The organism is Paenibacillus sp. FSL L8-0333, assembly GCF_037965665.1.
Classification (GTDB): domain Bacteria; phylum Bacillota; class Bacilli; order Paenibacillales; family Paenibacillaceae; genus Paenibacillus_AQ; species Paenibacillus_AQ odorifer.
The window spans coordinates 3,344,121-3,401,791 of the sequence record NZ_CP150186.1; the positions used below are offsets into that span (position 1 = coordinate 3,344,121).

The window sequence follows — 57,671 nt, forward strand, 5'->3', positions numbered from 1 at the left end:
GTGACTAGTGTTGTTTCTCTATGCGGTAACAAAAATCTCCGCAGTGTATCCGTGGTCCAAGGAGGATAATGTGAATTCATCATTAAGGAAGGGACAAGTAGCTGGTCAGCCTGAACATATGCTTCTGAATTCGTCCGGATCACCAATGACTCGGATATCCCAAGCATGGCCCACGTTTGTTCCACAAAGGGTCCATACGGATTTGGATTCATGATAATAGTGGAGTAAGTGATTCCGCTCGATTGAAGCATCGCTAATCTAGGAAGCACATCATACATCCAATGAAAATAGTTATGGGCTCCGCAAAATGTTAACACCGCCGCGGTCCCGGCAAAATGTTGAAGCTGAGGATCGTTCCACCGGTGAAACACTGGGTGCTCATCTGCTTCAAGCATCTTGTATTGTTCGGCATCATATTCTTGGGAAAGATCAAAGATCAATTTCCCTTCTGGTGTTAGAAGGGCACCAGATTCTCCCCATACCTTCCCTCTGGAAATGGTGGCTACGTATCCGCCAAATGGCTCTAAACAATAAGGTGTTAGTGCTGGAGCAATACTCGTTTCAATGCTTTTGGGCGCTCTGAACTCAGCCGCCCGTCCGAAGTCAAAAGGAACGACATTCCCAGCTTCCTTTGTACTGTTTTCGTTGTGGGAAGTAAAGTCCCAGATGCTTTGGTAATATCCTTGGGGTGGTACCCCTTGTGCAGAAAATAACATCATGTCACCTCATATTCCCAAGTAGAAGCGCAGAAACCTTATTAAGCTATTTTATGAAATGAAGATTCTTTGGACACAGGCTTACTCGGAAAGAGGCGGATGAACAAGAAGACTTACGTGAGACTGAGCAGAAACAACTCATCGCACAGAAACAGATCAGATCCAAAAATCTAAATATATGCGTTAACCTATGAAGAAATTGCGTTTCTGGAAAAGACATATGTTCCATTGTTGGTATGAATTAACTTATTAACTAATAAGCGACGAGCACGCTAACGCTGAATAGATAGCCGATGGATGCGATGTGTACCAACGTTTAACTGCATTTCGTACAACTATATTCCTTCAAATCACTCAGCTCGGGGATATAAGTGTACTTCGTACATCTATTTCCTTGATTTTCTACCCAATAGGTGGATTTGATCGTTTTTAGTTGTATAGAATGCAGTTAAAGTATGAAGGTTCCTTTTCCGTACGGAATAAGTGTATAGAATGCAGTTATCTCCCAGATTCGATTAAGACACAGAACTAAGAGAATACGGAGAGGGCATTCCGATCGGTTACATTCCAAGGTTTGCTATAAGCGATATGCGGACCATTAGTTTGTTTATATTCACTTGCCCATAATCTGATCAGGTAAGCTGGTTAATCCAAAAACACCAGACAGTAATTTTCCAACAATAGGAGAATCGCTGCCTGGTGTTCTTTTTTTACCCTCAAAGCTTGTTCCTATAGACCTTAGGTGACATCCCATAGATTTTGGTGAATTGGCGGGTAAAATAATTGCTATCACTAAACCCGCATTCATGTGAGATTTGGGTGATACTGAGGTTAGAATGCTTTAATAGTCCGCAAGCCCGTTCCAGACGTAAACGATGAAGATAAGCGATCGGGGTTGTCTGATAGTAGGAGCGAAAGATCCTGTTTAAGTGTCTGACTGAAATGTCCGAATGTTTGGCGATCTGATCCAGTGTTAAGGGCTCAAGATAACGATCTTCCATATATGAGAGTGCATTCGCCAAATGCATCAGATGGTTCCCTTGAATCCCTTTTTCCTGTTGGTCATAATGTCTGGACAAATAGACAACCAGTTCCATAAACTTGGAGCCCAGCATGGTCTGATAACCCTGTAGCTTGTTGTGATATTCTTCAATCATGCCCGCTATGAGAAAAGAGACATACTCCAGGTTAGGAATCGGCAAGCTGAGTTTGCTTGTGTAGGAATGTTTATGACGATACAGGGGTTCCAACACAAATAATGCTTGAAAGCCGTTGGATGTCCGCAAATCTGGCCCAGCTGTCGATAGCATTTCAGGCTGAAACATAATATTGCAGATCTTGAAATCCTGAGGATCTTTAAAAGCATGCGGGGTCGAACCATTAATTACAAACACATTTCCCTTTTTGATAAAAGACTCCTCAGTATTAACAATATGTGTAGCTGTGCCACTCAATACAATTACGAGCTCTGAAAAGTCCGCATGTCTATGTAAATCGGTGTCTTTGTCGTGATAGCCGTATTGAATAAAAAATGGAAATTGACGATCAGATGTAAACCATTTTAAATAAAATTCACTCAACTCGTTACCCTCCAAAAGCTTGTCTAGATGAATGTCTATATCATGCTATTTTAGGACCGAATAATCAAGGCTTTCTATCCAGCTGAAGCAGTATAATCCTTGACATAGGTTTCAGTGATTAAGATAGAGAAGGAGAATACTACATGAAATATAACAATCCGATTATCCCGGGGTTTTATCCAGATCCAAGCATTTGCAGAGTAGACGAGGATTATTATCTGGTAAACAGTTCATTTGCCTATTCTCCGGGAATACCTATTTGGCACAGCAAGGATTTGGTGCATTGGAAGCAGCTTGGGTATTGTTTGACTCGTGAGAATCAGCTTCAATTTGATGAATCAGTGGTTTCCGGAGGTGTGTGGGCGCCGACTCTTCGTTATTATAACGGTCGTTTTTATATGGTTACGACAAATCAGGATAGCGGAGGTCATTTCTACGTTTGGGCGGATGACCCGGCAGGTGAATGGTCGGATCCACTTTATGTGGAGCAGGAAGGTATTGATCCCTCCTTGTTTTTTGATGATGGAAAGGTTTATTTCACAAGCACAGGCTCCGAGCAAGGGATGGGGATCTACCAATGTGAGATTGATATTGAAACGGGCCATAAGCTTAGCGATACACGCTTGATCTGGACTGGCAGCGGAGGGAAATTCCCGGAGGGTCCACATCTTTACAAAATAAACGATTACTATTATTTGATGTGTGCAGAAGGTGGGACAGAATATGGACATATGGAGACTATTGCAAGAAGTAAATCGCCATATGGGCCTTATGAATCGTCTCCTCACAATCCGATTTTGACTCATCGAAGTTCAGATTACCCCATTCAAGCTACAGGACATGCCGATTTAGTTGAAGCACAGGATGGTAGCTGGTGGGCGGTATTTCTGGGGATTCGACCAGTAGGTTATCCTTACCGTCATCATCTTGGCAGAGAGACATATTTGGCTCCGGTTCAGTGGACGGAGGAGGGTTGGCCAATGATTGGGGATAACGGAGTGGTTGGATTAGAAATGGAAGCTGACCTGCCTTCACCAATGCCGTGGGAAGAAGAGCCTGAAACCGACGATTTTAATCAATCTGACCTAAGAATGAGCTGGAATTTCATTCGTAATGCTAATAAGGTGGATTGGTCATTGCAGGAACGGGGAGGGTGGCTAGCTTTACGTGGATCAGATGTGAGATTAAATGAGAAGGGAACGCCTGCTTTTATTGGCTGTAGACAGCGGCATTTGAATTGTGAAATTACCACCAAAATGGAATTTAGCCCTCTTGATGGTGACGAAGCTGGTCTTGTAGTTTTTATGGATCAGAAGTATCACTACGCAATTGGACTAACGCAAATGGAAGGTGAAAATGTTATTACACTACGCAGACAGGTAGGGAGCATAAGCGATGTGGCATACTCTTCGCCTTTCGAAGGCACGGCGGTAGAATTTAGAATCCAGGCATTACCTGAAAAATATATGTTTTACTATCGAGGTGTGGATCAAATATGGCATCTGCTTGGCGAAGCCGAGACACACTTGATATCTACTGAAGTCGCAGGCGGATTTACTGGAGTATTTTTCGGTATGTATAGCTACTCTCCTAATCAAACAACTGCTTATTATGATTGGTTTAGCTATCAAAAGAAATAAAAAGCGGTCGGCTATGTGTTCGTCAGAAAAAGCAGTGTTAGCTTGTGGAAAACACAAAGCAGCGATTCTCCAAGTATGGATGAATCGCTGCTTTGTGTTTTTTGGTTGTCGTTGTTTTTTTGTCGTCGTTGGTTGTTTGCCTCAGCTTGTATTTATAAACCTCTTGGGCTTAAGGACTCAGAGGACGTTATTTGCGTATTTATCCCTTTTTGAGCTTAGTTTCGGACCCCATTGCAGCTATTACTTCGAAAGCGATTCAGATTGAGCGTTTTTTGAGCCAATAGCAGCTATGCGGTCCTTTAGCATCCCAAATGTGAGATATTACTGCGTTTAAGGTCCTCTGGGTCCGATAGTAATAAGCTCATTAGCGATAAACCCGATAGAATCAGCGTGTGCGCAAAGGTTACCTATACATGTTGGTGTTTAGCGGATAGTTCCATATTGTGAATGAAGCACGCTTTTATCAAATGAGCATATCTTCCTTCAAACGCTTGATGTCTGCTCTAGGTGGTGAACCGAACATCCGTGAATATTCGCGGCTGAATTGTGATGCACTTTCATAGCCAACGCGAAACGCGACATCCGCTGCATCCGCTGATTCAGATAATAAAAGGTGGCGAGCTTCCTGTAAGCGCAGATGCTTTTGAAACTGTATAGGACTCATGGCAGTTACCTCTTTGAAGTGTCTATGGAACGAAGAAATGCTCATACTGGCTGTTTCAGCAAGCTCTTCAATGCGCAAAGGTTTATCACAGTTCTCGATAATCTGTTCGATGGCCTCCCGAATGCGGTAGGTGCTGCTTCCTTCCATCGCAATCTGTGCGAGTGTAACTCCATATGGTCCCTGCAGAAGCCGGTATAGAATTTCATCAGTATAAATCGGAGCCAAAAACGGAATGTCCTTGGCATCATCCAGCAAACGTACCAATCTCAGGATCGCATCCAATAGTGATAACTCTATCTGCCCGACATACATAGCTCGCTTAGCATTTTCTTTCGGAGCGAGTTTAAATTCGGAATCATTTAGTACCTTCAATATCTGACTCTGCGTAAATTCTAGCTTAAAGCTTAAATAGGGTGCATTGGGAGAAGCTTTTATAATCTGACCGATAACCGGTAAATTCATTGATGATATTAGATAATTTGCGGGACCATACTCAAAACGGTCCTTGGCCAGTATGATCTCCTTTGTTCCTTGCGCAATGAAACATAAAGAAGGTTTGTATACTCTGTATACTGGCTCGGTCACGTTGGAGTTACGAATCACAAACAATGAGGGGATAGCGGTCTCATATACTCCATCCTGGCACGAATGATGTTCAATCAATCTGGCGAGTTCTTCTTTCCGCTCTAGTAATTCTTCAGACATGTGCTCCTCCTAATGTTTTATTCTTACTCAATTATAAAGTAAAAGCATCTTTTGTGTTAGTGCTAGTGAGAGGAATAGGCAATCATTTAAGATAATTGAGATAACGGTGTCAACTTCATACATCGCATAATTAGAACTAAGAAAGGGGTTTTGAAATTGAGCAATGTTTTGATCTTAGGCGCTAACGGTGGAATTGCTCGTCATGCGATTGATTTATTCTTGAACGAAACCGATGCTCAGTTAACTCTATATCTTCGCAACTCGGACAGATTAAGCTATATAACATCCAGCCGTGCTCGAGTAGTTGAAGGGGACGTTATGGATAGTGATCAATTAAAAGAAACGATGATCGGGCATGATGTTGTTTATGCCATTCTGGCTGGTAATTTGGAAGGAATGTCTAGATCTATCGTAGAGGCAATGAATACAACTGGTCTTAAACGATTGATTTTTATAAGCTCAATGGGCATTTACGATGAAGTTCCCGGAGAGAAGTACAGCAGTATATTGGATCCATATCGAAAATCAGTAGAAATCATTTGACTACGAGACGACTCAGAAAGGTGAACCTTTTAAAGGGAGAGAAGTGTCGCGAAAAAGTGTGGCTGCATTAGTTGTTAAATTGGCCGAGTCACCAGATATGGAAATTCGCCGCAGTTTAGGAGTAAACAAACCCAAAATCTAAAGGAGGCACAAGCGAATGGAATATATAAAACTTGGACGTACTGGTTTGGACGTATCTAGAATTTGTCTTGGCTGTATGAGTTACGGAGTACCTGAACGTGGAATGGCTCTGTGGTCGCTGAATGAGGAGCAGTGCAGACCTTTTATTAAAAGAGCACTGGAGCTTGGGATCAACTTCTTTGATACGGCTAATGTATACTCTGACGGAACTAGCGAAGAAATTGTCGGACGTGCCTTAAAAGAATTCTCTCGCCGGGATGAGGTAGTCATTGCGACAAAGGTGTTTTTCCGGATGCATCAGGGACCAAATGGGGCAGGACTTTCACGCAAAGCGATTATGACCGAAATAGACAACAGTCTAAGACGGCTGGGCACGGATTATGTGGACCTATACCAGATTCATCGTTGGGATAATGACACTCCCATCGAAGAGACCATGGAGGCACTTCATGACGTAGTAAAGGCAGGGAAAGTTAGATATATAGGAGCGTCCTCTATGTATGCATGGCAGTTCTTGCAGGCGCAGCATGTTGCTGAGCGAAATGGTTGGACTAAATTTGTCTCTATGCAAAATTACTTAAATCTACTCTACAGGGAAGAAGAACGGGAAATGTTGCCTCTTTGCCGGGAAGAAGGAATCGGTGTGATCCCATGGAGTCCGCTTGCTAAAGGCCGACTAACCCGTGATTGGAATGAACAAACAGCTCGTTCAGAGATAGACGAAGTCGGAAAGGCATTTTATGCAAAAATGGCTGAAGCTGACCGCAAGGTTGTTGAGGTAGTTGCCGAAATTGCGGCTAAGCGGGGGATTCCAAGTGCATAAGTTGCGCTTGCTTGGGTTCTGCAAAAAAAGCCAGTAACATCGCCTATCATTGGTGCAACCAAACCTAATCATCTGGAGGACGCCGTTGCAGCGTTATTAGTGACGCTGGAGCCAAGTGATATAGCGAGACTAGAAGAGCCTTATGTGCCACACCCAGTTATAGGAAATCTAAGCTAGATAAAAAAGCGTGATGCCCTTTGGGATCGCGCCTTTTTTTATCTAAGTTAACTTTCATCTCTTATTTAGTGCCTTTAGAATCTTATCTTTAGTTTGGCTTAATCGTTGCTCAGCATCATGCGGGTGCAAGGGTTTGCTTAAATAGGTGAATAAGAAAACACATTCCAATCAATAAAAATGACATGTTAATTCTTCTTTAGCCAAGGTAATATGTATCCGACATGTGAGAGTGAATATAGAAAAGGAGGTGAACTCTTTATTATTAATTCCACGTTAAAGCATACGCACATGACTACTGAAATTGGTCAACCAGCTATCCTCAAGCCTAGGGAGGGTTATCCGACGGTTTCCTTCACATCGTGTGTTGACGGAAGGGTTGCCGGTGAATTGATTTTTGATAGAACGAAGCTGGTTGATAGTTTGCCTGAGACTCCTATGGTCAAAGACTCGTTAATGGAATGGACACCGTTAGGCACGGCAGAACAACTGGGTACTTATGAACTGCGAATGACCCTCAAGCAGGACGGAAAAGCTCCTCAGTATGACTCATATTATTTTACCGTGCTGGATCCAAAGAGCATCCCCGCGGGACAGAGCCCAATTGCTTTCCTTGGTAACGATGGAATGATGATGTATATCGGTGATTATCGAGGTAATCGGATCTTAGATTTTTCCAATGCGGGTTATAGGGGTGGCGGTGTTGAAATCCCGAATATCCCCGTTAAGTCGACCGTTCTACCCTTAGACGGAGACGCGACGGAACGTATTCAGGTTGCGATTGACCAGTTGGCCAAGCTCCCGCTCGATAAGAACGGATTCCGCGGAGCGATCCTGTTGAAAAAAGGCAGATATGAAATCGGAGGCACGTTATTCATTAAAGCAAGCGGGATCGTCCTTCGCGGCGAAGGTCAGGACAAAGAGGGCACAATTATCTATGGTACCGGAGCGAAACCACGAAATTTAATTGAAATTGGTGAAAATGCAGATCTTATGCTGGACAGCAACTCGAAACGGATGATTTCAGATTTGTATGTACCCTCAGGCTCGTGCACTTTCCATGTAGAAGACGGGAATGCTTATCGTGTAGGCGATCAGATCATAGTCCGCAGAATAGGTGATAAAAACTGGATTCACGAAATTGGCATGGATAACATATATAAGCGCCCGGGTGGAACCGTAACCCAATGGTCACCGTTCAATCTGGATTTTGACCGAGTCATCACTGCTATTGTAGGTAATGCGATTACGGTCGATGCCCCACTAGCGAATGCTATCGAACTTCAGTGGGGCGGCGGAGAGATCTATAAATATACAGACCATGCCCGCATTCAGCAGGTGGGGGTAGAGAATATGAGGGTAGAGTCCGATTTTGACCCGAGCATTATAGATATTAAGATGGATAACGATACAACGGATCCTTATTATGCGGACGAAAAGCATGCTGAGCGTTTTGTCGTATTCAACAGTGTGAAGAATGGCTGGGTTCGAGATGTGACGGGTTACCATCTGTCCTATTCTCTCGTTCAAATGAAGCGTTATTCCAAATGGATTACGGTTCAGGATTGTCAAATGTACGATATGATCAGTATGGTTACTGGGGGTCGCCGTTATGTCATACATCAGATGGGCCAGCTAAATCTCGCTCAACGTATTTATACAGAAACGGCGCGGCATGCTTTCACCGTCGATAGCTGGGTACCGGGGCCAAATGTATTTCTGGATGGGGAAGCTGTTAACAATTATAACACCAGTGAGCCTCATCATCGCTGGTCAGTCGGAGGCCTGTTCGATAATATCAAAGCTCCCATCTCTATTCGGGATAGGGCGTGGTTAGGCAGCGGACATGGCTGGGCAGGCGCGAATTATGTAACCTGGAATACGCAAGGAGAACTCACTTTACAGCGGCCACCAACCGCTCAAAACTACGCCATTGGCCATGTTGGTAGCAAGGTACCCGGACTGGTTCCTAACGATTATGATCCCCGGCCCCGTGAAGATGGATATTGGTGCAGTTGCGGTCAACATGTCGTCATTAATAGTCTCTACAAGCAGCAGCTGATGGAACGTTTAGGTCGAAATGCGCTCAGTAATATAAAAAAATAATTTACAGTAGGGTGCGGAATCTTCCGCATCCTTTTTAGTTTGGATCATAAAAAAACACAACCCCTAACAATCTATGCCATGGAGAGACATCAGAATCAAGAGTAGCATAAGAAGTGGAGTTACTGACGAATGATATGACCTGAAAATAGGAAAGGCCAGGTGAACAAGAGTTGAGTGAAAGAAGACGAGCGAAACAAGAGGTGGCATTACCGGCAACCATGCGGGAATCAGAACGTCTTCGATTATGGTATACAAGCCCGGCGTCAAATTGGAATGAGGCTCTTCCCATAGGAAACGGGCGCCTTGGGGCGATGGTGTCTGGTATGATCGGCCAAGATAAAATCCAGCTTAACGAAGATTCAATCTGGTACGGCGGCCCTGGACGCGCAGCTAATCCTGCAGCTCAGCCGTATTTGACGGAGATTCGGCAAATGCTGAAAGACGGCAGGCAGGCGGAGGCAGAACATTTGGCTCGAATGGCTATGACTGCTTCACCAAAATATGAACAGCCGTACCAGCCACTTGGCGATTTGATTTTGAAGTTTCTGGATTCCAGTGAGGTTATTGAAGAATACGAGCGGGAGCTCGATTTGGAGCAAGCGGTTGTTACGGTGTCGTACCGTTGTGGCGGGGTTCGCTATTACAGGCAATATTTTGTAAGTGAACCGGACGGTGTATTAGTAGTCCGATTGACAGCTGACAGACTTGGCAAGATCACGTTGGCTGCGAATCTTATGCGTCGTCCGTTCGATACCGGCTGTAGTACTGGTCCTGCAAACACAGTTCTAATGAATGGGGAATGCGGAGCGGATGGTGTTCGCTTTTGCACAGCACTAAGGGCAGTTCAACAAGGAGGCCGCCAGAGGCTCATAGGGGATTTCATCTCTATTGAGGGAGCAGACTCCGTCACCCTTATGCTGGCAGCGCAGAGTACCTTTCGTGTGGATCAACCTGAAAAAGCCTGTCTGGAGCAATTGGATCAAGCCACGGCTCAGTCTTTTGCAACTCTAATAAAGCGGCATAAGGAGGAATACAAGTCCCGGTTTGCTCGATTTTCAATCGATTTAACAAGGGATGGCGACCCGTACGCCGAGCTTCCTACCGATAAACGATTACTGCGGTTACAGCAAGCAAAAGATGAAAGAAGCAATTCCAATGAGTTTGGTGATCCAGGACTAGTTGCACTATATGTGCAGTATGGGCGCTACCTATTGCTTTCCAGTTCTCGACCAGGTACGTTGCCTGCTAATCTGCAAGGCATATGGAATGATAGCTTTACCCCGCCATGGGAATCAAAATATACAATTAATATTAACCTCCAGATGAATTACTGGCCTGCCGAAGTCCTAAATATGGCTGAATGCCATGAACCGCTGTTTGATCTGATCGAACGGATGCAGTTGAACGGTCAAGAAACGGCAAAAGAAATGTATGGCTGTCGCGGTTTTGTTGCTCATCATAACACTAACTTATGGGCGGAAACCCGACCTGAAGGCATCCTAATTACCTGTACGGTCTGGCCAATGGGTGCTGCTTGGTTATGCCTTCATTTGTGGGAACACTACCGGTTTGGACTGAACCTGTCTTTTCTCAAGGAAAGGGCCTATCCAGTGATGAAGGAAGCAGCGATTTTTCTGCTTGATTACATGGTAGAGGAGGGTGGTGTACGGATTACTGGGCCTTCGGTCTCCCCTGAAAACCGCTTCCTTCTTTCGGACGGAAGCAGCGGCAGCCTCTGTATGGGACCATCTATGGATTTGCAAATCGCATATGCAATGCTTTCCGCCTGTTCGGAAGCGGCATCAATAATTGGAGAAGCAGATACAATGTTTCTCTTTGAACTACATGAGACGCTTGAACACATTCCACAGCCGAGTGTGGGCAGTCATGGACAGATTAAGGAATGGCTGTTTGACTACGAAGAGCAAGACGCAGGTCACCGGCATATTTCTCAGTTGTTCGCATTACATCCGGGTGAACAGATTGACATGAGGCACACCCCTGAGCTTGCCGCAGCAGCCCGACGAACGCTTGAACGCCGTCTTGACGGAGGTGGAGGCCATACCGGCTGGAGCAGGGCATGGATCGTCAACTTTTATGCCCGTCTCGGTATGGGTGCGGAAGCCTACGAGCATTTACTTAATCTCTTAGCCTCCTCCACGTATTCGAATCTTTTAGACTGCCATCCACCCTTTCAAATAGACGGAAACTTTGGTGGAGCAGCAGGCGTAGCAGAAATGCTGCTGCAATCCCACCGAGGAGAACTTCGACTATTACCTGCCCTTCCTAAGGAGTGGGCTTCAGGCAGCATAAGGGGAATGAGAGCAAGAGGTGGTTTTACCGTTGATCTTTCTTGGAGCCAAGGAAAGCTTGATGAAGCGACGATTCACTCTACGTTAACCGCTGAATATCGAATTTGGTCTGCTGTTCCGCTTGATCTGCCAGAACAATCTCTTATTAGCGATGGTCAGGGATTTGAATATACTTTTTCTTCAGTTGCAGGGAAGTCCCGCAAGATTTGTGCACAATAGTCAATCGTAATAAAACACAGGCAAGCCGAAAAATCTCCATTTTGAAGACCTGGATATTGGATTAACATTAGCCATACAACAAAATCCAAACTGCAACCAAAGGAGCGATATTTATGCCACAACAAGTGCCAGCCGCATTGCCAGCGAGCAGGCCAGATCTTTCCCCATTCCAAAGAAGAATGACCAATTTGCGCAAATATAAGGCGCTATATCTCATTTCACTGCCGGGCATTATTTTTTTTATCGTATTTAAATACTTACCCTTGGCGGGTTCCATCATGGCCTTTCAAAACTACAACATATTCAAAGGTTTTACAGGCAGTCCTTGGGTTGGCCTTGATCAGTTCCGGCGGATGTTCACCTATCCAGAGTTTTTGAGAATTCTTGAAAATACTATCCTGATCGGCCTATATGATATGGTCTTTGCGTTTCCGGTTCCCATAATATTCGCCCTCCTTCTTAATGAAGTGAGAAAAGCTTTCTATAAACGGATTTTGCAGACCGTCGTTTATTTGCCCCATTTTCTCTCATGGGTCATTATTGGGGGGATTATGATCGGCATTTTGTCCCCAACGACAGGTATCGTGAACCAGATCTTAAATGCTTTTGGGCTCGACTCCGTTTATTTTCTGGGCGAGGACTCGTATATTCGTACCATCCTGGTTGGAACAGGCATATGGAAAGACAGTGGATGGGGAACTATTGTTTATTTAGCCGCACTCGCAGCTGTGAATCCCGAGCTGTATGAGGCGGCCCGGATTGACGGAGCAAATCGGTGGAAACAAACCTTATCCATTACGATCCCGACGATCTTGCCCACCATCATGATTATGTTCCTGCTTCATATCGGTAACTTCCTTGATTTTGGCTTCGAGCGAGTGTTTGTATTTATCAATTCGCTTAATGAGACCAATGGAGATATTCTCGATACGTATATATACCGAGTGGGTCTTATTGATCAGCAATACAGCTATACAACAGCTATAGGCCTCTTTAAATCGGTCGTCGGACTGTTGCTAGTCATGATCGGGAATACGCTTAGCAAAAAAGCATCAGGGGATGGACTTTACTAGAAAGGAGTCGAAGAGTAAATGAAAAATAAAGGTCGCCTGTTTGACGTTTTTAACTATATATTTCTGATGCTGGTCGGGTGCTTGATGATCTTCCCTCTGCTGCATGTGCTCGCCAAATCATTTAGCAGCACTCATGCCATTAATGCAGGCGAGGTTAAGCTATTCCCTGTAGATTGGACGCTTATGAATTATCAAGTTATTCTTGGGGATACCTCCATCTGGAGAGCTTTCATGGTAAGTATATTTATTACAGTTGTCGGAACAGTTATTAATCTGATTTTAACTGCATCACTGGCCTATCCTTTATCCAGATCCGAATATTCGATGCGCAAAGGAGTTCTGATTTTAATCCTAATTACGATGATATTTCACGCTCCGCTCATACCGAACTATATGGTCATCAAAAACTTGCACTTGATCGACTCTTTATGGGTATTAATCATCCCATCGGCCATCAGTGCATATAACCTGTTCATCATGCGTTCTTTTTTCTCAGCCCTGCCTACTGAACTGATAGACAGCGCGCGAATGGATGGAGCGGGAGAGCTGCGCACGATGTGGAGCGTCATCCTTCCTTTGTCCAAACCTGTTATGGCAACTATGGGCTTGTTCTACGCGGTATCCCATTGGAATTCTTATTCATCGGCGTTGTATTTTATCAATACACGAGCGCTTTATCCACTTCAGCTGCGGCTTCGGGAAATCGTACTGAGTAACGACCTTGGGCAAGCGGGCAGCTTATTAGAAAACGTAAATGAAGTATCTCCGGCAGGTGTGCAAATGGCAGTTATTGTCGTCTCCGTCATACCGATTATTATCGTGTATCCGTTTCTGCAAAAGTATTTTATCAAAGGGATGTTAATCGGATCTATTAAGTCTTAAATCAACCAGCTTGCATCATCCTTTAAAAGAAACAGCCATCTGCTTATCAAAATATGGTAAGATATAATCCAAACTCAAAAATGGAAGCGTTGCCAATGATCGCAACTTCAAATCAATTTCATACCACAAGACAACTGATTCTGATTCCATTCCGGAAGGGATTTGATACAAGTGCGAGTATTGATTGTAGAAGATGAGCCTGTCATTCAAAAAGGATTGGTGAAGATGGTCCAGCGTTATCCGGTCTCATTCACCGCGATTTATACAGCCGACGATGGCGAAGCAGCCTTAGAAACTATCCAAAAGCTAGAACCGCATTTAGTGCTGACAGATTTGCGCATGAAGCGGATGGATGGCCTTGATTTATGTGAACGAATTCACCGTGATTACAGTCATGTCCAGGTGGCAGTCATTTCCGGGTACAATGACTTTCAATATGCTCAACGAGCAATGGCATACGGCGTTAAGCGATATTTGTTAAAGCCGGTTCTCCAGCAGGATGTGCATGATATGCTGAGAGAACTTATATCCGGAATGACAGGCAACATTATTCCTGTTCATAAATACGTGGATTGGGCCGAACAGCTGGAACAACATATCTGGCTGCTGCAACGTGATGAGACAAACCGTCTGCTTGATGACAGAGAAACATCCGGTTTATTTGAAGGGTTGAACGTCTTTAGCATGGATGCAGTCCTGAATGATTGTCTACAAATGGTCGTAGATCGCTTGGAACGCCGAGGCTGGAAGCCTCAGTCCCGGTGCTGTGGAGATGTGAAAGCCGCCAATACGAAAAAAGAAACGATGTTAGCATTTGTCGCGATAATAAACGGTATACTTGCGGAGCTGCAACTTACTCGCAAAGGCAACTATAAGGACCCGGTTGAAGAAGCAAAAGCTTTCATTGATAAACATTTGGCTGAGGATGTGTCGTTAGAAGAAGTAGCCAAACGGGTGGGACTTGCCCGCACCTACTTCAGCGCATTATTCAAAAAAATGACGGGGGAAACCTTCGTACACTACCGGATCCGAAGAAGAATGGAGGAAGCGCGCAGACTTCTTGCCGTACCTACCATGACAATCAGTGATATCTCGATTCATGTAGGTTACGAGGATTATCCCCATTTTACGAAGACGTTTAAAAATCTCGTGGGTGTGTCACCTTCGGAATACCGTGCTTCGTTTGGCATTGAATAATGAGAGCAACCCTCAGCCGGAAGCTGCTATTTTATTTTACCATTGTCATCTTACTTTCCCTGTCAGCGCTGGGGATTTCCTTCTACAGCATTTCTGCCAAGCAATTGCAGGCAAGCACTGAAAACCAAATGATTCAGATCGTAAATAATGCAGTTCATCATACCAATCTCTATATTTCATCCTATCAACGGTCGACCGTGGCGCTACTAACGGATTTGAGAGTTAAAAGATATATTGACCTATCATCAGACCGTGAGGAATATGAAAATTACCGCTACACGACCGATATTCGCGATGCAATTGTCGAACCAGTATGGATTCGCAATCCCGAGATTGAAGCCTTATATATTATCGGGTATTCCGGAAATGCGCTTTATTATTATAATGGCGGTTCAGCGCCATCTTTTACACAGGAAGACACCGCTAGACAGATCAGGTATTTCAAAGAACATACAGATGTCAGTGGACAGTTGAATGTAATCAATTACAGTATCCGTGGGGATCAAACGCCGATGTTGACCTTAATCCGCAGCATTCGTGGCCTTCAGTCACCAGAGATGAAAGGATTTGTAGGCATCGAAGTCAAAGCGCAGGAGCTCTCCACGTTATGGAAAGGGATCGATCTTGGTCCCGAAAGCTATTTTTTTATTGTAGATGGCGAAGGCAGGATTCAATATCATAACGATCAAAACAAAGTAGGGACGTTGATTCCCGATAGTCTTGGCAAGCAAATTGAGTTAGCAGGAGATGCGATGTTCCGCAGCTCGGCAGAGGGAGTGGAAAAATCTTATATCAGCCGTAATGCGGAATATTCCGGTTGGCATCTGGTTGTATCCATTCCAGACACTCAGCTGCAAAAGCCGCTAATTACCATCAGGAATTATATTATTGCTGTCGCGATTTTGACATTTATGATAGCGCTGTTTCTGGCAAGCCGATTTGGTAAGTCTGTTACTACACCAATCCGTACACTGATGAAAGGAATGAGCCAGACCGAAAAAGGAAATTGGGAATTAATCTCCCTTCCGAAAAGCCAGGATGAGGTCACTGGGCTTATCGTTCGTTACAATCTGATGGTAACGCGCCTGTCAGAGCTTGTGGACACCGTGTATCAATCAGAACTGAAGAACAAGGAAGTGGAAGCCGAGCGGCAGAAGGCCGAATTCCAATCCTTACAGTTACAGATCAACCCCCATTTTTTATATAATACGCTCGAAACGGTGGTCTGCTATGCAGTAATTCAGGATTCAGATGAAATATCAGAAATTGTCGGAGCCCTGTCCTACATGCTGCATTATTCGGTGCGCACCAATCTTGAAGAGATAACCGTGGCCAATGAGCTGAAGCATGTCATCCATTATATGGTCATTATCAATCACCGGATCGGAAGGCCGTTTGATATCGATGTGCGGATAAAGCCTGAAATGCTTCTGCGCAAAATGGTCCGCCTGACCTTACAGCCACTTGTGGAAAATGTGTTCCAGCACGCTTTTCGTTATGGTGTTGAAGATCATCACACGATTACGATTGATGCTGGAGAGGATGGCGATATCTTCTGGGTCAGCATTACGGATAATGGCAGCGGGATGACCCCGGAGCGGCTTGAAGAACTTCGCCTCAAACTGAGCGAAAATCGACTCGCCGATGTGGAGGAAGGTAAAGGAAGCCCAGGCGGCATCGGTGTGCAAAATGTTCACCGCCGGATACAACTTGTCTTCGGGGAAGAATGCGGTGTTGACGTAGAGAGCAGTCCAGAATGGGGAACACGCATGATCATGAGAATGCCGATTTCCGGAAGGAAGGAACATCAAGTGCTTAACGCATAGGCGCTACTCGCCGAAGAGAACGAGGATCAAAAGGCTGTCCTGAGGTCCGAGCCGCGGACTTTTTGGGATGGCCTTTTTTTATAACGGCAACCGATCACAAAAAAACACATCCCATAATAATCCACCCCATGGGAGTGCTGATGATACAGCTTTATGATGGGTACAGGTAAACCAAATACCTTTTTATACTAATAAGGGGGATTATCCAGATGAAAAAATGGGTTAGTCTGATCCTATCCACGGCGCTTGTATCAAGTCTCGTCGCAGGATGCGGAGGCAATGAAACATCGGACGGTAACGCCGATGCAGCAGGCGAATCAAAACCGCTTAAATTTAGTATTTCGTTAAACACAAGCGGAAACGCTTACACGGAAAGTTCTAAAGACATTAACACCGATAAGTGGGTCAAGGAGTTGGAAAAACGGGCGAATGTCGATTTAGACATTAAGTTAATTCCTTTGAAGGACTTTGATTCCAAAATGGCTGTTATGTTCGCAGGCGGTGATATTCCGGATGTGGTTCAAAATGTCGGAGGGGCTACAGATAAATCGATGGCTGGATCGGTTCAGGCTGGTGTTTTTATGCCGCTAGATGATCTGCTGAAGGAGAATGCGCCTAACTTGATGAAGGTTGTCCCGCAGGAAGCATGGGATGAAGTCAGCTACGACGGAAAAATATATGGCATTCCGACTTGGCTCAGCAATCCGTCTCGACGTGCCACCTTTATCCGAACAGATTTATTGGAGAAAACCGGTCTCCCGGTACCTGTAACGATTGAAGATTTCTTGAATGTGCTACGCGCTTTTAAGAAACTCGGTGTGAGCGCGCCTTATCAGATGCGTGAGAACTTCAAATATGCAGATATCGCATTCGGTGCATATGACGCGCTTGGCTATCAGTTTACAGAGGATAATGGAGAGATCGTACCCAAATTTTATAATTCCGAGAATATGGAAAAAGCACTGAACGTATACAAAACGATGTATGACGAAGGCCTCATTCAGAAGGATTTTGCGACAATTCAGACGGCGCAGTATGGCGAAAATATTGCTGCAGGCAATGCAGGAATCTGGACAGCTAACGCGCAAAATCTACTGGATTTCCGGACCCAAATCGCCGCATCCAATCCGGAAGCGAAAGTGGATATTATCTCGTCGCCAACCGGTGACAATGGACAAAAAGGATATGGCTTGTATAGTTCGGTCAATACCTCACTGTATATCAACAATAAGGTCAGTAAAGAAAAGGCTGCCCGGATTATTCAAATGTTTGAATGGATGCAGACCCCGGAAGCAAGTAATTTCTATAGTTTTGGGATTGAAGGCGAGAATTACACGGTAAAAGACGGAAAAGTTGATTATAAGCTGCCAGAGAACAAGGCTGCCCAAGATGAAGAGAAATTCCGCACACAGCTGCGCTGGGTAGGGGACGGAACGATCAACCGCGAACGAACTGAGCTGCTTTCGGGTGGTAAAGATGTCTTGAAAGCATTGGATGAAACGCTGAGCAAAGAAGGCTTAGGGGGCATTGGATTTGTACCTGATCTGGAGTCTTTTAGCAAGTTCCCTGATCTTGCCTCCAAACGTCCCGATCAGGCACCAAAATTGATCATAGACCATATGGTCAAAATGATTTATGGCAAAGAACCGATTAGCGATTTCCCAAAAGTCATCGAGGAATATAAGCAAAAAGGCGGCGTAGAAATCTTAAAAGAAGCAACAGAACGCTACAAAAATAATGAGGGAATCCTTAATCAGCAAAGTCGTAAATAGATAGATTCTCAGGAAGCCTCTTCATTCGAAGGGCTTCCTGCCAGTTAGGAGGGAGAACGATGAGTCAAACTTCATTGTGTGATGAAATCATGCGTCTGCCTGTAATCGATACACATACCCATCTCGTCGGCGATAAGCTAAACGCGGCTGACTTCTGGGAAATAGCCGATTATTTCTGGTTGAACCAAGAGCTTCAGTCAGCAGGATATCCGGCGAATGCGGACCAACTTTCGAAAGGGAAACGGGCTGACTCTTTTGTTAGCGCCTACCACGCTTCCCGTAATACGATGATGAATCGTGCTTTTACAGCAATCATGAAAGATCTGTACGGTATCTCCATCACAGATTCAGAGTCGGTGTTCAAAGCGGATATAACGATTAAACAGCAAAGTCACGATCCCGGCTGGGCGCAGAACGTAGCTGACCGTCTGCATGTGCAGCGGTTTATTGTAAACCGTCCGGAACATGCCAACTTTGCACACATGAGGGAAAATGCTCTACTGATTCCTCGAATTGACTCTTGGCTGCCTGAGCTGGCAAAGAATATTGCAGATTCCTATGATCCCAGCCGGGAGGCTGCTTATGCTCAAGCGAAAAAATTTATTAGCGAGCAGCTGCAGTCTTATCAGACTATGGGCTGTCCAGGAATCATGACTACGTTGCCAGCTTTTGAAGCCAAAGCTCATGATGTTTACAATCTTAGCAACGTAACTGGACCGGATGAAATCATGATGCTGCTCTTTCATCATATTTGTTCGGAACTGCAAGCAAGAGGAATGTTCTTGCAGTTGTTTCTCGGCGTCGAACGCAGATGGTGTAATACATCAGCTGCGCCAGTTAACGATTCGCTACGGATTGTTAAACTGTACGGTTTATTCGAACGGTATTCCATTCCGTTTGAGCTGGTGGTGGCTTCGGAATTAAATAACCTGGATGTTGTGCAGGCTGCATGGAATTTCCCTAACGTTCATGTAGGCGGGATGTGGTGGTATAACTTCAGACCCAGTACCTATTTGCAGAGCATGCAGTATCGGTTAGAGGCACTCGCCCCGCTCAAGTGTTCGCTCATTGTCTCGGATGCGCGCTGTATCGAATGGACATATGGCAAGCTGCTGATCGTTAAAAAAATACTTGCGCGCTTTTTGGAAAGTCAAATAGCGGAAGGCTGGATCAGCCGGGATGAGGCGCTGGATATTGCTGCGGAATGGCTGCATGGCAGTGCTGCTAAACGTTATAGACTAATGGATGTTAAGCAATAAGCCATGGAGGGAGAAAATGACTTTTTCATTAATGGACCGAATGTTGCCTGCTCCTTTGAACGGAGGATTCCGTATGGAGAATTGGTGGGTGTGGTGCGGATCAGCTGTGCGTGGCGAGGATGGGCGTTTTCATTTATTCGCATCCCGTTGGCCGAAATGGCTGCCGATGCATCCGGGATGGTTACTTCGCTCAGAAATTGTCCGCGCATCTGCCGATAACGCGGAAGGACCCTATACGTACGAAGAAACCGTACTACCCGCAAGGGGAGCGGAATACTGGGACGGACGAAGCACCCATAATCCGCATATCCTTCGGTATGGCGATAAGTTTCTGTTGTATTATATGGGCTCAACTCATCCATTCGCTGAGCCGCAACCTAATGAAACAGTGGAACTTGACGACTATCGGGTGATTGCCGCTCGTGCCAACAAACGTGTTGGCCTAGCTGTAGCCGACAGTGTATTCGGACCATGGACAAGGATGGATGCACCTATTCTGCCTACACGTCCGGGCAGGTTCGACAGCTTCCTCACATCCAATCCGGCTCCTTGTATCCGCGAAGATGGCTCCTTGCTATTGGTATATAAAGCCCGCAAATACGAAGGCAATTCCTATGGACAGATGACGCTTGGCATTGCCGGTTCATCTAAGGACGAAGGGCCATATAGAGTAATTAACAACGCACCTCTGTTTCCACCAGAGCGGTCCCATATTGAAGATCCATTTATCTGGCGGTCCGCGGACGGGTACCAAATGATCGCCAAGGATATGGATGGCCGGATATGTGGAGAAAAGCACGGTGGGATATTTGCATCATCTACGGATGGAACCGACTGGCAGCTGGCTGATTCAACGCAATCGTATTCCCGGCGGGTTCTCTGGGAGGACGGCACTGTGCAGTGGATGGGCAGCTTTGAACGTCCGTTCCTATTATTTCAGGAAGGGGTTCCTACCCATTTATTCGCTGCAGTAGCAGATGGACCGGGAGGGTTCCGAAATGCGAAGCACACTTGGAATATGGTCATTCCACTACGGACAACGTTTTAAGAAATTGAATTTCATAAATATCATCAGTGTTAACAGGAGGAACTAGAATGGGAGAAGTACTACCAACTCAACAAACTCGCGAACTGCTGATTTCGGAGTCTACTCTGGAATGGGCGGATAGCGCATGGCAACAAATTGTAAATAAAGTGGAAAAGAATAGTAAGCGAATTGGTGTTAGTTTTCCGCATGCTTCCGTGAGCGGAGTATACGATAACATGCGTCCATCATGGTGGACAGCAGGGTTCTGGCCGGGTATTTTGTGGCAGATTGCCGCAGAAGGTAATCATCCGGCACTGCAAGAAATCGCCGAGCAAATTGAAGAGAAATTGGATGAACCTCTTTATGCCCTTACCGTACATCATGATGCTGGTTTTATATGGACACTCTCAGCTTTGGCCAATTACCGAGTGACTGGTAATGAACGCTCCAAGCAGCGCGGGTTGATGGCTGCCGCTCAACTGGCCAGCCGCTTTAACCTGAAAGGGTCATTTATCAGAGCCTGGCATGACACGGAGAAGATAAACCGGGCGGGATGGTCCATCATTGATACTGTAATGAATCTGCCCTTATTATACTGGGCATCGGAAGTTACAGAGGATCCGCGTTTCCGGCATATCGCCGCTGCGCATGCGGAAACGGTAGTGGAGCATTTTTTACGTCCAGATGGATCAAGTTATCATATTCTGCAGTTCAACCCGGAATCAGGAGAAAAAATCGGCGCTATGGCCGGCCAAGGTTATGCGGAAGAATCCGCTTGGGCACGGGGCAGCGCATGGATGATTTACGGTCTTACTTTGTCTTATCACTATACCGGAGAGAACAAGTTTCTATCGGGAGCTAAAAGAGCTGCGCACTTCTTCTTGGCTAATCTTCCGGAGGATCATGTACCTCACTGGGATTTCAGGGCACCTGATGCAGGCGAAAAGCCGCGTGATACCTCTGCTGGTGCATGTGCGGCATGTGGCTTGATCGAGCTGGCAAAGATCGTACCACAGGCAGAAGCCTCTTTTTACCTCCGAGCCGCAGAACAAATCGTTCGCTCACTTTATGAGAATTATGGGGCTTGGGACATTCCGGAAGAGGAGGGATTGATTCTTTCTGGAACATCCAATCTTCCAGGGGGTGTGCATATTGATACGCCACTGATCTATGGCGATTATTTCTTCGTCGAGGCTGTTTCTAAACTCCGCGGAGCCGTTCTTCAGTTATGGTAAGGAACGGAAAAACAACAGAAAACCTTCTCGATGATCCGTATAGTATACAGTCGGTCGACACTCCGATAGATAACGAGCAGGCTCGGCGTATGGAATGGTGGCAGGAAGCAAGGCTCGGCTTGTTTATTCACTGGGGACCTTATGCCCTGCCTGCGGGTGAATGGAAGGGAAAAGAAATACAAGCTTCTTACAGTGAGCATATTATGCTACGCGCGAAGATCCCAGTTGCTGAATATGAGGAAATGGCCGCGGCGTTCAATCCATCAGCTTTTGATGCAATGAAGTGGGTGCGGACTGCCAAGCGTGCTGGCCTAAAATATATCATCTTTACAGCTAAACATCACGACGGCTTCGCGATGTATGACTCGAGTGTATCCCAATATTCGATCAGTAAGCACACCTCATTGGGCCGTGACCCCCTTCGGGAACTAATGGAGGCATGTCGTGCGGAAGAAATGGTACTCGGAATTTACTACTCCCATGCGATGGATTGGCATGATCCAGACTCTCAAGGGAATACCTGGGATTATCCACTGAATATCGGCGCTTATGATGACGTTCAAACTTGGTTAAATGATACCGATAAACACACCCGCTTTGAACGATATTTGCACAGCAAATCAATCCCTCAAGTCCGTGAGCTGCTGACGGACTACGGAAAAGTTGGTTTAATGTGGTTTGATTGCGGGGGCAAACTGACCCGTGAGCAAGGAGAAGCGTTTTTGGCGGCGGTTCATGCAATTCAGCCAGATTGTTTGGTCAATAGCAGAGTATGGAAAGCACCACTTGGAGATTATTCAAATACATCTGATAATCAACTTACGACTCGTAACCTTGGTAAGTACTGGGAGAATATTATTACGTTAAATGACTCATGGGGGTATAAGAGATCCGATCACCATTGGAAATCCCCTGTAACTATCATCCGCCAGATCATCGATGTTGTAAGCAAAAATGGGAATCTGGTTATCAATATCGGCCCAACAGCGACAGGGGAATGGGATCCAGTATCCGAATCCATTTTGCTTGAAGTAGGAGATTGGTTAAATACCAATGGGGATAGCATTTACGGTGCTGGAGAATCGCCCACAGCCAAACCGTCTTGGGGTAGATGCACTTTGAAAGGAAACACATTATATCTGCATGTTTTCGATCTTAAGAAGAGAAATAAGCTAATCGTTCCCGGTCTGAAGACCGCTGTTCAAAAGGTATTTGCTTTAGATGGAGGGGAGGAGCTGTTTTTCACAAAGCTATCTGAGCAGGATCTGGAAGTCGAACTCCCCAGCTTACCGAACTTTGCCGAAAATTCTAACAACATGCCGCTGGTCATCGCAATTGTCTGTGCAGAACCTGTAGAAGGTAATTCAGTCAAATTATTGGACTTTGGAGAAGATACCTTACTAGAATTGGGGGTATTTGAAAGCGAGATCTTTGGTCCAACCCTCCGTTACGATACAGGAAAAAAAGACCATGATAATTTGTTGGACTGGAAGGATAGAGAGGATACCACAGTTTGGCATGTCCGGACATTAGGTCCGGTAAGATTTCAAGTTAGTATCGCATATCGCAGCGAAGAAGGAGAGAATGGGGGTGGCGGAGTCTACCTCATCAAGGCTGCGGATCAAATTTTGCAAGCTAAAGTTATTTCTACCGATGAGGTTAATAATTTTCAAAGCTTTCAAGTAGGTGAACTGTATCTCCCCACGGCAGGAGAATATACGATTCAATTGCAGGCAGAGCTTATTACAGGGGGTTATTTGATGCAGCCTAGATGTTTAAAACTACTGCAACTATGATATTTTTATATTGTAATAATGAAAAAGAACTCAAATCACTTGGGTTCTTTTTTTTGTTGATTTAAGGATTGTTGTTGACATATTGCCCTTGGGTAAATATATTGTATATAAGAATAAATGTTTACCGAGGGAAACAAATTGAACCAAAGGAATCATTGTTTCTATTAGGAAATAAATTAACCGGGTGAACAGAACAGTGCTACATATGAACTTAACAGAGATAAGGAGTTTTTTTTATGATTGAAATCAGAAACCTAAACGTAGATTATTTCGGTAATTCTGCACTAGAAAATGTAAATATTGATATTCCCTTTGGGTATGCAATCGGAATTATCGGACCAAATGGTGCCGGGAAATCTACATTTATCAAGTCTTTGTTAGAGGTGATAAAGAAGAGAACAGGATCAGTTATGGTGGAGGGAAAAGATATTTCTGAGTACAAACGGAAGATCGCATATGTGCCGCAAAAGAATGACATTGATCTTTCTTTTCCAATCACGGTAAGGGATACAGTGCTGACTGGAACTTACCCTAATTTGCGAATCTTCCAGCGTCCCGGAAAAACAGAGCGGCAAAGAGTCGAGGAATGTATGGCGATGGTGGATATAAGTGATCTTGCGAATAAACAAATCAGCAATCTGTCCGGAGGACAACTACAAAGAGTTTTTATCGCCAGGGCTCTTGCACAACAAGCAAATGTATTTTTTTTAGATGAACCTTTTGTTGGCATAGATCTAGTCAGTGAAAAAATCATTGTAAAGCTGCTTAAACAACTTCGCGAAGAAGGAAAAACCATACTCATCGTTCATCACGATTTGCATGAGGTCGAAGAATATTTTGACAAAGTCATCATTCTCAATAAGAAATTAATTGCTTTTGGTGACGTTAAAGACACCTTTACGCCAGAGAATATCCTCAGCGCCTATGGTGCGTCCTTAGGTAATCTGGTGATCAAAGGGATGGGGGCGACAGATCATGATTGATTATTTCTCAGGGGTATTAAACATTCCAATATATGCACTTAACGCGGGATTATCTGCTATCATTCTTGGAATTGTATCAGGGGTTTTAGGAAGCTTTATTGTGCTCAGAAAGATGTCATTAATGGGAGATGCGTTATCACATGCAGTGTTACCTGGGGTGGCGTTATCTTATATCTTAGGAATCAACATCCTTCTTGGAGCTTCACTGTTTGGACTATTAGCAGCAGTTCTCATTCAATTTATAACAAGTCGCAGCAATATTAAAAGTGACACTTCTATTGGCATTATTCTTAGCTCATTTTTTGCGCTAGGCATTGTCCTAATTACTTTCGCCAAAAGCGGGCTTGATCTAACTCACATTCTGTTTGGTAATATTCTGGCCGTCCCACAGTCGGAGTTAATGCAATCCTTTATTATTATGATTGTTGTTATTGCCATCATTTCATTGCTGTATAAAGAGCTTTTAATGAGTTCGTTTGATCCGGTTGTTTCCAAAGCCTATGGGTTAAAAACAGGGTTCTATCATTATTTATTGATGATGCTCCTATCTGTGGTTACCGTATCTTCGTTATCTCAAGTAGGAATTGTGCTTGTGATTGCAATGCTGGTTATTCCTGCTGCTACATCCTATCTCTGGACGAATAAGCTGTTCCACATGATTATCCTGGCTTCTACAATCGGCGCTGTATCCGGGATTATAGGTGTAATTGTAAGCTTTAAATTCAATTTACCTACAAGTGCCACGATTGTTCTGGTCGGCGTAAGCATGTTCGGAATTTCATTTATAATCTCACCCAAAAATAATTTTTTCAGGAAAGGGTTGAAACAAGGATGAAGACCATAAAAATACTCTCTTTGACAATGTTTATCGTACTTCTTACCGCATGCTCAAAGGTTAGTGAAGGAGAAGCAGACCATGATAAGCTGCAGATTGTTGCAACATACTCCATTATCGCTGATATGACCGAAAACATTGTAGGGGAGAAAGCTGAAGTTTACAGTATGGTACCCATCGGAACAGATCCGCATATGTACGATCCATTACCCAAGGATACAAGTAAGGTTTCTAGCGCAGATTTAGTGTTTTATAACGGTTTGAACCTAGAAACAGGTAAGGGGTGGTTTCAAGATCTTCTAGATGTGACTAATAAAAAGGATGTTGCTTTTGCAGTCTCAGATGAAGTATCTCCAATGTATCTAACAGAAAAAGGAAAAGAAACTCAGGTAGATCCTCATGCTTGGCTGGATATTCAGAATTCAATAAAATATGTAGATATCATCACAAAACGTGTAATCGAAAAAGATCCCGACAACAAAGAATTTTATCTTAATAATCAATCGGAATATGTTAAGAAACTGAATGAATTGGATCAATATGCAAAAGAAGCAGTCGAAAAAATTCCACAAGAGAAACGTATCCTTGTTACCAGCGAAGGAGCATTCAAATATTTTTCTAAAGCTTACGGATTTGAATCGGCTTTTATCTGGGAGATCAATACGGATAGTCAAGGAACGCCAGAGCAAATGAAAAATATAATTAAGATCATTGATGAAAATCAAGTGCCTGCATTATTTCTGGAAACTAGCGTAAATCCAAAAACAATGGAAACCATCGCAAATGAAACGGGAGTACCGATACACTCTAAGATTTTCACCGATTCTTTAGCTAAGAAAGGCGAAGAGGGCGACACATACATTAAGATGATCAAATGGAATATTGATAAAGTTATAGAAGGTTTATCTCAATCCTAAATGCCTGGCTCCAAGCTTATATCAACCGACAGAAGGTTCAGTTTACAGCTGATTCCTATGTCGGTTTTTTATTGAATAAAATCTACATTCGAGCCTCGAAATATTACGTTTATGCCTTGGGATAACCTGCTACAGGAAATATCTTCTTGTCTACTTTTCAAAAAAATCTTGGTAAGGTAGAGGCTAACACTTAATAAGAGGTGAAAAGTTGTCATGATTAAGAAACACTGTTTGTTCTGTGATGAGATTGTTTCCATTGAACCAGAAGGCGATAACGATAGATATATAGGCTGTTCTTGTTCACCAGGCGGGTTTTATAGTCTACGTAGAGACAGCTACGAACCCATTAATTCACTCCCGCATCAAAAGAAACGCGATATGCTGCATGTAGTATCGGCTTACATACGTGAGCTGACTGATTGTGATGAAAAGATCACTATATCTGCTGATGATTTAGAGTCCATTGTAAATTCACCCAAAATACCTGTGAGCATTGAAGATAAAGGAAACCGTCTACTGCAATATTTATATAGACATTCTGAAGGCCCGGGGGAAGCGGTTGTCATTCAACCCCTCTCTAGCAGCTATAACTTGACGTATTCTCCCAATCTGCAAGAGCTGGTATATATCATAGACAAGTTGATAAGTGATCAGCTTCTGATCAGGGAAGGCATGACCTTTAAGCTTACTGAAACCGGCTGGAATGAAGCTGCGGAAAGCGCTGGAGGTAAGAAACTAAAACCTTGCCTCGTGCTCGTGTCGGATGAAGAGAATTTGTCTACAACATGGCTGGAGAAGTTATTGCCCAAAATAGAGCAGTGTGGTTTTCTTCCGCGCTTATTAACACATACGAAAACTCAGAGTGGTGAAAAATACGAGTTGGAACAAATCGCAGATAGCAAACTGATTATCGCAGATTTAACGGGACAATCCCCAGAGGTGTATTTCTCAGCGGGATATGCACTTGGTTTAAACATACCCGTATTATGGACCGTAAACAGTATTGAGGCGGATAAACTTTTTGTACAGCTTAAGGATATTCGTCCTATTGTGTGGGATTCAGCAGAAGAACTAGCAATTATACTACAGCAGAAGTTGAGTTAACCCGCAAAATCATTGCCTATGACTCGATAAGCTGGCTGAAATTCAAACAGGTGTCTTCTTAAATGAGGACGCCTGTTTCGTTTGGTACTGTAAGAACACTATCAAATTTTCTTAGGAAGTGATATTGTAACCGATATAAAAAAATGAGCAAATGTATGTAAATGTATGCTTCAGTTAATATTAGCTCATATTCATACTCTGGATAAGAAAGAGGGATAGAATTGTTTTCAAAACGGCAAAAAGAAATACTTTTATATTTAATTAATTCTAATCAACCTGTCACAGCTGCATGGATTTCTAAAGAACTGAATGTTAGCGATCGAACGATCCGTAATGATTTAAAGGAACTACAAAATATATCTTCCGTATTAGGCCTGAAAATAGAATTGATTCGTGGGAAAGGCTTCGTTATAAGAATCATCGATAAAGATACATTCTCTCAAAAATTACATGAGTTAACTAATGATAAAATCAGTCATTCTACATTTGATTTTTCAGAACAAGATAATAGGGTTTTTTATTTGTTGAGCCGTTTTTTATTAGAAAATAACTATATCAAGTTGGTCACTATTGAAGATGAGATGTTTGTATCTAAATCAACAATCCAAAACGATCTAAAAGAAGTGCGTAAGATACTGGAAAAATACAACCTGAATTTAGTTAATCGGCCTCATTATGGCCTGTTTATAGAGGGCGATGAATTTAAGAAACGAATATGTTTGTCCAATTTTTTATACAAAAGAGAAGAAAACTCCGATCCGACCCTCGATAACTTTACTTTGTTTGACAAAGAGGTATACACGAAAATTAAAGAAATTATCATTGGCAAAGTAAATAAATACAAAATTGAGATTTCAGATATTTCCTTGGAAAACCTCGCTATTCACTTAATAATAGCTTGTAAACGTATCGAAGAGGGATTTTTAATCGAAGAACCGTCGGTAAATCTTATGGAAGAGTACCCGTTTGAAAAAATTGTTGCCCATGAAATTGTTAAAGACATAGAAGAGTTCACAGATTTGCTCTTTTCTGATTCAGAGATTAATTATATTATCATCCATTTAGTTGGAACAAAGTTGCTGCCGAAAGAAAATTTAACGGAATACAGTAAGTTCGATGAAGTGGACTCCATTGTCAGCTGTATTTTGAAAAGTTTACAAACTGAGTTGAATTGGGATTTTGGCCATGACCATGAATTTATTCAAGCCCTGACCCTTCACATTAGGCCTGCGATGAATAGGTTAAGATACAACATGAATTTTAGAAATCCTCTGTTGAATGATATTAAGACGAGTTTTCCAGCCGCATTCGAAGGAGCACTTATTGCGAGTAAATGTATTAACTACTATTTGGATTTAGAAGTTGGAGAACATGAAGTTGCTTACATTGCTTTGCACATTGGGGTTGCTTTAGAAAGAATGAAAAATAAAAACAAAAAAATAAAACGAGTTATTCTTGTATGTGCGTCCGGTGTTGGAAGTGCCAAATTACTTTATTACCGATTGATCAATTCATTTGAGAATCTATTGCAGATTGTAGACACAATTAGTTTTTACAAATTAGCAGAAACGGACCTATCCTCGATTGATTTTATTATCAGTACAGTTCCGATCAATGAAGATATATGTATTCCCGTCTATGTTGTAAATACCTTTTTAGAAGCTAAAGACCTCAAAAGAATCAAGGACGTCTTATTGTCTTCAGAACAGGTGGCAGAAACTCATTCTTACCTTGACGCATCTAGAGTATTCGTGAAAAAAGAATTTACCACAAAGGAAAGTGTGATTCATTTTTTAAGCAATGAGCTAACAAAACAAGGGCTTGTACCAGAGCATTATGAATCCTTAGTAGTTGAAAGGGAGTCCTATGCACCCACTAGTTTTGGAAATCTTGTCGCTGTTCCACATCCTTCACTTCCAGTTACCTCGGAAACCTTTTGGACAATCTGTACGTTAAAACGTCCTATTCGTTGGAATGATAAGCAAATGGTGCAATTAATTTGTTTATTAAACATTAAAGAAGGAAACAATGTCGACCTAGATAAAATGTATAAAAAGCTAGGATCATTGATAGAGGATAAAGAGATTGTTGTGCAGATCCTTGCCAAGGACTCTGTGGAAGAAATTATACAATTACTAAACTAGAGTGAGTGAGAAATTAGGTATGGCCTTACTGTTTGCAATGTAACCGTTTCCTGTTGATTTGGAAAAAGGTTAGCTTAAAAAGAAAGCGATTTAAGTTTACACTAAAGGTGTTCAATAAATGATAATTTTAGGGGGAAGTCAATATGAATACAATTATGTTGGTGTGTTCAGCAGGAATGAGTACAAGCCTTTTAGTAACAAAAATGCAGAAGGTTGTTGAAGAAAAAGGGTTGGATGTCGATGTTTTTGCTAAATCAGCATCTGAAATTGATATTACTTTGCAAGAGAAAAAGGTTGATGTCTTATTGTTAGGACCTCAGGTGAAATATATGAAAAAGCAATTAGAAACAAGATTAGCAGATAAAAACATTCCTATAGAAGCTATTGATATGTTGAATTACGGAATGATGAACGGTGAAAAAGTACTTGAACAAGCATTGCAATTAATTGAAAGTAAATAGAGATAAGAGAGGAGCAGAGAGTAATGGTAGATGAAGTGAAAGAGGAATACTATACTGTGGCTTTTAACATTATCAGTAATGTAGGCGCAGCTAAAAGCTTAGTAATGGAGGCGCTTTTCGCAGCCAAAGAGGGAGAATTTAAAGAGGCACAAGAAAAATTAGAAGAATCAAAGCAATTTTTTAGAGAAGGTCATAAAATGCATAAATCATTAATCAAAAGAGAAGCAAATGGCGAACAGCTTCAATTCTCACTGATCCTTATGCATGCTGAAGACCAACTAATGAGTGTTGAGACCATTTCTTTACTTGTTACGGAAATAATTGAACTTTATAAGCTTTCAAAATAGGATCAAAAAGAAGTGGCATCGCAATAAGAAAATACTTCTTCGGGAGCGTGCAAGAAACTATGGATAAAATAACGAAATTTTTAGAAGATAAGGTAATGCCAGTTGCAGGTAAAATCTCTGGTCAGCGGCATTTACAAGCGCTTCGCGATGCAATGGTTTTAACTATCCCGTTTATTATTATCGGTTCCATTTTTTTAATCTTAGCAAACCTGCCAATTCCAGCCTATTTAGATTTCTTGGTCGCCCATCCAAATATCAAAACAGCCTTACTATATCCGTACAATGGTACATTTAACCTTGTCGCATTAGTTGCAACATTTGCCGTTGGTTATAGACTAGCAGAGAGCTATAAAGTGGATCCGCTTTCCTCAGGGGCTGTGGCATTATGTTCATATTTTGTAGTCACTCCATCAACATCTTTCACAGTAGATGATGTTGTCACAAAAGCAATGAACGTGAACTATTTTTCGAGTCAAGGATTATTTGTAGGATTGTTAACCGCAATCTTCGCAACAGAAATATATCGCAGAATCGTACAAAAAAATATAGTTATTAAAATGCCGGATGGTGTGCCGCCAACAGTTGCTAAATCCTTTACAGCGATTATTCCTGGTTTCTTTGTTATCGTGAGTGTCTGGGGAGTTCGCCTACTCGTTGAGAACTTCACTGGTTTTGATAACGTGCATACCATTGTTGCCAAACTTCTTCAACAACCATTAACTACTGTTGGTACAAGCTTAGCGGGAACAATTGTTGTGTTTTTGTTAATCAACTTATTATGGGCAATAGGATTACATGGTTCCACCATTGTAGGTTCTGTCATGTTGCCTATCTGGTTGCAATTGACCTCAGAAAATGCTGCAGCTTACGCAGCGGGTTCACCCGTCCATAATATTGTTACAGCAGAATTCAGATATCTTATCTTTATCGGGGGTTCTGGTGCAACTCTAGGACTAACGATTGCAATGTTATTCTTTGCGAAGAGCAAACAGCTGAAACAAATGGGTCGACTGACGATTGGACCAGGACTATTTAATATCAATGAACCGTTAATTTTCGGGATGCCCATCGTATTAAACCCAATGATGTTAATCCCATTTCTTATAACACCGATTGTTACTGTTTTGATAACCTATCTCTCCATGGATTTTGGATTAGTAGCGTTGCCAATAGGTGTACTGCCTCCGGGAACAATGCCATTAATTATCGGCGGATATTTGATGACAGGTAGTATCTCGGGAATGATCTTACAAATTGTACTGTTTGCAGTAGCGTTTATTATTTACTATCCGTTCTTTAGAATAATGGATAATCAAAAATATAAAGAAGAACAAGATGCCCTTATCCAACAGGTTTAATCCGTAGTATATGTTTTATTTAACAACAAGGAGGGTTTACACATGTTTGAATTGAAAACGACATTTCCAGAAAACTTTTTATGGGGGGGAGCAGCAGCTGCTAATCAACTAGAAGGAGCAAGTGATGTTGGCGGTAAAGGGCTTTCTCTAGCAGATGTATATATTTTTGACGAAAACACCCCTAAAAAAAACTGGTCTGACCAGTGGCACCTCATGACTCATAAGCAAATAGAAGAAGCACAAGATCCCGCAAGTGAAAAGTATTATCCCAAAAGACATGGGGTGGATTTTTATCACCACTATAAAGAAGATATTGCTTTATTAGCCGAAATGGGTTTTAAAGCCTTCCGCATGTCCATTGCTTGGACTCGTATTTTTCCAAATGGGGATGAATTAATCCCTAATGAAGAAGGTCTTGCATTTTATGATCGTGTGTTTGATGAATTGAACAAATATGGAATTGAGCCTATTGTTACTTTATCCCATTATGAAATGCCACTTCATCTAACAACTAAGTATGGAGGTTGGGTGAACCGGAAAGTTATAGATTTTTTTGTTCGCTATGCAACCACTGTAGCTGAAAGATACAAACATAAAGTGAAATATTGGATGACTTTTAATGAAATTAACTGTGTAGTACACCACCAATATGTAAGTCTAGGAGTTATCGAAGAAAATCACCCGAATATTGAACAAGCAATGTTTCAAGGAGCACATCATCAATTTGTAGCAAGTGCACTTGCAACCAAAGCGTGTAAAGAAAGTAATCCTCAAGCAATGGTTGGATGTATGGTTAGTTATCAACTTCTTGTTCCTTATAGCTGCGATCCTGACGACGTTCAAGCCACAGTTGATAAACAACGTACCTCTTTATTCTTTACTGATGTACAAGCGAGAGGTTACTATCCGGCTTATACCGCTCGAATGTTTGCAGAAAAAAATATAGTTCTGAAAACAGAGCCTGAGGATGAACAAATCATGAAAGACTATCCAGTGGATTATGTATCCTTTAGCTACTATATGTCTGGTGCAGTCAGTGCACATCCAGAAAAGATAGAAGGCGCAGAAGGGAATTTGCTTACAGGCGGAGTGAAAAATCCTTATTTACCATCCAGTGATTGGGGTTGGCAGATTGATCCTAAGGGTTTACGAACTGCAATAAACCAATTGTATGACCTTTATCAAAAGCCGGTACTTGTTGCAGAGAATGGCCTAGGTGCTTTAGACGTATTACAAGAAGGCGATGTTATAGAGGATGATTATCGAATTGATTATTTAAAAGAACATATTAAGCAAATAAAAGAAGCCATTGCAGATGGTGTAGATGTAATGGGCTACACAAGCTGGGGTTGCATAGATATGGTGAGTGCAGGAACAAATCAAATGTCCAAGCGTTATGGCTACATTTATGTGGACCAAGATGATATGGGCAGAGGTACAAAACGTCGTATAAAGAAAAAATCATTTTATTGGTACAAAAATGTTATCGCTACTAATGGAGAACAATTAGATTGATTATTAAATCGTAAAACGAAATGATTCATCTGGAGGCATTATCAGGAGCAGTCCTAAGCGGGACTTGCTTTTGGTAATGCTTTTTTTCACTGGATTGTTGACATGTGACCATTTGGTGTCTTATAATCAATCAGACACCAAATGGTGTCCTATTAGGTAATATTGATGGATACTCGGTGACATTACAGGAAATATTACGGAAAAGGTGGGGGTGGTTGTGAGCGACAATAGTCAAGTGAGGGATGTTTATGACGCTGTTGCGGATCCAACAAGACGAAAACTTCTTCAAATTCTGGCTGATGTTGATGAATTACCTCTGTATGAGATAACGATTCATTTTGAAATGGGTCGTACAGCCGTTTCGAAGCATTTAAATATACTTAAAGATGCTGGTCTCGTAATTGTTCGAAAGGTTGGCAGAGAGACGAGGTATCGGTTGAATGCCAATCCTTTGAAAGAAATTCAAGATTGGGTATCTTTTTATGAAGGATTCTGGAAGCAAAGAATTGATAAATTAAAACTTATATTGGAGGAATAACTATGAAACCAGATGTATCATTAGATTTTCAATTTACAAGTTCGATCGAGAAGGTATGGAATGCTTTAACGGATTCGGATACGCTTGCGAAATGGATCTGGAGTAATGATTTTAAACCAGTCGTTGGTCATAAATTTCAATTCCGTGCTGAGCCAAATGAATGGTGGGATGGAATTGTAGATAGCGAAGTACTCGTCGTGGATGAGCCTCATACGTTATCTTATACTTGGAATAGTGCGGGAGAAAGTACTACTGTTACTTGGACTGTGAGTCAAGATTCAGAGGGGAAGGTTAATCTCCATCTAGATCAATCAGGATTTAGTGAAGAGACGAAAGCCCGCCAAGGAGCCATCGAAGGTGCTAAATATGCCTGGACAAATATGGGTGGTCAGCTCGAAAAGGTATTAGCAGAATTGTAATTCAAGAATAGGGCGCTTTTCTGGAACAGGGAAAGTGCCCTTTTTAATGGAATATATCATGGCAATACTAGATGAAGAGAATGGAGATGAGATGAGCTTACTATGAAAATAAATCATTTAATTGCGAACAATATTAACAGATTAGAAACGGTACTGCCAGTGGATGAGTCGTTAGGAATTGCTGGTTTGTCTGGATCTGGTAAAACAACTTTTTGTCAAACGATTGGGGAAGAATCAAAAAAACGTCTCGTTTCCTTATTGCCAAAAGCTGAATACCAGTATTTATTCCCCAATATTATGGAGACTAATTTCAGTGCGATCAAAATGGAAGCAATGCCCCTTGTTCTTTTTCTTGGTAGGTCATCCATATCTTCAAATCCTCGGTCAACCATTGGCACACATACAGGTGTGTTTACTGAAATCCGTGTCACTCTTGCTGAACAATATAATCTCTCTCCAGAGGTTTTTTCATTTAATAATGAATTAGGTTGGTGTCCTGATTGTAAGGGGCGTGGAACTACAAAAAATATCGAGTGTAAAAAGTGTCAAGGAAAACGCTACAATCAAGCAGCTGAACAATATAAAATTGAATTATCGGATCAAGCACAGAGTATTTCCGATCTAAACGACTTTAGCATCGAAACCATTTTTAAACTAGCAGAAAAGCTTAAGATAAGTGAGGGTAAACAACAAATCCTGAAAAATATAATCAATATGAATATTGGTTATTTAACATTAAATCGTATTATGGGTACATTGTCAGGCGGAGAATTAACACGACTTTACTTGGCAGAATTTATGGCAACAAGTGAAAATACCGTGATTATCATTGATGAAATCTCCGTGGGTCTCGATCACCAAACCCTATTGAAGATTTTAGCGGAGATTAAACAATTGGGATATAAAAATCAAATTTGGCTCATTGACCATTCTGACACGGTGCTGGACACAGCGGATAAACACTTGTTCTTTGGACCTGGCAGTGGCAAATATGGCGGGAAAATTGTTGAGGAATCACCACGTCCTGAGCCCATCAATAAAGAACTAAATCAGGCAGCACCTGCAGAATATTATCAATTTCATGATCTTTATTGTCGTAATATTCAAATGGCCGAGATTCAGATTCCCCAAAATAGGCTGGTAACTTTTACAGGTGAGTCCGGATGTGGTAAATCTACGCTGGTTAATGAATGTATGGTCAAAGATTTTCTAAAGCGTTATTCCAAAGATAAGCTGGTGATCGTAGGGCAAGATCGAAATCAGTCGATTACCAGTCGCTCGACCGTTGCCACTTTTCTTGATATTAAAAGGAAACTGACAAAATACAGTGAGGATATTGATGATATTTTTGAGCGCTCGATTGAAGATATTATTGTTGAACTGCCAAATGAGGACATTGCTCATAAAAGACTAAGCTTATTGATCAAGCTTGGACTTGGTTATTTGACGTTGGAGCGAAAAACACAGTCCTTATCCACGGGTGAATTTCAATGTGTCCATTTAGTTTCTGAGCTGTTTGCGGGCTCAAGAAATCCACATACACTTTTTATTTTTGACGAGCCTTCCAAAGGTTTATCACAAAATATTTTAAATCAATTCATTGACAGCATTAGGGACATTTTGCAGGATGAATCTGTCTCCATAATCATGATTGAACATAATTCTTATATGTTAGATAACTCTGATTTTATCGTTGATTTTGGCAAAAGACAGCTTGCACCTGTGGAGCATCTTGATGTTCTCAGTCATGATGATTATTATCGTCAACAAAACAGTGCAGATAGCGTGGCGCCTGCGCACATTTCTTCAACACTCCAGCAACAAAATGGAATTGCCTATTTAAAAGAAGATCAGATCGCCTATTTTAAAAATGCAGAGAACATCTATAAAGGTGGCATATTAAAAAGCTTATCCTCCATGGCCCGCCTGATTTATGGTGAATATGAATCGGATACGATTGCACCTGTCATCGCCATTGATCTGGAACGACACTTGTATAGTCAGTTTACTTTCCTTTATGAAATGGGTGGCTTGATCAACCATATTGTGGCAGCGCATCCCACTAATAAGGATACAAAAAGCTTTGATTTCTATCAATCAGACAATCATTGTCCAAGCTGTAAGGGCCGCCGTGTGATTGAAGAATTTGATTTTGATATTGTACTTCAGGACAAGAACGTCCCCTTTTGGGACGGCTCATTACATCCAGATGCGATGGAGATTCTGAAATTCTATCAATTACCAAAAATAAAATTCATCTTTGATGAGTTAAAGAATGAGCTCGGACAAGATATTAGCAAAAGTTATAATGAGATGACAGAAGCTGAAAAACACACCTTTTTATACGGGTATTGGGAAAAGTCCTTCTATGATAAAGCAGCTAAAGCCTCGAGAACTTGGGAAGGCTTTAATACCATTATCGGGAACTATATGGTCATTTCGAAATCAATTATTAAAGAGCATATTAAAGCGTCCAAAAAAATGATTACTTGTCCAATCTGTCAAGGAACGGTGTTAAATCATCATAAAAAGCTTAAATTCGGCGACACTGATATTCGCGAGCTTATTGGGATGCCCCTTGAACAAGTCATTAGCACCGTTGGTGAATTACAGGTACTAGAAAAAATGAAAGCCATCGTGGGCGGAGATATGGTTTTGACAGAAGAGGTCTCTCTATTACCCAGGGAATCACAAGTCGCTCTAAAAATGCTTGAACTAGAGTTAGGAAGTTTTGCGCAATATGAAATGGTGTTACAAAATGCCTTGCCATTCTGGGACAGCATTAGCAGCAGTATCGAATCCATCAGCAGGAAAAACCGGATTACGATCTGTGATTTTGCCAATATCCACGAAACAAGAGAAAATATCATAGATAAGTGTTTCACTAATGGAAAATATAAAAAGCTGACTTATGTCTATGAAGCGTTTGGTTACAAAAAAATCGTCACCTTAATTAATAAGATTAAAGCAAGCCATCCATGTCCATTCTGTAAAGGAAAAAAAGTTATTTCGGAAGATGGACTTCATGATGGCGTATATAAATTAACGATTCCTTGTGTTAGTTGTTATGCGAGTGGCATCAATGATGAAGGGCGTAAGGAAGTCGTTGAAGGTATAGATGTGCAAACTTGGCTAACGGGTAAAGTAAGTGACGTTGTTTCTAAAAGCTTAAACATTGAGGCTGTAGCTGATATTCCAATTTTCAATCGTATTCGTGAGTTGAATAAACAAGAGATGATGGCAGTTTACCAATTTCTTGAGCAATAGAGTTTAGTTTTCTCAAAAAGACGATATAGAAAAGTAACGCATCGAGTCCATAGACCCGATGCGTTTTTTTACAATTGATTATAAAGCTTACCATCAACAGGTTCTAACCATTCTGTTTCTCCGGGTGAAATGGCTAAGTGAACAAACTAGCTGTCTTTTGTAGCACCATGCCAATGTTTTACGTTCGCTGGAATATTCACAACATCCCCGGTTTGGAGGAATTGAGCTGGTTTGCCTTCTTCTTGATACCAACCCTCACCACCGGTAACTAATAATACTTGTCCGATTTTATGGGAGTGCCAGTTATTGCGAGCTCCCGGGGCAAAGGTTACGTTCCCAATAGGCGCATTCAAAGGTGTCGCGTCAGTATAAATCATCTGCAAGTATGCATCACCTATAAAATTAGCTTCAACCTTTTGTCCGAGTGGAAAGATAGTACTGTTGCTTAGTTGCTCATTAGCCATAATAAAAAACCTCTTTCGTTTAATTTTTATAAATTTCTTTGGCAATATTAAATGCCGACCAAGCTTTAGGCCACCCTACATAAAACGAAATTAACTGCTTCAAAATGAAGTATAGACCTTAAAGTACACTTTAAGGCAAGCCATAAAAATGGATTCATACTCCGACATTTGGTTTTTTATTAGTTTAAGTATATCCTTTGGATAGAAACAAAATTAGAAATGGAGGTGGGGATCATGCCTTATTCCATTGGAGAATTTGCAGAAATCGTCGGTGTTAACAAGAGCACGCTCAGATATTACGAAATGGAAGGATTACTTACTCCACATCGAAGTGACAATAATTTACGCGAATATACAGATCAGGATATAGGTTGGGTTCAATTTTTACTTCATTTAAAAGATTCAGGAATGACGATGGCAGAATTGAAGCAATATACCGAGTGGCGGGCTATGGGGGACGAGACAATTCCTGAACGGAAAAATTTACTTGAACAGCGTAAGCAACAAGTGGAACAAGAAATTAAGGCATTGCAACAAAACTTAGATATACTGAACCGTAAAATTGTATTTTATAATGATCAACTAACGGGGAATAAATACGAATTCGTCCTTTATCACAATGAAAAGATATCACATCAAGAAGAAAAAGTAGATTCCTAACAAGTTAAGAGGCAGATGAACAACCTTTGATAATCAAAAGTTGTTCATCTGCCTCTTGTTCATGATTTTGTCCATTTAGCTGGATTCGTGTCATCCGGAATTACCTGATTGATAATATCTAGATAATGATCAGCTTTCTCTTCCATATATTTGACTTTAAGTTTGGCCTCTTCCAACTGAGCTGCAGCAGCGGCTTTATACTCCATTATGATTTGATAACGATCGTGGATGGTAGAATCGCCTAGTAAACACAAGTCTACATAGCTTTTAATGTCTTCTACTGACATCCCACATTGTTTGAGATATTTTACACCTGTTAGCCAATTAATGGAGTCATCATCAAAAAGACGAATGTTATTTTTGTCCCGTTGTATCGTTGGAACTAAACCCTTATCCGTATAATAACGGATGGTATGTTCAGTCAAACCCAGTAGTTTGGCAACTTCCTTCACAGTATACATTGTAATTCCTCCTTGAAAATGGATGCGAAAAGAACTCAGCATCGCTTGACTTCGTGTTACTCGAACCTGTTAGGCTAATTATTGTAATCTTAATCACAGAACATGTAAATAGGAGGATTTCATATGCAAACAGTAACTCTGAACAATGGTGTAGTGATGCCTATCCTTGGTTTTGGTGTCTATCAAATGAATGATGCTAGCGAATGCGAGCAGAGCGTTTATGAAGCTATTATGGCAGGCTATCGCCTGATTGATACTGCAGCAGCTTACCAAAATGAAGAAGCCGTCGGTAGAGCCATCAAACGCAGTGGTGTACCAAGAGAAGAAATATTTATTACTACTAAACTTTGGATTCAGGATGCCGGTTATGAGCGTACTAAGAAAGCCTTTGCCAAATCGCTCGATCGATTACAAGTGGATTATTTAGATTTATATTTAATTCATCAGCCATTTGGTGATATATATGGTTCCTGGCGTGCTATGGAGGAATTGTACCGTGAGGGTAAGATCAAGGCGATTGGAGTCAGCAATTTTCAAATGGATCGTCTAATTGATTTGATTAGCCACAATGAAATTACACCTGCAATCAACCAGATTGAAACACATCCTTTTCAGCAGCAAATCGAAAGTGCGAATTATATGAAAGAGAAGAATGTGCAGATCGAGTCATGGGGACCTTTTGCGGAAGGACGAAACAACCTTTTCAATAATGAAGTATTAGTTTCTATCGCTGAAAAATATCAGAAATCCGTTGCTCAGGTAGTCTTACGTTGGTTAACCCAAAGAGGCGTGATTGCTATTCCAAAGTCTACGCATAAAGAACGGATCATCGAAAACTTTAATATTTTTGACTTCGAATTAAACCAAAAAGATTTAGAGACAATAGCTACGTTAGATACGAAACAGAGTGTTTTCTTCTCGCATAATGATCCCCAAATCGTAGAAGGACTCGCTAAACATAAATTTGATATTTAACATTTGTATTGCACATCCAAGGGGTGCCCTAAAAGCCATGAAAAGGCTAAGGGGCACCCTTATTATATAAACCAGATCTAACTCCAAAACTTTATTGAGGGGATGATAATTGAGTAATCATATTGCATGATCCGGTCGAGATATTACATTCTCATTTATCCGTTTATTAATTATATTGAAGCTGTATACGTTTAAAAAATCCCAGAGTAAAGGAGAAATTACTTTTGAGAAGAGAACTGAGAAAGGTTTTGACTTTTTTGTTGGTTTTAGTGACAGTGGTTGGCACAGGGATTAGCTTTGATGGTAATATTGTAAACGCTTTCGGACCTAACGTCTTATATGTACCACCAGCAGATTCACCATCCTATGGGGCTTTATCACCTAGGGCAATCCAGCTTAAATATAGTGGCATCAACAATAATAAAATGTATGCTACATTTGAACAAACCTCTAATACCACACCTGTTTTCCCTATTTATGAAAGCGTTGACAATGGTGTCACTTGGAATCAGGTTGGAGAAGTGGAGGATACTCAAAACGGTTGGGGAATGTTAAATTGCCCTGAATTGTTTGAACTCCCCCAATCTATAGGTAACATGCCTGCGGGTACTATGCTTCTTGCAGGAAATTCTGTGCCAAGCAACAAAGCAGCTACCAAGTTGGAATTATATAAAAGCAATGATTTAGGTAGAACATGGACATATGTAAGCACCATTGCTGAAGGTGGACGAAACGATATTGGTTACGATCCCATTTGGGAGCCTTTCTTTTTGGTTCACAACAACAAACTCATTGTTTATTATTCAGATGAACGTGATCCTGCTCATGCCCAGAAGTTAGTTCATCAGACTACGTTGGAGGGCACGAACTGGGGACCTGTGGTAGCTGATGTGGCATTTGCAGACAGTAAATTACGTCCAGGAATGCCTACAATCGCTAAGCTGGGCAATGGTAATTACGCAATGACCTATGAGATGGTCGGATACCCGGGCGTGCCCAATTATTTGAAAATTACAGCAGATCCTGAGAGCTGGAATCCAACTGAAGTAGGAACTCTTGTAGGGTACGGAGGAAGCCCCTATATTTCTGCTTTGGGAGATGGGAGACTCGTATTAAACGTTGCAGGAAAAAAAGAAGTGCTGATCAACTCTTCTAGAGTGGATGCATCCGGCAGCTGGGTTCCATATAATCCACCCGTAGACGCAGGGTATAACCGCCAACTACTGCCGCTTAGCAATGGCCGCTTATTTATCCCACAAGCCGGATTTTTTAGTGGGAAAAACACGGTGAAATACGGTGATATGTCCGTAGGTTACTACAAATTAATTAATGTGAAGAGTGGGAAGGCTTTAGGTGTATTGGAAGGCGGAACTGCGAATGGCAATCCGCTCGTGCAATGGAGCAGTGGGACTAATTCCTTGGATCAATATTGGCTCATTTCCACTGCGGAAAGTGGTTATGCTCCTAACGGTTACAAATCCATTGTGAATGCAAAGAGTGGTAAGGTCGCCGGAATATTAGAAGGATCAACAACTGATGGAGCTAAAGCCGTATTATGGACTGAAAACAATTCCAATGACCAGCAGTGGACTTTACAAGCCTCTGGTAACTACTACAAGATTGTTAATCGTAACAGTGGTCAGACGTTAGGTATAGCGCAGGGTTCTACTGAAGAGGGTGCCCAAGTTATGCAGCAGGCTGATGCAGGCAGCACTGATCAGCTGTGGGAGTTGGTTCCAGATGAAGGACATATTATGGTGGACAGTTATCGATTGGTTAATGAGAGCAGTGGTAAAGTGTTGGGAATCTATCAAGGTTCGATGGCAGATGGAGGGAAGGCGGTTCAGTGGACCAGCGGAATTTCATCATATGACCAAAATTGGTTTGTAGTCAGCACAGCTGATGGTTATACGAAACTGGTCAATACTAATAGTCGTAAAAACCTGGGCATTTTAGGAGGTTCATTAGCTAACGGTGCTCAAAGTGTTCAATGGAATGATAACGGATCGAATGACCAGCAGTGGACTTTGGAACCCTCAGGTGAGTTTTACAATATTATTAATCGTAACAGTGGAAAAGTTCTGGCAGTAGATCAGGGTTCAACGACAGAGGGTGCAAATATTATTCAAGCAAATAATACAGGTTCTGCTAGCCAGCACTGGAAACTAGTCACGAATAGATAAAATATCATGTATCAAAAAGTCATCGGCCTTAAACTAAGGGTGATGGCTTTTTTATCGAAATAAGCCTTGAATGACTAAATCGTCACCTTCAGTGTCACGGGAATGTCACCTTGGAGAGATATACTATTTCCATCGACATATGGAGGGAATTGTGAAGTTATTATGGGAGTGAAATTACGGAAGATCCTTATTATAGGAATTATTTTGTATACACTGTTGATCTTATATTTTTTGTTTTTTGCTTTCAATAGAGTAGAGCATGCATCAAGCCAGTATGAATACACGTTTATGTTGATTCCTGAAAGTGTTCCGCTTCTTTTTCCTGATCTCTTTGACCTATCCTTTTCTTGGGTTTATGACTTTGGGAACATCGCTGCTTTTATTCCTTTTGGCGTATTATTCCCTTTGCTGTATCGTACACATTTTAAGAAGTTTATTTGTTTGTTTATCTTAACAATTTTTGGGCTGGAAACTCTTCAAGCTTTAACTTTTTTAGGTTCCTTTGATGTAGCCGATGTCATCTCCAATACGTTAGGGGCAATGATCGGATTTTGTGCATATAAGATTGGATTTTCCCCGGAAATCACCAGGAGATCGTTTTTTACTTCGACATTATCTGTTGTTGTGCTATTGGTTGGAATCATGGGAATCTCTGAGATCATTGATTTAACTCTGAAGAAAAGTGAAAGACCTGTGCAGGGATTACAAACGTTGGAAAAGCTTACGGGAAGCATGCCTATCACGCATAATCTTCCCAGTTTCACTATCGCTGGTGAAAATATAATACCAAAAATGAATTTATACAGCAGTGAAGGTGAAGAAATTAAAAAATACACCTATACTTTGGGTGATAAAAAAGAGGTATCGTTATATTTCAGCTTTGGATTCCCGGAAAATGAAAATTCTAGCAGTGAACTAATGATTATAGCTGATGGCAACGTGATCCTTCAATCCAGTGAACAATATAGTTCCCAAGCTGAACTCAACAATACGGCATTAGTTACCGTAAAAGAAATAACCTTTATCCTTAAAGGGAATGTGAAGTTATGGGATGTAGGATTTAGTGAAATGAAGCATTGGTGGGAATGAGGAACTAACCCTTCGCTAATTTTATTAACGGAGGGTTTCTTTTGCTGATCGCCTCATATACATATTCCGATATACAGCCGGGGTGAGGTTCTCGTATTTTTTGAAGGTTTTAATGAAATAGCCCGTGTCGCAAAAGCCCAAATCATCACTGACTTGATTGATCGGAGAATCCGTGGATTCCAGCAGTTGCTTAGCCCATTCAATCTTGAGTCTGGCAATGAAGACGGAGAAATTCTCTCCAGTTTCTTTTGTGAAAATACGGCTGAAATAACTGGGGCTGATATGACAAAGCTTAGCCATTTCTTTGAGGCTGAAATTCTCATTTTTATGTGTATAAATGTAATTAAAAGCAGGCTGAAGCACAGAATTCGCTGAGACGAACTTTTGAACACCATTTTTTAATTTGGTCTCAATCAAAGCCTCGGATAACTCCTGTTGTATGGATTGGATTTTTCGGTACGTACGGTCTGATTCGTCCATAGCTTCGGCAGAAGCGGGTTCTTCTATATTGGTGGTCAGAACCTTTTTGTACAAATCCACGGTAGTATGCTTTTGAATGGCTTCCTCCACGATATAGGTACTTAACTGCAGCAGCAGCTCAACACACTTTGTTACTTCATCGTAGGATAAAACAGGCAGTGCCAGGTAATCCTCTTTGAGTGTTTGAAACTTCATGTTCGTCTCCACATTCGGTGGCCGAGAGACAATCTGCTCCAGTTGTGGCGCGTCAGGTTCACGAAGCTTGAGCTGTCCGGCCATAATTGCACCTAGGTATTGATTATCTATAATGATTGGAATCGCGATATCTATAATATTGAAATGACATAAATAAATAAACGGTTTGTTCTGGCGAACCGCTTCAATTCCAGCGCGGGCATCACATTTTTGACAATATTGAGAGAGATGGGAGTCCTGGCGCACACCTTGACAGAAAGGCTGACAATAGCTGTGCTTGGTCACGGGAACACCCTTGTAATCAACAGTAAGAATAGCCATTTTGGTTACAAGAGATAAGGAATCCTGGAGCTTTTCCCATTTCTTCAAATCAATAATTTCTTCTAGATTGAACCGGGATTTTGACATCACAAAATTCTCCTATGTAAGTTATAGAATCTTAATGAACATTATACAGAATAATTCAACACAATGACATGAAAGTTCGATTTTTCACGATTATGACAAAAAAATACGATAAGAAAACGCTTTAATAAGCTTTTATTGTTTCATGTTTCTTAAATTAGAGCAATCTATAATGATAACTATAAACAACTGAGGAGGAACGAAAAATGAGAAGAGCATTTATCAGTCCGACGAAATATGTACAAGGTGAGAATGAATTATTGAACTTAGGTTACTTCGTAAAAACCTTTGGTGATTCTGCTTTGTTAATTGCCCATCCAGATGATGTAACACGTGTGAAAGACAAACTGGAGTCAACTAAACAGAAATTTAATATAACTCTTGTTGAAAGCGGCTTCCACGGGGAATGCTCAAGACAAGAAGTCGCCAGATTACAAGCGCTAGCCAAGGAGCATCAATGTGCATGTACGATTGGCTTGGGTGGAGGTAAGGCGATTGATACGGCAAAATGTGTAGCTGAAGGAGAAGCACTGATTATCGTTCCAACGATAGCAGCAACTGATGCTCCGACAAGCCACTCAGCGGTGCTCTATACTCCGGAAGGTGAATTTGATGATTATGCTTATTTCAAGCAAAGCCCGAGTGTAGTCATGATTGATACAACAGTTATTGCCAATGCACCTACAAGATTTCTTGTGGCAGGCATGGGAGATGCACTTTCAACCTATTTTGAAGCAAGAGCTACTGCAAATTCGTATTCCAATGTGAATGCAGGTTTACCTTGCGGAGTTCGTGAAGGGGTTTGCGGTGAAGCTAAAGGGACAGTAACAGCGCTGGGACTTGCAAAGCTCTGTTATGAGACATTGCTTGAGAATGGATTCAAGGCGAAGCAGGCTTGCGATCTGAATATCGTAACCCCAGCTTTGGAGAATATAATCGAGACGAATATTCTTTTATCGGGTCTTGGGTTTGAAAGCGGTGGTTTGGCAGCGATTCATGCGATTCATAATGGGTTAACTGCTTTGGAAGGAACTCATCATTATTATCATGGTGAAAAGGTAGCCTTCAGCACGATTGCTCAACTGGTTCTTGAAAACGCAGACCGGACTGAATTAAAAGAAGTGTTGGACTTCTGTCTTTCGATTGGTCTCCCAGTTTGCTTAGCGGATATTGGTGTTGAGCATGTAACCTATGAGGAACTGCTTGAGGTTGCTAAAAAAGCTTGCATTGCTGAGGAATCTATCCATTCGATGCCGTTCCCAATTACGGAGGATGCGGTTGCATCAGCAATTATGGCAGCCGATCAATTAGGCCGTCAATATAAATCAAGTAAGGAGCTTTAAGATGAAAAAAATCATAAACAAGCCGGAGACTCTGGTTAGGGAAATGTGTAACGGGCTTGTCTTGGCGCATCCCGAGCTGGATTTCGATCCTAAATTCAAAGTGATTTCTAAAAAAGAGATTAATCAAGATAAAGTTACCCTGATCAGTGGTGGCGGAAGCGGGCATGAGCCGGCTCATGCCGGGTTTGTAGGAACCGGGATGCTGGATGCAGCTGTATGCGGTGATGTGTTTGCTTCTCCATCCCAAATTCAGGTTTATCAAGCGATTCGCCGCACAGCCAGCACCAAAGGTTCGCTGCTTATTATCAAGAATTATAGCGGTGACATCATGAACTTTAAAAATGCGGCCCATCTAGCAACTGAAGACGGCATCGAAGTGGATTATGTCAAAGTAGACGACGACATTGCCGTTGAAGACAGCCTTTATACAGTAGGGAGAAGAGGCGTAGCCGGAACAGTGCTTGTTCATAAGGTAGCCGGAGCAGCAGCAGAAGCTGGATTGTCCTTAGCGGAAGTGAAAGAAGCGGCGCAACATACAATTGATCATGTGCGCAGCATAGGCTTCGCCTATACCTCTTGCACCGTGCCTGCCAAAGGTACTCCGACATTTCATATTGAAGAGAACGAGATGGAATACGGGGTTGGCATCCATGGAGAACCTGGAATACGCAGGGAGAAAATTGTACCCGCAGATGAATTAGCACAGCGAATGGTTACCTCTTTGCTAGACAACTTCCAAATGAATGATCAGAAGCAGGAGGAAGTAGCCGTATTAATTAATGGATTTGGCGGCACCCCGCTGCAAGAGTTATATTTGCTGAACAATTCTGTCATCCGCGAATTAACCGCTAAGAATAAACAAGTGTTTAAAGTGTTTGTTGGTAACTACATGACCAGCATTGACATGGCAGGTGCATCGGTGACGATAATGAAGCTGGATGAGACGCTAAAGAAATGGTTATCTGCGCCTTGTGATACACCAGCCTTGTCGATTAAAGGCCCTTTTGAGCCTGTGAACTATACTGAAGTAATCCAAGAAGAGAAAGCAGACAGCAATGTATCCTTTAAGAATAATACGGATGCTGCTGCAGCGGTGATTAAGAACAATCGGTTTACTTTGCAAAATATCGTCTATCTGCTCGATCAAATGAGCCAGGTCATTATTGAGAATGAAGTTCCGTTCTGTGAGCTTGACTCCCACGCTGGAGACGGTGATTTCGGGATGAGTGTAGCTAAGGGCTTTAAACAGCTGAAAGTCGAGTGGGAGGATATTTTAGCTCATCATCTCACTAATATCGGTGAGTTCCTTGACGCCTGTTCCATGGTCATTATGGAATATTGCGGTGGAGCATCCGGACCGATCTGGGGATCAGGCTTCCGCGCAGCGAGCAAAAATGTTCAGCAGAAGGAAGAGCTGACCATTCAGGAGTTTGCTGATATGATGCAAGCTGTTGTCAAAGGGATTCAAGATACGGGTGAAAGATCTTTTGGCAGAGGGGCTGTCGTCGGAGACAAGACATTGATTGATGCGCTTGTACCGTTTGCAGATGCCTGGACCCAAAGTGCAGAGCAAGGCGATGATATTAAAGTGGCGGCAAGTAAAGCAGCGGAAGCAGCTGTCCAAGGGTCAAAAAATACTATAGAAATCGTTGCCCGTATGGGAAGAGCCGGCACAGTAGGGGAACGCAGCATCGGTTATCCAGATGCGGGTGCTCATGCGCTTGGGGTTATTTTCACAGAGCTGGCAAAAGCAATGAAATAAGAACTACACATAAACCTGAATCCGAGGGATATCTACTCATGGGGTCTACTAATGAATTTTTCGGATTCAGGTTATTTTTTTTGCCCATTTTGTGTTACACATTTTGATTTGATACTTTTTTTGGGGGGAGACCAGATGAAAAAGTTTCTGTCTACGAGATTAGCATTGAAATTTTTATGTGTCGCTTTATCCATGGTTTTGATCAGCTGTGTGGGAGCTTCTTTCTTGCAAACAGATTTCGGCGAGGTCCAGATTAGTAAGTTTAAGATTCCGTCCGATAATGGTACTTGGATAGAGGGAAACCTGTTCAGGCCTGTCTCAGCAAATGCAGAGCATAAAGTTCCACTCGTCATTACTAGTCACGGTTTTTTAAATAATAAAGAGATGCAGGATAGTACCGCAATCGAACTTTCCCGTCGGGGAATTGCTGTGATTGCAATGGATTTCTTATGGCACGGAGGCTCGAGCTCTCCTGATATGCCATTTTTCCCAACGATAATGTCAGAGAATAATGGGATGATTCCTCTAGTGGAATATGCATCATCCAGTCTTGATTATGTAGACTCTACAAAAATTGGCATTAGTGGTCATTCTATGGGTGGAATGATTACCTGGAGTACACTCCAGTATTATGGCCAACTTTATTTGGCAGAGCTCGAAGCGGCGAAAGATCCCTCTTCAGAAGAAGGCGCAATTATTACGGTAAGTGAAGAAGCCAAGGCTGAAGCTTTGAATAAAGTTGCATCCGCTTTCATTGTTTCTCAGGTCGAACAGTCTACCGATGAGACTTTTCAAAACATCCATGCCAATGTAGGCATCAATGTAGGCAAATATGATGAAGGCGGATCCGGATTTGCGAGAGGGAATGCTGATCTTTCGGGCGATGCCCCAGAATCACTAGCTGCTATAAATTCAGTAATGCCGGAGAATCAAAAGATAAACGCTGTGGAAATCGGCAAATATTACGGTAATGCAGCTGATCAAACCTTGCGCGTCGTGTACAATCCAGCGGAGATCCACCCTTGGCAACACTTTTCGGTGGCGAGCACTGGTTATTTAGTTGACTTTTTTACGAAAGCGTTTCAAATCAATAATCCGTTATCTGCCGGCAACCAATTATGGTTATGGAAAGAGATCTTTAACTTTATCGGCTTGTTAGGATCCTTTTTATTTATTGTCCCCTTTGCGGTATTGCTCCTCAAGCTTCCTTGTTTCAATAGTCTAATTCAACCTACTCCTGCCAAGTTACCGGAGCCTAAGACCAGAAAAAGCAAGATTCTTTTTTGGGGCTCTTGGATAATGAGTTGGGTAATTTCCGCAATATCATACCTTCCGATCAGTCGCTGGTGTATTATAGCTGGACAGAATATCCTTCAGCCTCGTAGTTTATTTCCACAAACCGCCATGAACTTTATTTTAATCTGGGCGATCTTTAACGGCCTTGTGGGTCTATTGTTATTCTGGCTAACCACTCGTTTATCAGGAAAAAATTATAATGAGCACTCTGAAAGCTGGGGAATAAAAACAAATTTGAAAGAACTGCTGAAGACTTTTGCACTTGCGGTATGTATATTCACTGGATTCTATGCTTTGGTTGCATTTGCAGATTATTTCTTTCAGACAGACTTCCGCTTATGGGTACTGGCAATTAAAGTATTCACTCCGAATCAATTATTAATTGGCTTACGTTATATGCTTTTCTTCTTTATATTTTATGTTGCACAGTCAATTGCCGTGAACTCTACCACCCCAGTTGAAGGGCAGAAAGAATGGAGGGATCTGCTCATTAGCGGGACAGGCGGTGTGCTTGGAATTCTAGTGCTCATTGGGGTACAATACGGAACGTTATTTTCAACAGGCGTAACTTTTTGGCAAAATCAAGATTGGCTCAGAATACTAGTCCTTTTCCCTCTCGTTTTCCAGCTTTTTATTGCAGCTTATATTTCGCGTTACCTCTTTAAGTGCACAGGAAAAATATGGCTGGGAGCCATGGTGAATTGTATGATTATAGTGATGATGGGCGCAGCCAATACATTTACATTTTGAGAGATGCTATAATCTATTCTTCTACGAAGAATATGCCTACGGCGTAAGAGGTTTAGATAGAAAAAACGTACTGCAGCTAATGCAGTACGTTTTTAGATTAAATAATAAATTCAACGATGTATTGTTGGCAAATGAGTTCATATCCCAGCGATTGATATAGAGAAATGGCTCCTACATTCTCCTCAAAAACATTCAAATATACGTTAGCTGAAATGGCATGTCCTTGGCGTGTTAGCTCTGCACAGACTTTTTTTCCATATCCATTTCTTCTCCAGGCCACATCTGTTCCGATATTTCCTAGTTCAACGTAATCCTCACTATATATGTGGTATCCTCCTACAGCAATCAGCTCGTCTTGTGCCATCACACCATAGAACGGATTCTGTAATTCTTCTTTTGAAAAAGCCATGGTTTGCAGCTCGTTCATCTTTGCTTCAATTCGCTGGAAATGAGCAGGTCCTAAGTGCATAACATGCTTGTCCGCTGTTGGTAGAACATCTTCATGAATATGTTTCATTAGAAGCAATTTTTGGGGAGGGCTGTAGAACTCAAGCTGAGAAGCAAAGACCTGCAGCTCTTGTTCGTTAATAATAAAGCTACCCACCGCATGGTTATGTAGATGTAATTCATCTTTCATGAACGCCAACATTGAGCTGAGACAAAAGGACTGCTGAACTGGATATACAGAAAAAGCATTAAACGGAAGGCCACTTAAAAAGGCTAATACTCCAAGCAACTCGCCCTGGTCAGAATACTGACCGTAATGCACTGTGTTTTGTCTGCGAAAAGTAAGGTATGAATAATATAAAAAATGCTGTTCCTTATTAATCGAGCTTAAAATAACATCCAACTCTGCTGCTGTTAATTTTCTATACATATACGACCTGCCTCCATTAACAATTGCTGTTGCTATTTCCTCTTGCCGAATTAGCACAACCTTTTCTAATATATCATAAATCAGAACTTTAATTGCTTTATTGCTGGGTTGAGCCAAGTATGATACTATTGTCCCCTTAGAAACATAAAATGAGATATGAAGGTTTTCTTGAGAGGATGATATATATTAAGGCAATCTTAGTTCGGTACTTCGGAAATCCGCAAGATCGAACCGCCATGTTCAACGCCGCTTCCCTAGTCATCAATGCTTTTATTGGTATAGGCAAATTAATTCTTGGGTTATATCTATTGTCCGGATGGTTCATCACAAATGCACTTTATTATCTGATTCTTTGTATAGCCAAAGGACAGGTGCTTCATAAATATACATTAGCTAAAAAAGTCAGTTCACCACAGAAAAGGTATTCCATGGAGCTTTATGTTTATAAGCGTGGCGGTGTTTTTCTTTGTCTTCTAGGTGTTTCTTATCTGTTGGTCTGCCTGCGGATTTATCTAGTCGGGGACGCTTTGGTTTATGAAGGTTACATTGTATATCTGGTAGCACTGATCGCTTTTACAAAACTTGGTTTTGCCATTCATGGAAACATTGTTAACCGTCATCTCAACAATCCCATTATATCAACATTAAAAATGATTAGCTTTACTGATGCCGTAGTCTCCATTGTTGTCACTCAAATGGCTGTGCTTACGATGAAAGGCTCACCTCAGGCATTAAACGCCAGTGCGTTGTTTGGCATGGGGTGTAGTGTTTTATTTTGTCTGGGGGGGATCTGGATGATGCTCCGTAAGACAAAGGCTCCAATGAAGGAAGTAGAATTAATTAAAAATTAGATGATATTATAACTTCCCCTTATCCTTTAGGATGAGGGGATATTTGTATTTTTATGTCATATTATCAGCGTTGAATGCCGAAGCTTATAGAAAATTATATTTTTATGCAACCTAAACACTTCTTTTCCTACTTTATAAGTGAATGCTTAATCAAATCGAACGGAAGTGATGGAGTGGAAGATAGTGAAATCATACAATTGTATTTTGCACGTAATGAAAGGGCAGTAGAAGAAACATCGAAAAAATATAGAAATTATTGTACTCGGATCGCTCATAACATTTTGTCTAATGCTGAAGATTCGGAAGAATGTGTTAACGATACCTTTCTTGGTGCATGGGAAGCAATACCGCCGAAGTCTCCTGCAAAGCTGTCCTCTTTTCTGGGGAGAATCACACGAAATATTGCTTTGAACAAATATGATTATTACATGGCTAAAAAACGGAATAAAAAATTCGATACGATTCTTGATGAATTAAACGATTGTTTATCCTCTTCAGACAACGTTGAAACCCAATACGAGGAAGCACAAATAGCCGAATCTATAAGCAAATTTCTACACAACATTAAGGAAGATCAGCGGGATATTTTTTTGAGGCGTTACTGGTATTCTGATTCTTTGGCCGATATTGCCGCACGCTTCTCAATCAGTGAAAGCAAAACCAAATCAATTCTTTTCAGAACACGCAAAAAACTCCAAATATATCTTCAGAAAGAGGGTTATTTCCTTTGAATAATAAAGAGCTCTTCAAAACAATCGGTTACATAGACGAAAATTTGATAGAAAAAGCCAACTCCGCGAGACGCACTAATAAAAAAACTTATGTAAAGTGGGGCTCATTCGCAGCTTGTGCTGCATTGGTGTTAGGTGTGGCCGTTTATAAATTTCCACAGACGCCGTTGCCTAATTCACCACAAATATCGCAGCAGACAGCAGTCTCGTCTCCCACAGGGGTTCGCAAAATTCTGAATTACAATGGATACCGTTATGCATTCGTAGCAGATGGCGCTCAGTTTAAGTTCACAGGTATGGAGCCTGACAAATCGCTTGGTGCATTAGAGTTTGATCTCAACCAAGAGCCCGGAAAGAAAGACGGGGATAAGAATGCGGAAAAGGATTATGCCGCTACGTTCGCAATTGGTGGAAAGCTGTATGAAATCCCAACATACCCATCCCATTTTCGTATTGCAGTTAAGGATGAGCAATATTTTTATCTAGCTGAAATTGTGGCGAAGGTAGACGATTCTGCAATAAGCGCGAAGGAGTATTTAGATCTGGCTAATCTGAAGGAGCATGCAAAAGATATCAATATTCTGAATCATGTGGGGAATGACGTGCAAAAGACTATCACTGATCATCCTATTGTTGAGTCCATTATCGAAGGTTTGTACAGCGCAAAAAAAACAGAGCTAAGCATTAAGGAATATGAAGCTCTTGCAGCGGCGCAATCCCAAGGGAAATCATATCAATTACAGTTCAACCTAAAAGACGGGACTTATATCGCCATATATATCATTCCCGAATTAAAGGTGGTGTCTATGGGTGATGCTTATTATTATTTGCCTGATGCCTTTTTTGTTCAAACCAGCGACCTCTTTTCAGGGCTGACACAAGAGGTGCTACCGCTTTACTGAGGAGGCGGAGATAAGTGATCCTAACAAACTGTACATTGCAGGTTATCCAATATCTCGCATATAATGATCTAAATGATAATCGTTATCATTTAATAGAAGAGAAAAGGTGATCTGCTCATGATAAAACATAATATTGGGATTACGGAGTGCAGCTTACCTGCTGAGTGTATAACAGAATGACAAGTTCATCTATTCATAACATCTATAACGGGTATTTCGATGCTTTGTTTGAGGCTCCGTCTATGAGGGACACTACAGAGAGGAAACATTTTGCACAATCCAGTACCCAAGGATACGTCGATAGAGTGATCACACCCTCCGGGATCGAAATTGTTGATAGTGATTACCGTTTTGCTGATGATCGCCTAGTTCAGGTTCAATCCGAAGCAGCAATGATTGAGTTAAGCTTTTGTCTGCAGGGGAGCGGGGAAGTTCATGTTACAGATACTAGCCATGAGTTAATGCCCGATAGTTGTTCATTGCAGTTCATGCAGGATTTCCAGGCGGAATTTCACTATCGCAGTGCTGAACCTATCCGTTTATTGTCCATAGGTGTACCAGTTACACTATTTGATTCATGGATGGAGGATCAAGGCTCTTCACATGCTCGCAGCTTATCCGGACTGTTAGATTCACGTGCTTTTCGAATGTTCCGTATGCCTATTCTTCCAGAAACCACCCGATTATTGGTGCAATTGAGAGACTGTCCATATCATACCTCCATGCGCCGGTTGTACGTAGAGGGGAAGGCATTAGAACTCTTATCTGTATATTTTGACGTTTTTCTTTTTGAGCAAAAGCATATTAAACGCAGTTTGCATTTATCACGTAGTGACCGAGAAAACATTCGGAAAGCCAGGGATATCATCCTTGACCACATGGCAAACCCACCATCGCTAATCGAATTGTCCAAGCTGGCAGGCATTAACGAATACAAATTAAAAGTTGGATTTAAGGAAGAGTACGGAACAACTGTATTTGCATATTTACGGAACAAACGTTTAGAAAAAGCATGGGAAATCATAAGTACCGGGGATATTAGTGTCAGCCAAACAGCGACGATGGTAGGTTACAACAACTTTAGTCATTTTGCCGAAGCTTTTCGGAAGCAATATGGAATTAATCCTTCAGAAGTAATTAAAAAACGATAAAAATTAAATAAATATCCGCCAAACTGTTATTCAATCCCTCTGCCGGTAGTTCTGTCCTATCAGCAGAGTGTATGATCGGACTTGCTAGAAGTGAGAATGATTATCAATAGATTGGAGAGGGCTGGAAAAAATGTTCAGTTTAAAACGGATCTCTTTTGCCGGAATCGCCTTAATCATGATGGTGATGCTGTACGGGTGTGGGAATTCAGGTCAGGAGGCTAAAGGAGATGTTGAATTACCGGTGAATCCGGTTAGAATTGCCGATGTATCCGGCTCAACGGAAGAACTTCTGGTGCTTGGATATAAACCTGTTATTACTGGGAATACAGATATGGCTAATTCATTAGAAATCACTCCTATCCTCAAAAAAGAACTGCCTGATGTAACTCCCGCTGGATGGTTTCAGACGGAAGTCAACTTAGAAGCGATCATTGCAGCAAGCCCTGATTTGATACTGGCAGGACCTACCCAAGAAAAAATCTATGATCAACTAAATATGATTGCTCCAACAGTGAGGGTGCCTTATGGCTTTAACGCTTTTAGAGAGCGATTTGCATTTGTTGCGGAGGTGCTTGATAAGAAAGCGGAAATGGAAGCGTGGTTGAAGGTCTATGATCAACGTGCTCTACTACTACATGATCAAATCACTGAGATAACCAAGGAAGAGACGTTTGCGGTAATCGAAGCTACAGAGAAAGAAATACGCATCTATTCCCGCACAGGTATTGCGGATATGATTTTTAATGATCTAGGATTACCCATCGCGCCAGGTACACCGGAGCCAGATCCATGGGGAGGGAAAGTGACAAGTCTAGAAGCACTGTCCACCTTTAATCCAGACCATATCATTTTATTATCCGATAATGACCAGAATGTTCTTGACCAAAGCAAGGTCTGGAGCAATCTGAAAGCTGTAAAATCGAATAATATATATCGTATGACAAGCAGACAAAATTATAATGAGGCTTTCTTTGCTTTAGGAAAAGAAGCATTGTTGGAGCAAATAGCCGAACAAATCAAGGAACATATCAAACAGTAAAGGATAATTTAATCTTTTCTCGAATAATCTCTGAGTTGCAATGATTATTATTTGAAGGGATGATTAAATTGAAGCAAGGGATATTAGTTTTTCTAAATGGAACTTCAAGTTCCGGAAAGACCTCCATATCGACTGAACTGATAAAACAGAAAGAGATTCCTTTTTATCATTTATCAATTGATGATTTTTTTAATAATTACAATGATTTTATTAATAATAAATTTCCAGATGAACCTACAAGAGAAATAGATCATCAAGTCGTTTCCCAAATATTGGATGATTCCATATTCTCAGTGTACCATTCGACAATTAAATTGTTATCAGAATTTGGTTTTAATGTAATAGTAGATACCGTAATCGACAACGATAAGAGGTTTAATGTGTTTCTTGATCAATTTTTCGATCACCCTACGTTATTTATAGGTGTAATATGCTCGAAAGAAGAACTCATAAGAAGAGAGCAAACAAGAGGAGATAGAATGATTGGACTAGCAGCTTCACAGTTTAGCAAAGTATATTGCTTTGAAGAATATGACCTCGAAGTAAATACGGAAGAGATGAATTCATTAGAATGTGCTGAAAAGATATTAAGTTTTATTAAGTCCAATAAGGAATACTCGGTATTTAAGAAATTAAGTAAAAGAAATGTTAGTGTTTCCTAGATGGTGTATCCAGATAACACCATATTCAAGCCTTGGGGCTATCACCCCTCGGGCTGCCGAGGGATTTCGGGATAAATACGGGATAAATCCCGGCAAGCTTGTGAAACAGTTTGCTTCTTCTGTACTGTTGACTTCAAAACAAGAATCGAACCTTTAAAGAATACTAAGATAACAGTTGCAAATAACCCACCAGTCACAACTGGTGGGTTATTACATTTATATATGAAGATAAACACAAATCCCTCAGAATTTATTCTATCTCTCGACTACTGTTTCTCCTTCAATTAACACAGGTTGATAATAAGTATTGTTGGGAAGATCCTTTTTTCCTTGTAATTTTTTAATGACCCAATCCGCTGCATCACGGCCCATAGTTTCTTGGGGATGCGTTAAAGTGGTCAGTTTGATGTTCGCATTTTGGGCAATATAGGAGTTGTCCTGGCCAATAATTGATAATTCCTCTGGTATAGAAATGTTCAGCTGTCTGCAAGCATTGACCACTTCCAAACCAACCTCGTCGTTGTAGCAGACAATCGCAGAGAGGGTATCTCTATTTTTATTTAGGAAATCCTTCAAGTTCGTAGCTAAGGTTTGTTTGGTCTCGGTGTTGAACGAAAATATTTGCTCTGGATAAAACCGCAATTTAGCTTCTTCGAGGGCTTTGATATAACCCTTCATTCGATATTTGCCTTGTAAATCATCCATTTTTGCGATAAGTCCAATTTGAGAGTGGCCTTTGGAAATCAATTCTTTTGTTGCCAGATAACTGGACTGCACATCGTCAAGACAAAGGAAGGGGAGCTCTATTTCCTCATAAAAAGCATTAATCATAATGAGTGGAATATCTTGCTCCTTAAACGACAGATAATACGCAATATTGGGATTATACAGATTACTTTTCGTAGGTTCAATAATTAAACCATCTACGCCGTAGGACAACATCATTTCGAGAGCTTTTTTTTCTTGCGCAACATCGTTATTGGTACTAGCCAATAATAGAGAATAGTTATCCTCATTCATTCGGCTTTCAATCCCCCGGATAATAGAAGGGAAGATGTAGTCAGAGATATACGTCGTAATTACACCGATCGTCTTCTTATGTGAACTCCCGCCGGTCTTTGTGCGATATTGGTTGCTGACATACGTGCCAGAACCTTTTTCGCTGCGGAGGAATCCTTCGTTGGATAGCTCTAAAATGGCTTTTCTAACAGTCTGTCTGCTAACCTCGTACAAGGACTGCAAGGCAGACTCCGTAGGAATTTGTTCGCCTACATTGTAATCTCCTGAAAGGATCTTGCTTTTTATATCCTCTATAATCACTTGATACTTTGGTTTCATGTAATTCCTCTTTCCATACTTGTTCGCTTTTTGATTCGTTCATTTCGTTAAGTTGTATGTACAAATTATAGCATGACTACGAATTAAATATAAAGGGGCTCTTTTTTTATGAAAAAATGTAAATATTTCGTACCTTTAGATCATCATAAACAAACTAAGTACGGAGTTAAATTATTATCATCTCCATATTTGTATGTATATATAACTATTTTATTGACAAATGTACGTACAAAAATTTATACTAAAGCTGTTAATTAAGAAAGCGAATTCTTTTATATTAAAAAAGCGCTGTCAGAGAGGTGACTAACGTGATATCGAATCGATTAAGCATCGAAGAAGCAATCAATAAGGGAGAAACTTCGCTAGGGATTGAATTTGGATCCACGCGTATTAAAGCAGTACTTATTGATCATAGTTTTCAAACGATCGCTTCTGGAAGTTATGAATGGGAAAATCAATTGAAAGACGGCTTTTGGACG

Annotated in this window: 46 protein-coding genes and 2 pseudogenes (2 of these 48 cut by a window edge); 40 read left to right on the forward strand and 8 right to left on the reverse strand. The window is 41.6% G+C overall.

Annotated features, from left to right (window positions below):
• Nucleotides 1–719 carry the 5' portion of a glycosyltransferase family 61 protein gene (locus tag NYE72_RS14975; protein ID WP_081388157.1) on the reverse strand. Its footprint begins 412 nt before the window's first position, so only the first 719 of its 1,131 coding nucleotides appear in the window; its start codon is at nucleotides 717–719; the stop codon falls past the left edge of the window.
• Nucleotides 720–1,432: 713 nt separating this feature from the next.
• Nucleotides 1,433–2,296, reverse strand: a complete 864-nt coding sequence (locus NYE72_RS14980) for an AraC family transcriptional regulator (protein WP_339212013.1) — start codon at nucleotides 2,294–2,296, stop codon at nucleotides 1,433–1,435.
• A gap of 143 nt (nucleotides 2,297–2,439) precedes the next feature.
• On the opposite strand from NYE72_RS14980, the gene NYE72_RS14985 reads away from it, so the two are divergent.
• Complete coding sequence (locus tag NYE72_RS14985; protein WP_339212014.1) at nucleotides 2,440–3,936, forward strand: glycoside hydrolase family 43 protein; 1,497 nt, start codon at nucleotides 2,440–2,442, stop codon at nucleotides 3,934–3,936.
• 463 nt (nucleotides 3,937–4,399) lie between these two features.
• On the opposite strand, the gene NYE72_RS14990 is transcribed toward NYE72_RS14985, so the two are convergent.
• A complete protein-coding gene (locus NYE72_RS14990) occupies nucleotides 4,400–5,305 on the reverse strand; it encodes an AraC family transcriptional regulator (RefSeq protein WP_339212015.1) in 906 nt (301 codons plus the stop codon).
• 156 nt (nucleotides 5,306–5,461) lie between these two features.
• Here NYE72_RS14990 and NYE72_RS14995 point away from each other — a divergent pair, with 156 nt between their 5' ends.
• The 25 genes and pseudogenes from NYE72_RS14995 to NYE72_RS15115 all read left to right on the forward strand — a co-directional run bounded on the left by NYE72_RS14995 (nucleotide 5,462) and on the right by NYE72_RS15115 (nucleotide 37,578).
• The gene (locus NYE72_RS14995; protein ID WP_339212016.1) at nucleotides 5,462–5,848 is read left to right on the forward strand and encodes an NAD(P)H-binding protein; all 387 of its coding nucleotides are present in this window, start codon (nucleotides 5,462–5,464) and stop codon (nucleotides 5,846–5,848) included.
• A gap of 157 nt (nucleotides 5,849–6,005) precedes the next feature.
• Nucleotides 6,006–6,989 (forward strand): annotated as a pseudogene (locus NYE72_RS15000) (aldo/keto reductase).
• Nucleotides 6,990–7,376: 387 nt separating this feature from the next.
• A complete protein-coding gene (locus NYE72_RS15005; protein ID WP_052097033.1) occupies nucleotides 7,377–9,092 on the forward strand; it encodes a hypothetical protein in 1,716 nt (571 codons plus the stop codon).
• Between the two features lie 170 nt (nucleotides 9,093–9,262).
• Nucleotides 9,263–11,623, forward strand: a complete 2,361-nt coding sequence (locus NYE72_RS15010; protein WP_244886486.1) for a glycoside hydrolase family 95 protein — start codon at nucleotides 9,263–9,265, stop codon at nucleotides 11,621–11,623.
• A 179-nt stretch (nucleotides 11,624–11,802) separates the two neighbouring features.
• A complete protein-coding gene (locus NYE72_RS15015; RefSeq protein ID WP_051491014.1) occupies nucleotides 11,803–12,696 on the forward strand; it encodes an ABC transporter permease subunit in 894 nt (297 codons plus the stop codon).
• An 18-nt stretch (nucleotides 12,697–12,714) separates the two neighbouring features.
• The gene (locus tag NYE72_RS15020; RefSeq protein WP_038570993.1) at nucleotides 12,715–13,578 is read left to right on the forward strand and encodes a carbohydrate ABC transporter permease; all 864 of its coding nucleotides are present in this window, start codon (nucleotides 12,715–12,717) and stop codon (nucleotides 13,576–13,578) included.
• 171 nt (nucleotides 13,579–13,749) lie between these two features.
• Nucleotides 13,750–14,775 (forward strand): response regulator, encoded by a 1,026-nt coding sequence (locus NYE72_RS15025; RefSeq protein WP_036677877.1) that lies wholly within the window; start codon nucleotides 13,750–13,752, stop codon nucleotides 14,773–14,775.
• Nucleotides 14,775–16,601: a sensor histidine kinase gene (locus NYE72_RS15030; protein ID WP_076144147.1), complete on the forward strand. Its 1,827-nt coding sequence runs from the start codon at nucleotides 14,775–14,777 to the stop codon at nucleotides 16,599–16,601. Before NYE72_RS15025 ends, NYE72_RS15030 begins: the two co-directional genes overlap by 1 nt.
• Nucleotides 16,602–16,810: 209 nt before the next feature.
• Nucleotides 16,811–18,373, forward strand: coding sequence for an extracellular solute-binding protein (locus NYE72_RS15035; protein ID WP_038570999.1), 1,563 nt, complete (start codon nucleotides 16,811–16,813; stop codon nucleotides 18,371–18,373).
• Nucleotides 18,374–18,432: 59 nt separating this feature from the next.
• The gene (locus NYE72_RS15040; RefSeq protein WP_038571002.1) at nucleotides 18,433–19,632 is read left to right on the forward strand and encodes a hypothetical protein; all 1,200 of its coding nucleotides are present in this window, start codon (nucleotides 18,433–18,435) and stop codon (nucleotides 19,630–19,632) included.
• Between the two features lie 16 nt (nucleotides 19,633–19,648).
• Nucleotides 19,649–20,680, forward strand: a complete 1,032-nt coding sequence (locus tag NYE72_RS15045; RefSeq protein ID WP_174890040.1) for a glycoside hydrolase family protein — start codon at nucleotides 19,649–19,651, stop codon at nucleotides 20,678–20,680.
• 47 nt (nucleotides 20,681–20,727) lie between these two features.
• Nucleotides 20,728–21,894 (forward strand): glycoside hydrolase family 88 protein, encoded by a 1,167-nt coding sequence (locus NYE72_RS15050; protein WP_052097034.1) that lies wholly within the window; start codon nucleotides 20,728–20,730, stop codon nucleotides 21,892–21,894.
• Complete coding sequence (locus NYE72_RS15055) at nucleotides 21,888–23,690, forward strand: alpha-L-fucosidase (protein ID WP_339212019.1); 1,803 nt, start codon at nucleotides 21,888–21,890, stop codon at nucleotides 23,688–23,690. Before NYE72_RS15050 ends, NYE72_RS15055 begins: the two co-directional genes overlap by 7 nt.
• Nucleotides 23,691–23,929: 239 nt before the next feature.
• Nucleotides 23,930–24,673: a metal ABC transporter ATP-binding protein gene (locus NYE72_RS15060; RefSeq protein ID WP_283160366.1), complete on the forward strand. Its 744-nt coding sequence runs from the start codon at nucleotides 23,930–23,932 to the stop codon at nucleotides 24,671–24,673.
• A complete protein-coding gene (locus tag NYE72_RS15065; protein ID WP_036677866.1) occupies nucleotides 24,666–25,508 on the forward strand; it encodes a metal ABC transporter permease in 843 nt (280 codons plus the stop codon). The genes NYE72_RS15060 and NYE72_RS15065 overlap by 8 nt, the downstream gene beginning before the upstream one ends.
• Nucleotides 25,505–26,425: a metal ABC transporter substrate-binding protein gene (locus tag NYE72_RS15070; RefSeq protein WP_038571008.1), complete on the forward strand. Its 921-nt coding sequence runs from the start codon at nucleotides 25,505–25,507 to the stop codon at nucleotides 26,423–26,425. Before NYE72_RS15065 ends, NYE72_RS15070 begins: the two co-directional genes overlap by 4 nt.
• 213 nt (nucleotides 26,426–26,638) lie before the next feature.
• Complete coding sequence (locus NYE72_RS15075) at nucleotides 26,639–27,529, forward strand: hypothetical protein (RefSeq protein WP_038571010.1); 891 nt, start codon at nucleotides 26,639–26,641, stop codon at nucleotides 27,527–27,529.
• A gap of 221 nt (nucleotides 27,530–27,750) precedes the next feature.
• Entirely contained in the window at nucleotides 27,751–29,673 is a 1,923-nt protein-coding gene (locus NYE72_RS15080) for a BglG family transcription antiterminator (protein ID WP_038571012.1), read from the forward strand.
• Nucleotides 29,674–29,816: 143 nt separating this feature from the next.
• On the forward strand, nucleotides 29,817–30,134 hold the full coding sequence (locus tag NYE72_RS15085) for a PTS sugar transporter subunit IIB (RefSeq protein WP_036677859.1): 318 nt from the start codon (nucleotides 29,817–29,819) through the stop codon (nucleotides 30,132–30,134).
• Nucleotides 30,135–30,157: 23 nt separating this feature from the next.
• Nucleotides 30,158–30,481 carry a PTS lactose/cellobiose transporter subunit IIA gene (locus NYE72_RS15090; protein WP_052097037.1) on the forward strand — a complete coding sequence of 108 codons (324 nt, stop codon included), beginning with the start codon at nucleotides 30,158–30,160 and terminating at the stop codon, nucleotides 30,479–30,481.
• A 59-nt stretch (nucleotides 30,482–30,540) separates the two neighbouring features.
• Nucleotides 30,541–31,839, forward strand: coding sequence for a PTS cellobiose transporter subunit IIC (celB, locus tag NYE72_RS15095; protein WP_038571015.1), 1,299 nt, complete (start codon nucleotides 30,541–30,543; stop codon nucleotides 31,837–31,839).
• 42 nt (nucleotides 31,840–31,881) lie between these two features.
• On the forward strand, nucleotides 31,882–33,354 hold the full coding sequence (ascB, locus tag NYE72_RS15100) for a 6-phospho-beta-glucosidase (RefSeq protein WP_038571018.1): 1,473 nt from the start codon (nucleotides 31,882–31,884) through the stop codon (nucleotides 33,352–33,354).
• Nucleotides 33,355–33,571: 217 nt separating this feature from the next.
• Complete coding sequence (locus NYE72_RS15105; protein WP_036677853.1) at nucleotides 33,572–33,892, forward strand: metalloregulator ArsR/SmtB family transcription factor; 321 nt, start codon at nucleotides 33,572–33,574, stop codon at nucleotides 33,890–33,892.
• A 2-nt stretch (nucleotides 33,893–33,894) separates the two neighbouring features.
• Complete coding sequence (locus tag NYE72_RS15110) at nucleotides 33,895–34,311, forward strand: SRPBCC domain-containing protein (RefSeq protein ID WP_036677852.1); 417 nt, start codon at nucleotides 33,895–33,897, stop codon at nucleotides 34,309–34,311.
• 102 nt (nucleotides 34,312–34,413) lie between these two features.
• Nucleotides 34,414–37,578 (forward strand): ATP-binding cassette domain-containing protein, encoded by a 3,165-nt coding sequence (locus tag NYE72_RS15115; protein WP_339212023.1) that lies wholly within the window; start codon nucleotides 34,414–34,416, stop codon nucleotides 37,576–37,578.
• 68 nt (nucleotides 37,579–37,646) lie between these two features.
• Here the strand turns inward: NYE72_RS15115 and NYE72_RS15120 are convergent.
• Nucleotides 37,647–38,042 (reverse strand): annotated as a pseudogene (locus tag NYE72_RS15120) (cupin domain-containing protein).
• Nucleotides 38,043–38,276: 234 nt separating this feature from the next.
• Between NYE72_RS15120 and NYE72_RS15125 the strand changes: the two are divergent.
• Nucleotides 38,277–38,702 carry a MerR family transcriptional regulator gene (locus NYE72_RS15125; RefSeq protein WP_076099242.1) on the forward strand — a complete coding sequence of 142 codons (426 nt, stop codon included), beginning with the start codon at nucleotides 38,277–38,279 and terminating at the stop codon, nucleotides 38,700–38,702.
• A 59-nt stretch (nucleotides 38,703–38,761) separates the two neighbouring features.
• Here the strand turns inward: NYE72_RS15125 and NYE72_RS15130 are convergent, their stop codons facing one another.
• Complete coding sequence (locus NYE72_RS15130) at nucleotides 38,762–39,163, reverse strand: MerR family transcriptional regulator (RefSeq protein WP_339212025.1); 402 nt, start codon at nucleotides 39,161–39,163, stop codon at nucleotides 38,762–38,764.
• A 123-nt stretch (nucleotides 39,164–39,286) separates the two neighbouring features.
• Here NYE72_RS15130 and NYE72_RS15135 point away from each other — a divergent pair, with 123 nt between their 5' ends.
• The 3 genes from NYE72_RS15135 (at nucleotide 39,287) to NYE72_RS15145 (ending at nucleotide 43,410) form a co-directional block, all read left to right on the forward strand.
• Nucleotides 39,287–40,138 (forward strand): aldo/keto reductase, encoded by an 852-nt coding sequence (locus NYE72_RS15135; protein WP_339212027.1) that lies wholly within the window; start codon nucleotides 39,287–39,289, stop codon nucleotides 40,136–40,138.
• Nucleotides 40,139–40,362: 224 nt separating this feature from the next.
• The gene (locus tag NYE72_RS15140) at nucleotides 40,363–42,321 is read left to right on the forward strand and encodes an RICIN domain-containing protein (RefSeq protein WP_076144130.1); all 1,959 of its coding nucleotides are present in this window, start codon (nucleotides 40,363–40,365) and stop codon (nucleotides 42,319–42,321) included.
• A gap of 162 nt (nucleotides 42,322–42,483) precedes the next feature.
• Nucleotides 42,484–43,410 carry a VanZ family protein gene (locus tag NYE72_RS15145; RefSeq protein ID WP_076144129.1) on the forward strand — a complete coding sequence of 309 codons (927 nt, stop codon included), beginning with the start codon at nucleotides 42,484–42,486 and terminating at the stop codon, nucleotides 43,408–43,410.
• Between the two features lie 24 nt (nucleotides 43,411–43,434).
• Here NYE72_RS15145 and NYE72_RS15150 read toward each other — a convergent pair whose 3' ends face one another.
• Nucleotides 43,435–44,493: a PocR ligand-binding domain-containing protein gene (locus NYE72_RS15150; RefSeq protein WP_076144127.1), complete on the reverse strand. Its 1,059-nt coding sequence runs from the start codon at nucleotides 44,491–44,493 to the stop codon at nucleotides 43,435–43,437.
• A gap of 203 nt (nucleotides 44,494–44,696) precedes the next feature.
• Here NYE72_RS15150 and NYE72_RS15155 point away from each other — a divergent pair, with 203 nt between their 5' ends.
• From NYE72_RS15155 to NYE72_RS15165, 3 genes are read left to right on the forward strand one after another with little or no spacing between them, the layout of a single operon-like run.
• Nucleotides 44,697–45,833 (forward strand): glycerol dehydrogenase, encoded by a 1,137-nt coding sequence (locus tag NYE72_RS15155; protein WP_076099237.1) that lies wholly within the window; start codon nucleotides 44,697–44,699, stop codon nucleotides 45,831–45,833.
• 1 nt (nucleotide 45,834) lies between these two features.
• Complete coding sequence (gene dhaK, locus NYE72_RS15160; RefSeq protein ID WP_076099236.1) at nucleotides 45,835–47,595, forward strand: dihydroxyacetone kinase subunit DhaK; 1,761 nt, start codon at nucleotides 45,835–45,837, stop codon at nucleotides 47,593–47,595.
• Between the two features lie 51 nt (nucleotides 47,596–47,646).
• Nucleotides 47,647–49,641, forward strand: coding sequence for an alpha/beta fold hydrolase (locus tag NYE72_RS15165; protein ID WP_339212028.1), 1,995 nt, complete (start codon nucleotides 47,647–47,649; stop codon nucleotides 49,639–49,641).
• 97 nt (nucleotides 49,642–49,738) lie between these two features.
• Here the strand turns inward: NYE72_RS15165 and NYE72_RS15170 are convergent, their stop codons facing one another.
• Nucleotides 49,739–50,518: a GNAT family N-acetyltransferase gene (locus NYE72_RS15170; RefSeq protein ID WP_036677469.1), complete on the reverse strand. Its 780-nt coding sequence runs from the start codon at nucleotides 50,516–50,518 to the stop codon at nucleotides 49,739–49,741.
• A gap of 176 nt (nucleotides 50,519–50,694) precedes the next feature.
• On the opposite strand from NYE72_RS15170, the gene NYE72_RS15175 reads away from it, so the two are divergent.
• The 6 genes from NYE72_RS15175 (at nucleotide 50,695) to NYE72_RS15200 (ending at nucleotide 55,854) form a co-directional block, all read left to right on the forward strand.
• Nucleotides 50,695–51,369 (forward strand): hypothetical protein, encoded by a 675-nt coding sequence (locus NYE72_RS15175; protein ID WP_339212030.1) that lies wholly within the window; start codon nucleotides 50,695–50,697, stop codon nucleotides 51,367–51,369.
• 173 nt (nucleotides 51,370–51,542) lie between these two features.
• Nucleotides 51,543–52,100: a sigma-70 family RNA polymerase sigma factor gene (locus NYE72_RS15180; RefSeq protein WP_036677465.1), complete on the forward strand. Its 558-nt coding sequence runs from the start codon at nucleotides 51,543–51,545 to the stop codon at nucleotides 52,098–52,100.
• The gene (locus NYE72_RS15185; RefSeq protein WP_339212031.1) at nucleotides 52,097–53,002 is read left to right on the forward strand and encodes a hypothetical protein; all 906 of its coding nucleotides are present in this window, start codon (nucleotides 52,097–52,099) and stop codon (nucleotides 53,000–53,002) included. The genes NYE72_RS15180 and NYE72_RS15185 overlap by 4 nt, the downstream gene beginning before the upstream one ends.
• Nucleotides 53,003–53,178: 176 nt before the next feature.
• A complete protein-coding gene (locus tag NYE72_RS15190) occupies nucleotides 53,179–54,153 on the forward strand; it encodes an AraC family transcriptional regulator (RefSeq protein ID WP_038571041.1) in 975 nt (324 codons plus the stop codon).
• 130 nt (nucleotides 54,154–54,283) lie between these two features.
• Entirely contained in the window at nucleotides 54,284–55,192 is a 909-nt protein-coding gene (locus NYE72_RS15195) for an ABC transporter substrate-binding protein (RefSeq protein ID WP_076105699.1), read from the forward strand.
• Nucleotides 55,193–55,260: 68 nt separating this feature from the next.
• Nucleotides 55,261–55,854, forward strand: coding sequence for an AAA family ATPase (locus tag NYE72_RS15200; protein WP_038571047.1), 594 nt, complete (start codon nucleotides 55,261–55,263; stop codon nucleotides 55,852–55,854).
• 255 nt (nucleotides 55,855–56,109) lie between these two features.
• Here NYE72_RS15200 and NYE72_RS15205 read toward each other — a convergent pair whose 3' ends face one another.
• The gene (locus NYE72_RS15205) at nucleotides 56,110–57,192 is read right to left on the reverse strand and encodes a GntR family transcriptional regulator (RefSeq protein ID WP_036677364.1); all 1,083 of its coding nucleotides are present in this window, start codon (nucleotides 57,190–57,192) and stop codon (nucleotides 56,110–56,112) included.
• Between the two features lie 308 nt (nucleotides 57,193–57,500).
• Here NYE72_RS15205 and NYE72_RS15210 point away from each other — a divergent pair, with 308 nt between their 5' ends.
• A protein-coding gene (locus NYE72_RS15210; protein WP_076214843.1) for an FGGY-family carbohydrate kinase crosses the window boundary here: on the forward strand, nucleotides 57,501–57,671 show its 5' portion. The gene runs 1,437 nt beyond the window's last position; only the first 171 of its 1,608 coding nucleotides appear in the window; it begins with the start codon at nucleotides 57,501–57,503; its stop codon lies beyond the right edge, outside the window.

Coding starts and splice junctions, on each gene's coding strand:
- NYE72_RS14985 (WP_339212014.1), top strand. CDS start 2,440: ATGAAATATAACAATCCGATTATCCCGGGGTTTTATCCAGATCCAAGC.
- NYE72_RS14990 (WP_339212015.1), bottom strand. CDS start 5,305: ATGTCTGAAGAATTACTAGAGCGGAAAGAAGAACTCGCCAGATTGATT.
- NYE72_RS15015 (WP_051491014.1), top strand. CDS start 11,803: ATGACCAATTTGCGCAAATATAAGGCGCTATATCTCATTTCACTGCCG.
- NYE72_RS15020 (WP_038570993.1), top strand. CDS start 12,715: ATGAAAAATAAAGGTCGCCTGTTTGACGTTTTTAACTATATATTTCTG.
- NYE72_RS15030 (WP_076144147.1), top strand. CDS start 14,775: ATGAGAGCAACCCTCAGCCGGAAGCTGCTATTTTATTTTACCATTGTC.
- NYE72_RS15035 (WP_038570999.1), top strand. CDS start 16,811: ATGAAAAAATGGGTTAGTCTGATCCTATCCACGGCGCTTGTATCAAGT.
- NYE72_RS15040 (WP_038571002.1), top strand. CDS start 18,433: ATGAGTCAAACTTCATTGTGTGATGAAATCATGCGTCTGCCTGTAATC.
- NYE72_RS15045 (WP_174890040.1), top strand. CDS start 19,649: ATGACTTTTTCATTAATGGACCGAATGTTGCCTGCTCCTTTGAACGGA.
- NYE72_RS15050 (WP_052097034.1), top strand. CDS start 20,728: ATGGGAGAAGTACTACCAACTCAACAAACTCGCGAACTGCTGATTTCG.
- NYE72_RS15055 (WP_339212019.1), top strand. CDS start 21,888: ATGGTAAGGAACGGAAAAACAACAGAAAACCTTCTCGATGATCCGTAT.
- NYE72_RS15065 (WP_036677866.1), top strand. CDS start 24,666: ATGATTGATTATTTCTCAGGGGTATTAAACATTCCAATATATGCACTT.
- NYE72_RS15070 (WP_038571008.1), top strand. CDS start 25,505: ATGAAGACCATAAAAATACTCTCTTTGACAATGTTTATCGTACTTCTT.
- NYE72_RS15075 (WP_038571010.1), top strand. CDS start 26,639: ATGATTAAGAAACACTGTTTGTTCTGTGATGAGATTGTTTCCATTGAA.
- NYE72_RS15085 (WP_036677859.1), top strand. CDS start 29,817: ATGAATACAATTATGTTGGTGTGTTCAGCAGGAATGAGTACAAGCCTT.
- NYE72_RS15090 (WP_052097037.1), top strand. CDS start 30,158: ATGGTAGATGAAGTGAAAGAGGAATACTATACTGTGGCTTTTAACATT.
- celB (WP_038571015.1), top strand. CDS start 30,541: ATGGATAAAATAACGAAATTTTTAGAAGATAAGGTAATGCCAGTTGCA.
- ascB (WP_038571018.1), top strand. CDS start 31,882: ATGTTTGAATTGAAAACGACATTTCCAGAAAACTTTTTATGGGGGGGA.
- NYE72_RS15110 (WP_036677852.1), top strand. CDS start 33,895: ATGAAACCAGATGTATCATTAGATTTTCAATTTACAAGTTCGATCGAG.
- NYE72_RS15115 (WP_339212023.1), top strand. CDS start 34,414: ATGAAAATAAATCATTTAATTGCGAACAATATTAACAGATTAGAAACG.
- NYE72_RS15125 (WP_076099242.1), top strand. CDS start 38,277: ATGCCTTATTCCATTGGAGAATTTGCAGAAATCGTCGGTGTTAACAAG.
- NYE72_RS15130 (WP_339212025.1), bottom strand. CDS start 39,163: ATGTATACTGTGAAGGAAGTTGCCAAACTACTGGGTTTGACTGAACAT.
- NYE72_RS15135 (WP_339212027.1), top strand. CDS start 39,287: ATGCAAACAGTAACTCTGAACAATGGTGTAGTGATGCCTATCCTTGGT.
- NYE72_RS15145 (WP_076144129.1), top strand. CDS start 42,484: ATGGGAGTGAAATTACGGAAGATCCTTATTATAGGAATTATTTTGTAT.
- NYE72_RS15150 (WP_076144127.1), bottom strand. CDS start 44,493: ATGTCAAAATCCCGGTTCAATCTAGAAGAAATTATTGATTTGAAGAAA.
- NYE72_RS15155 (WP_076099237.1), top strand. CDS start 44,697: ATGAGAAGAGCATTTATCAGTCCGACGAAATATGTACAAGGTGAGAAT.
- dhaK (WP_076099236.1), top strand. CDS start 45,835: ATGAAAAAAATCATAAACAAGCCGGAGACTCTGGTTAGGGAAATGTGT.
- NYE72_RS15165 (WP_339212028.1), top strand. CDS start 47,647: ATGAATTTTTCGGATTCAGGTTATTTTTTTTGCCCATTTTGTGTTACA.
- NYE72_RS15170 (WP_036677469.1), bottom strand. CDS start 50,518: ATGTATAGAAAATTAACAGCAGCAGAGTTGGATGTTATTTTAAGCTCG.
- NYE72_RS15175 (WP_339212030.1), top strand. CDS start 50,695: ATGATATATATTAAGGCAATCTTAGTTCGGTACTTCGGAAATCCGCAA.
- NYE72_RS15190 (WP_038571041.1), top strand. CDS start 53,179: ATGACAAGTTCATCTATTCATAACATCTATAACGGGTATTTCGATGCT.
- NYE72_RS15195 (WP_076105699.1), top strand. CDS start 54,284: ATGTTCAGTTTAAAACGGATCTCTTTTGCCGGAATCGCCTTAATCATG.
- NYE72_RS15205 (WP_036677364.1), bottom strand. CDS start 57,192: ATGAAACCAAAGTATCAAGTGATTATAGAGGATATAAAAAGCAAGATC.